53 protein-coding genes and 4 tRNA genes (2 of these 57 only partly in view) are annotated in these 56,204 nt (G+C 70.8%); 30 read left to right on the top strand and 27 right to left on the bottom strand.

Annotated elements, in window-relative coordinates; translation table 11 throughout:
- Positions 1–1,259, bottom strand: the 5' portion of a protein-coding gene (locus AB0M54_RS38285) for an amidohydrolase family protein (RefSeq protein ID WP_364318227.1). The gene continues 172 nt to the left of window position 1, outside the view; the window shows 1,259 of its 1,431 coding nt (coding positions 1–1,259); it begins with the start codon at positions 1,257–1,259; its stop codon lies beyond the left edge, outside the window.
- Positions 1,260–1,462: 203 nt separating this feature from the next.
- On the opposite strand from AB0M54_RS38285, the gene AB0M54_RS38280 reads away from it, so the two are divergent.
- From AB0M54_RS38280 to AB0M54_RS38260, 5 genes are read left to right on the top strand one after another with little or no spacing between them, the layout of a single operon-like run.
- Positions 1,463–2,587: a CoA transferase gene (locus tag AB0M54_RS38280; protein WP_364318225.1), complete on the top strand. Its 1,125-nt coding sequence runs from the start codon at positions 1,463–1,465 to the stop codon at positions 2,585–2,587.
- Positions 2,569–3,369, top strand: coding sequence for a citryl-CoA lyase (locus AB0M54_RS38275; RefSeq protein ID WP_364318223.1), 801 nt, complete (start codon positions 2,569–2,571; stop codon positions 3,367–3,369). The genes AB0M54_RS38280 and AB0M54_RS38275 overlap by 19 nt, the downstream gene beginning before the upstream one ends.
- A gap of 35 nt (positions 3,370–3,404) precedes the next feature.
- The gene (locus AB0M54_RS38270) at positions 3,405–4,268 is read left to right on the top strand and encodes an extradiol ring-cleavage dioxygenase (RefSeq protein ID WP_364476820.1); all 864 of its coding nucleotides are present in this window, start codon (positions 3,405–3,407) and stop codon (positions 4,266–4,268) included.
- Positions 4,265–4,624: a hypothetical protein gene (locus AB0M54_RS38265; RefSeq protein ID WP_364318220.1), complete on the top strand. Its 360-nt coding sequence runs from the start codon at positions 4,265–4,267 to the stop codon at positions 4,622–4,624. The genes AB0M54_RS38270 and AB0M54_RS38265 overlap by 4 nt, the downstream gene beginning before the upstream one ends.
- The gene (locus AB0M54_RS38260) at positions 4,621–5,565 is read left to right on the top strand and encodes a zinc-binding alcohol dehydrogenase family protein (RefSeq protein ID WP_364476818.1); all 945 of its coding nucleotides are present in this window, start codon (positions 4,621–4,623) and stop codon (positions 5,563–5,565) included. The genes AB0M54_RS38265 and AB0M54_RS38260 overlap by 4 nt, the downstream gene beginning before the upstream one ends.
- A gap of 136 nt (positions 5,566–5,701) precedes the next feature.
- Here the strand turns inward: AB0M54_RS38260 and AB0M54_RS38255 are convergent, their stop codons facing one another.
- Entirely contained in the window at positions 5,702–6,052 is a 351-nt protein-coding gene (locus tag AB0M54_RS38255; RefSeq protein WP_364319020.1) for a nuclear transport factor 2 family protein, read from the bottom strand.
- A gap of 91 nt (positions 6,053–6,143) precedes the next feature.
- Here AB0M54_RS38255 and AB0M54_RS38250 point away from each other — a divergent pair, with 91 nt between their 5' ends.
- The 4 genes from AB0M54_RS38250 to AB0M54_RS38235 all read left to right on the top strand — a co-directional run bounded on the left by AB0M54_RS38250 (position 6,144) and on the right by AB0M54_RS38235 (position 10,109).
- Entirely contained in the window at positions 6,144–7,019 is an 876-nt protein-coding gene (locus tag AB0M54_RS38250) for a LysR substrate-binding domain-containing protein (protein WP_364318216.1), read from the top strand.
- A gap of 278 nt (positions 7,020–7,297) precedes the next feature.
- Entirely contained in the window at positions 7,298–7,963 is a 666-nt protein-coding gene (locus AB0M54_RS38245) for an NUDIX domain-containing protein (RefSeq protein WP_364318214.1), read from the top strand.
- A 5-nt stretch (positions 7,964–7,968) separates the two neighbouring features.
- The gene (locus AB0M54_RS38240) at positions 7,969–8,574 is read left to right on the top strand and encodes a hypothetical protein (RefSeq protein ID WP_364476816.1); all 606 of its coding nucleotides are present in this window, start codon (positions 7,969–7,971) and stop codon (positions 8,572–8,574) included.
- Positions 8,575–8,597: 23 nt separating this feature from the next.
- Positions 8,598–10,109, top strand: a complete 1,512-nt coding sequence (locus tag AB0M54_RS38235) for an alpha/beta fold hydrolase (RefSeq protein WP_364318210.1) — start codon at positions 8,598–8,600, stop codon at positions 10,107–10,109.
- A 163-nt stretch (positions 10,110–10,272) separates the two neighbouring features.
- Here AB0M54_RS38235 and AB0M54_RS38230 read toward each other — a convergent pair whose 3' ends face one another.
- Positions 10,273–10,845, bottom strand: coding sequence for an OsmC family protein (locus AB0M54_RS38230; protein ID WP_364318209.1), 573 nt, complete (start codon positions 10,843–10,845; stop codon positions 10,273–10,275).
- A gap of 29 nt (positions 10,846–10,874) precedes the next feature.
- Complete coding sequence (locus tag AB0M54_RS38225; RefSeq protein WP_364476814.1) at positions 10,875–12,101, bottom strand: NAD(P)/FAD-dependent oxidoreductase; 1,227 nt, start codon at positions 12,099–12,101, stop codon at positions 10,875–10,877.
- Positions 12,102–12,358: 257 nt separating this feature from the next.
- Here AB0M54_RS38225 and AB0M54_RS38220 point away from each other — a divergent pair, with 257 nt between their 5' ends.
- Genes AB0M54_RS38220 through AB0M54_RS38210 form a run of 3 tightly spaced genes read left to right on the top strand, consistent with a single transcriptional unit; the run spans position 12,359 to position 15,392 of the window.
- On the top strand, positions 12,359–13,372 hold the full coding sequence (locus AB0M54_RS38220; protein WP_364318206.1) for a tripartite tricarboxylate transporter substrate binding protein: 1,014 nt from the start codon (positions 12,359–12,361) through the stop codon (positions 13,370–13,372).
- Positions 13,369–13,848, top strand: a complete 480-nt coding sequence (locus AB0M54_RS38215; protein WP_364318204.1) for a tripartite tricarboxylate transporter TctB family protein — start codon at positions 13,369–13,371, stop codon at positions 13,846–13,848. Before AB0M54_RS38220 ends, AB0M54_RS38215 begins: the two co-directional genes overlap by 4 nt.
- Positions 13,845–15,392 (top strand): tripartite tricarboxylate transporter permease, encoded by a 1,548-nt coding sequence (locus AB0M54_RS38210; protein ID WP_364318202.1) that lies wholly within the window; start codon positions 13,845–13,847, stop codon positions 15,390–15,392. Before AB0M54_RS38215 ends, AB0M54_RS38210 begins: the two co-directional genes overlap by 4 nt.
- Positions 15,393–15,396: 4 nt before the next feature.
- Here AB0M54_RS38210 and AB0M54_RS38205 read toward each other — a convergent pair whose 3' ends face one another.
- From AB0M54_RS38205 to AB0M54_RS38195, 3 genes are read right to left on the bottom strand one after another with little or no spacing between them, the layout of a single operon-like run.
- Positions 15,397–16,314 carry a hypothetical protein gene (locus tag AB0M54_RS38205; RefSeq protein WP_364476812.1) on the bottom strand — a complete coding sequence of 306 codons (918 nt, stop codon included), beginning with the start codon at positions 16,312–16,314 and terminating at the stop codon, positions 15,397–15,399.
- A gap of 34 nt (positions 16,315–16,348) precedes the next feature.
- A complete protein-coding gene (locus tag AB0M54_RS38200) occupies positions 16,349–17,011 on the bottom strand; it encodes a response regulator (protein ID WP_364318198.1) in 663 nt (220 codons plus the stop codon).
- Positions 17,012–17,016: 5 nt separating this feature from the next.
- Entirely contained in the window at positions 17,017–18,573 is a 1,557-nt protein-coding gene (locus AB0M54_RS38195; protein ID WP_364318197.1) for an ATP-binding protein, read from the bottom strand.
- Between the two features lie 52 nt (positions 18,574–18,625).
- Between AB0M54_RS38195 and AB0M54_RS38190 the strand changes: the two genes are divergently transcribed.
- Positions 18,626–19,588 (top strand): tripartite tricarboxylate transporter substrate binding protein, encoded by a 963-nt coding sequence (locus AB0M54_RS38190; protein WP_364476810.1) that lies wholly within the window; start codon positions 18,626–18,628, stop codon positions 19,586–19,588.
- Here the strand turns inward: AB0M54_RS38190 and AB0M54_RS38185 are convergent.
- From AB0M54_RS38185 to AB0M54_RS38170, 4 genes are all read right to left on the bottom strand, one after another.
- Positions 19,521–19,784 carry a hypothetical protein gene (locus tag AB0M54_RS38185; RefSeq protein ID WP_364318193.1) on the bottom strand — a complete coding sequence of 88 codons (264 nt, stop codon included), beginning with the start codon at positions 19,782–19,784 and terminating at the stop codon, positions 19,521–19,523. The genes AB0M54_RS38190 and AB0M54_RS38185 overlap by 68 nt on opposite strands.
- Before the next feature lie 278 nt (positions 19,785–20,062).
- Complete coding sequence (locus AB0M54_RS38180; RefSeq protein ID WP_364476808.1) at positions 20,063–20,389, bottom strand: nucleotidyltransferase domain-containing protein; 327 nt, start codon at positions 20,387–20,389, stop codon at positions 20,063–20,065.
- Positions 20,338–20,544 carry a DNA-binding protein gene (locus AB0M54_RS38175; protein WP_364318191.1) on the bottom strand — a complete coding sequence of 69 codons (207 nt, stop codon included), beginning with the start codon at positions 20,542–20,544 and terminating at the stop codon, positions 20,338–20,340. The genes AB0M54_RS38180 and AB0M54_RS38175 overlap by 52 nt, the downstream gene beginning before the upstream one ends.
- Positions 20,545–20,571: 27 nt before the next feature.
- Positions 20,572–21,369, bottom strand: a complete 798-nt coding sequence (locus AB0M54_RS38170) for an SAM-dependent methyltransferase (RefSeq protein WP_364476806.1) — start codon at positions 21,367–21,369, stop codon at positions 20,572–20,574.
- A 248-nt stretch (positions 21,370–21,617) separates the two neighbouring features.
- Between AB0M54_RS38170 and AB0M54_RS38165 the strand changes: the two genes are divergently transcribed.
- The 5 genes from AB0M54_RS38165 to AB0M54_RS38145 all read left to right on the top strand — a co-directional run bounded on the left by AB0M54_RS38165 (position 21,618) and on the right by AB0M54_RS38145 (position 25,515).
- On the top strand, positions 21,618–22,313 hold the full coding sequence (locus AB0M54_RS38165) for a hypothetical protein (RefSeq protein ID WP_364476804.1): 696 nt from the start codon (positions 21,618–21,620) through the stop codon (positions 22,311–22,313).
- 94 nt (positions 22,314–22,407) lie between these two features.
- Positions 22,408–22,480, top strand: a tRNA-Trp gene (locus AB0M54_RS38160).
- 20 nt (positions 22,481–22,500) lie between these two features.
- Positions 22,501–22,573: transfer RNA gene (locus AB0M54_RS38155), tRNA-Lys, on the top strand.
- Positions 22,574–22,617: 44 nt separating this feature from the next.
- A tRNA-Val gene (locus AB0M54_RS38150) sits at positions 22,618–22,690 on the top strand.
- A gap of 26 nt (positions 22,691–22,716) precedes the next feature.
- Positions 22,717–25,515: a BTAD domain-containing putative transcriptional regulator gene (locus AB0M54_RS38145; protein ID WP_364476802.1), complete on the top strand. Its 2,799-nt coding sequence runs from the start codon at positions 22,717–22,719 to the stop codon at positions 25,513–25,515.
- 62 nt (positions 25,516–25,577) lie between these two features.
- On the opposite strand, the gene AB0M54_RS38140 is transcribed toward AB0M54_RS38145, so the two are convergent.
- Complete coding sequence (locus AB0M54_RS38140) at positions 25,578–26,018, bottom strand: hypothetical protein (RefSeq protein WP_364476800.1); 441 nt, start codon at positions 26,016–26,018, stop codon at positions 25,578–25,580.
- 87 nt (positions 26,019–26,105) lie between these two features.
- Here AB0M54_RS38140 and AB0M54_RS38135 point away from each other — a divergent pair, with 87 nt between their 5' ends.
- Positions 26,106–26,627 (top strand): DUF6653 family protein, encoded by a 522-nt coding sequence (locus AB0M54_RS38135; RefSeq protein ID WP_364329528.1) that lies wholly within the window; start codon positions 26,106–26,108, stop codon positions 26,625–26,627.
- Here AB0M54_RS38135 and AB0M54_RS38130 read toward each other — a convergent pair.
- Positions 26,624–27,007 (bottom strand): VOC family protein, encoded by a 384-nt coding sequence (locus AB0M54_RS38130; protein ID WP_364329531.1) that lies wholly within the window; start codon positions 27,005–27,007, stop codon positions 26,624–26,626. The genes AB0M54_RS38135 and AB0M54_RS38130 overlap by 4 nt on opposite strands.
- A 292-nt stretch (positions 27,008–27,299) precedes the next feature.
- On the opposite strand from AB0M54_RS38130, the gene AB0M54_RS38125 reads away from it, so the two are divergent.
- Positions 27,300–27,372, top strand: a tRNA-Arg gene (locus AB0M54_RS38125).
- Positions 27,373–27,413: 41 nt separating this feature from the next.
- Positions 27,414–28,073 carry an NAD(P)H-dependent oxidoreductase gene (locus AB0M54_RS38120; RefSeq protein WP_364476798.1) on the top strand — a complete coding sequence of 220 codons (660 nt, stop codon included), beginning with the start codon at positions 27,414–27,416 and terminating at the stop codon, positions 28,071–28,073.
- Between the two features lie 57 nt (positions 28,074–28,130).
- On the opposite strand, the gene AB0M54_RS38115 is transcribed toward AB0M54_RS38120, so the two are convergent.
- Both AB0M54_RS38115 and AB0M54_RS38110 read right to left on the bottom strand, forming a co-directional pair.
- Positions 28,131–28,751 (bottom strand): phosphotransferase, encoded by a 621-nt coding sequence (locus tag AB0M54_RS38115; protein ID WP_364476796.1) that lies wholly within the window; start codon positions 28,749–28,751, stop codon positions 28,131–28,133.
- Positions 28,752–28,758: 7 nt separating this feature from the next.
- On the bottom strand, positions 28,759–30,021 hold the full coding sequence (locus tag AB0M54_RS38110) for a hypothetical protein (RefSeq protein WP_364476794.1): 1,263 nt from the start codon (positions 30,019–30,021) through the stop codon (positions 28,759–28,761).
- A gap of 145 nt (positions 30,022–30,166) precedes the next feature.
- On the opposite strand from AB0M54_RS38110, the gene AB0M54_RS38105 reads away from it, so the two are divergent.
- The 4 genes from AB0M54_RS38105 (at position 30,167) to AB0M54_RS38090 (ending at position 35,027) form a co-directional block, all read left to right on the top strand.
- Complete coding sequence (locus tag AB0M54_RS38105; protein WP_364476792.1) at positions 30,167–31,138, top strand: trypsin-like serine protease; 972 nt, start codon at positions 30,167–30,169, stop codon at positions 31,136–31,138.
- 157 nt (positions 31,139–31,295) lie between these two features.
- A complete protein-coding gene (locus tag AB0M54_RS38100) occupies positions 31,296–31,892 on the top strand; it encodes a DUF3455 domain-containing protein (protein ID WP_364476790.1) in 597 nt (198 codons plus the stop codon).
- Positions 31,893–32,023: 131 nt separating this feature from the next.
- Complete coding sequence (locus tag AB0M54_RS38095; protein WP_364476788.1) at positions 32,024–32,713, top strand: CPBP family intramembrane glutamic endopeptidase; 690 nt, start codon at positions 32,024–32,026, stop codon at positions 32,711–32,713.
- Positions 32,714–32,780: 67 nt separating this feature from the next.
- Positions 32,781–35,027, top strand: coding sequence for a CHAT domain-containing protein (locus AB0M54_RS38090; protein ID WP_364476786.1), 2,247 nt, complete (start codon positions 32,781–32,783; stop codon positions 35,025–35,027).
- An 81-nt stretch (positions 35,028–35,108) separates the two neighbouring features.
- Here the strand turns inward: AB0M54_RS38090 and AB0M54_RS38085 are convergent, their stop codons facing one another.
- Positions 35,109–35,945 (bottom strand): siderophore-interacting protein, encoded by an 837-nt coding sequence (locus AB0M54_RS38085; protein ID WP_364476784.1) that lies wholly within the window; start codon positions 35,943–35,945, stop codon positions 35,109–35,111.
- Positions 35,946–36,057: 112 nt separating this feature from the next.
- Entirely contained in the window at positions 36,058–37,491 is a 1,434-nt protein-coding gene (locus AB0M54_RS38080) for a hypothetical protein (RefSeq protein ID WP_364329558.1), read from the bottom strand.
- 139 nt (positions 37,492–37,630) lie between these two features.
- On the opposite strand from AB0M54_RS38080, the gene AB0M54_RS38075 reads away from it, so the two are divergent.
- From AB0M54_RS38075 to AB0M54_RS38055, 5 genes are all read left to right on the top strand, one after another.
- Positions 37,631–38,305, top strand: a complete 675-nt coding sequence (locus AB0M54_RS38075; RefSeq protein WP_364476782.1) for a DUF305 domain-containing protein — start codon at positions 37,631–37,633, stop codon at positions 38,303–38,305.
- A gap of 71 nt (positions 38,306–38,376) precedes the next feature.
- Entirely contained in the window at positions 38,377–39,102 is a 726-nt protein-coding gene (locus AB0M54_RS38070) for a hypothetical protein (RefSeq protein ID WP_364329562.1), read from the top strand.
- Between the two features lie 29 nt (positions 39,103–39,131).
- Positions 39,132–40,556, top strand: a complete 1,425-nt coding sequence (locus AB0M54_RS38065) for a M1 family metallopeptidase (RefSeq protein WP_364476830.1) — start codon at positions 39,132–39,134, stop codon at positions 40,554–40,556.
- Positions 40,557–40,700: 144 nt separating this feature from the next.
- Positions 40,701–41,678: a TerC/Alx family metal homeostasis membrane protein gene (locus AB0M54_RS38060; RefSeq protein WP_364329565.1), complete on the top strand. Its 978-nt coding sequence runs from the start codon at positions 40,701–40,703 to the stop codon at positions 41,676–41,678.
- Positions 41,679–41,685: 7 nt separating this feature from the next.
- Positions 41,686–42,687 (top strand): LacI family DNA-binding transcriptional regulator, encoded by a 1,002-nt coding sequence (locus AB0M54_RS38055; RefSeq protein ID WP_364476780.1) that lies wholly within the window; start codon positions 41,686–41,688, stop codon positions 42,685–42,687.
- 509 nt (positions 42,688–43,196) lie between these two features.
- On the opposite strand, the gene AB0M54_RS38050 is transcribed toward AB0M54_RS38055, so the two are convergent.
- The 10 genes from AB0M54_RS38050 to nirB all read right to left on the bottom strand — a co-directional run.
- Entirely contained in the window at positions 43,197–47,813 is a 4,617-nt protein-coding gene (locus tag AB0M54_RS38050) for a trypsin-like peptidase domain-containing protein (RefSeq protein ID WP_364476778.1), read from the bottom strand.
- Entirely contained in the window at positions 47,804–48,124 is a 321-nt protein-coding gene (locus AB0M54_RS38045) for a CU044_2847 family protein (RefSeq protein ID WP_364329571.1), read from the bottom strand. The genes AB0M54_RS38050 and AB0M54_RS38045 overlap by 10 nt, the downstream gene beginning before the upstream one ends.
- Positions 48,125–48,363: 239 nt before the next feature.
- Entirely contained in the window at positions 48,364–48,948 is a 585-nt protein-coding gene (locus tag AB0M54_RS38040) for a transposase (RefSeq protein ID WP_364476777.1), read from the bottom strand.
- Positions 48,897–49,442, bottom strand: a complete 546-nt coding sequence (locus tag AB0M54_RS38035; protein ID WP_364329577.1) for a winged helix-turn-helix domain-containing protein — start codon at positions 49,440–49,442, stop codon at positions 48,897–48,899. Before AB0M54_RS38035 ends, AB0M54_RS38040 begins: the two co-directional genes overlap by 52 nt.
- A 93-nt stretch (positions 49,443–49,535) precedes the next feature.
- The gene (locus AB0M54_RS38030) at positions 49,536–50,315 is read right to left on the bottom strand and encodes an SAM-dependent methyltransferase (protein WP_364329580.1); all 780 of its coding nucleotides are present in this window, start codon (positions 50,313–50,315) and stop codon (positions 49,536–49,538) included.
- Between the two features lie 13 nt (positions 50,316–50,328).
- On the bottom strand, positions 50,329–52,299 hold the full coding sequence (locus AB0M54_RS38025) for an EAL domain-containing protein (protein ID WP_364476776.1): 1,971 nt from the start codon (positions 52,297–52,299) through the stop codon (positions 50,329–50,331).
- A complete protein-coding gene (locus tag AB0M54_RS38020; protein WP_364329585.1) occupies positions 52,296–52,850 on the bottom strand; it encodes a sigma-70 family RNA polymerase sigma factor in 555 nt (184 codons plus the stop codon). Before AB0M54_RS38020 ends, AB0M54_RS38025 begins: the two co-directional genes overlap by 4 nt.
- Positions 52,851–52,996: 146 nt before the next feature.
- A complete protein-coding gene (locus AB0M54_RS38015; protein ID WP_364329588.1) occupies positions 52,997–54,328 on the bottom strand; it encodes a nitrate/nitrite transporter in 1,332 nt (443 codons plus the stop codon).
- A complete protein-coding gene (locus AB0M54_RS38010) occupies positions 54,325–54,627 on the bottom strand; it encodes a Rieske 2Fe-2S domain-containing protein (protein ID WP_364329591.1) in 303 nt (100 codons plus the stop codon). Before AB0M54_RS38010 ends, AB0M54_RS38015 begins: the two co-directional genes overlap by 4 nt.
- A protein-coding gene (gene nirB, locus AB0M54_RS38005) for a nitrite reductase large subunit NirB (protein WP_364476775.1) crosses the window boundary here: on the bottom strand, positions 54,624–56,204 show its 3' portion. 861 nt of this gene lie beyond the right edge of the window; only the last 1,581 of its 2,442 coding nucleotides appear in the window; the start codon falls outside the window, past its right edge — the gene reads right to left on this strand; it ends in the stop codon at positions 54,624–54,626. Before nirB ends, AB0M54_RS38010 begins: the two co-directional genes overlap by 4 nt.

The raw sequence follows: 56,204 nt of genomic DNA, 5'->3' as shown, positions 1-56,204 counted from the left end.
TCGACGTCGACCAAGCGGTGGTCACGCTTGACCAACCGGCCGTTGATCATCACGGTGTGCACGTCGCCGCGCTGGGCCTGGAAGGCGACGTGACCGTACGGGTTGAGGATCGGGAACATCACCGGCGAGGCGTCGTTCTTGATCAGCACGACGTCGGCCTTCTTGCCCGGCTCGAGGCTGCCGACCTTGTCGTCGAGCCCGAGCGCCTTGCTGCCGCCGCGGGTGGCCCAGTCGACCACCTGCTCGGCGCGCAGGTGGAGGTGGGTGACGGTCTCGGCGTTGGCGTGCGCCGCCATGTGCTCGCGGGACCGGTCGGCGCCGAGGGTGGTCCGCATCGCGGAGAAGAGGTCGCCGCTCCACCACACGCTGGTGTCCATCGACAGCGACACCGGGATGTTGTGGTCGCGCAGCGTCCAGGTGGGCGGGTAGCCCTGGCCGGCGCTCTGCTCGCTCTCGGTGGACACGGAAACCGAGCCGCCGGTGGCCGCGATGCGGTTGTACGAATCCTGGTTCAGCGTCGCCGAGTGCACGTAGATGTTCTGTGGCGTCATGAAGCCGTTCTCGTGCATCAGCCGGATGCCGTCGTCGTTGGTCGCGCCCCAGACGCCGGCGTGCGTGGTCACCGGCACGCCCAGCTCACGCGCCACCTCGAAGGCCGCCTTCTCGGGGAACGCCGGGTCGCCGGTCACGTCGAACGCCATCTGGAAGCCGAGCATGTCGTTGCCGCTGGTGATCCGGCGGTTGACGAAGTCACGGAAGCCGTCGCTCGTCGACCAGTCCCACGGGCCCTGCTGGATGTTGCCGTAGGCCAGGACGAACCGGCCGGGCACCGCCTCCAGCGCGTCGACCGCGGCGTCGGCGTGCTGCGGGGTCTGCAGGCCGTGGGACCAGTCGACGGTCGTGGTGACGCCGGCGTCGATCGCCTCGATCGCGGCGAGCAGGTTGCCGGCGTAGATGTCCTCGGGACGGAACAGCTTGCCGGACTCGAGGTAGTACCAGACGAAGTACTGCGTCAGGGTCCAGTCGGCGCCGTACCCCCGCATCGCGGTCTGCCACATGTGGCGGTGGGTGTCGATCATGCCGGGCATCACGATGCCGCCGGACGCGTCGATCTCCACGGCGCCCTCGGGCGCGGTGAGGCCGACGCCGACCTCGGCGATCCGGTCATCGACCACCAACACGTCCGCACCCGTCAGGACGGTGTGTGCGTCATCCATGGTGAGCACTAAGCCGTTGCGGAAAACCACGCTTTCACTCATCGCCGTTCACTCCCCTTCGAGCCTCGGCGGACAGTCGTCCGTCTGGCGGTCGCTGTGAGGCCATCAGGTTGCTCCCGCCGCTAACCGTGTGTCAAGGCCAGATTTCCGGGCTGTCACGAGGCGGTTGACATCGCGTCCGCGAGAGGAGAAGACTTCTCGGCAGCGGACGATCGTCCGCCTGGCGGACGCGATGAAGGGCGGACATGGGACCTCTCAGCGGCCTGGTGGTGGCCGACTTCTCCCGGATCCTCGCGGGTCCGTACGCGACGATGCTGCTCGCCGATCTCGGCGCGCAGGTCATCAAGGTGGAGAGCCCGGGCGGTGACGACACCCGCACCTGGATGCCTCCGGTCCGGGACGGCATCGCGACCTACTACCTCGGAGTCAACCGCAACAAGCGTTCCATCGCCCTCGATCTGAAGAATCCCGATGATCTGGATGTCGCCCAGCGCCTCGCGCGCCGTGCCGACGTGCTGATCGAGAACTTCCGGCCGGGCGGGCTCCAGCGCTTCGGTCTCGACCACGAGACGGTCAGCGACACCAATCCCGGCATCATCTACGCGTCGATCACCGGCTTCGGCACCGGCAAGGGCGCGAGCTATCCCGGGTACGACCTGATGGTCCAGGCGATCTCCGGCCTGATGAGCCTGACCGGCGACCCGGACGGCCCGCCCTACCGGGCCGGCATCTCGGTGTTCGACGTGATGGCCGGCATGCACGCCAGCATCGGCATCCTGGCCGCCCTCCGCCACCGCGACGAGCACGGCACCGGCCAGCGGATCGAGGTCAACCTGCTGTCGTCCGCGCTGTCCGGGCTGGTCAACCACAGCAGCGGGTTCGTCGCGGGCGGTTCTGTGCCGTTCCGGATGGGAAACGCGCATCCGAGCCTGTTCCCGTACGAGCCGCTGCCCACCGCCGACGGCGACCTCATCGTGATCACCGGCAACGACGGCCAGTTCCGCAAGCTGTGCCAGGTGCTCGATCTGCCCGGGCTGCCCGACGACCCGCGCTTCGCGCACAACCAGGACCGCACGGCCAACCGCGCCGAGCTTCGGCCGATCCTGGTCGAGCGGCTGGCCAAGCGCACCAAGGACGAGTGGTTCCGCGAGCTGCTGGCGGCCGGCGTGGCGTGCGCTCCGATCAACACGATCGACGGCGGGTTCGCGCTCGCCGAGGAACTCGGCCTGGAACCGGTCGTGACCGTGGGCGACGTGCCGGGTGTCCGCAACCCGATCACGTTCTCGCAGACCCCGGCGGGATACGAGTTGCCGCCCCCGGCCCTTGACGAGCACGGTGAGGAGATCCGCGCGTGGCTGACCGAGAACTGAGCTTCCCGACCTCGATCGGCACGTCCGACGCCGACCAGATCCGGCTGCTCGGCCACGACCTCGCGGCCGATCTGATGGGCAAGGTCGGGTTCGGCGAGCTGGCCTACTGGCTGGTGGCCGGGCACCGCCCGACCGCGGGCGAGACGCGGGTCTTCGAGGCGGTGCTGGTCGCCCTGGCCGACCACGGCTTCACGCCGACCGCGATCGCGGCCCGGCTGACCTACCTGAGCGCGCCCGAGTCGTTGCAGGGCGCCCTCGCGGCCGGCCTCCTCGGCGGTGGCTCCCGGTTCCTCGGTGTCACTGAAGACTGTGGACGGTTCCTGCACGACACGCTTCGGGGCCTCGAGACGCAACCCGAGGACGACGCCGGGTGGGACGCGGTCGCGCTGGAGGCGGTCCGGGCCGCCCGGTCGGCGAAGCGGCTCATCCCCGGGCTCGGGCACCCCGTTCACAAGGTTCAGGATCCGCGTACGCCGGTGCTGATCGGCATCGCCGACGAAGAGGGACTGCGCGGGCCACACCTGCGGCTGTTCGAGGCGATCGGCCGGGTGCATCCACAGGTGCTGGGCCGGACGCTCCCGCTCAACGGCGCCGGCGTGTGCGGGGCGGCGCTGGCCGACCTGGGCCTGCCGGTCGACCTGCTGCGCGGCTTCGCGTTGCTGGCCCGGGCGGCCGGGCTGCTCGGCCACCTCGCCGAGGAACGGCGCCGCCCGCTGGGCATGGACATCTACCTGACCGTCGACCGCAACGCGGTCTACACCGACCTCGACCAAGCCGAGTAGACCACCGCCCGAACAGACCACAGAGAGGAGCCGCCGTGGCCACCGTCGTAGCGGTGATCGCCTCCACCCACCACCCGTTCTACTACCGGGCCAGCACAGCGACCGGCGAAGATCGTCCGCCCTTCGCCGACGAGTGGGTACGCAAGATCACCGCGTTCCGCGAAACGTTGACCCGGGCCAACCCGGACGTGCTGGTCATGGTCGGCTCCGACCACTTCCACCAGCTGTGGCTCGACAACATGCCACAGTTCCTGATCGGCAAGGCGCCGTTCTACGACGCTAACTGGTACAACGAGGAGCGCGAGTTCGGGCTGCCGCGAATGCTGCTCAAGGGCGACGAGGACCTGTCCGCCCATCTGCTGCGCCAGGGCATCGACCGCGACTTCGACCTGGCCTTCAGCAACGAGCTGCGGATCGACCACAGCATCACGTGCCCGATCATCACCCTGCGGCCCGAGGCCGACCTTCCGATCGTGCCGATCTACACGAACATCTTCGCGCCACCGCTCCCCCGGCCGAAACGGTTCGTGCAGCTGGGCGAGACGATCCGGGAGATTGTCGAGTCCTGGCCGTCCGACCTGCGGGTGGCGATCATCGGCACCGGCCATCTCTCGCTCGAGCTGGGTGGGCCGCGACAGTTCGGCGAGCACGGGCCCGACCCGGAGTTCGACCGGAAGGCCGTCGAGTGGATCGCCACCGGCGATCTGGAGAGCTGCCTCTCCGAGGTGACGCTCGACAGCCTGCACGCGCCGGGGAACGCGACGCACGGGTTCATGGACTTCATGCTCATGATGGGCGTGGCGGGCGCCGGGGCCAAGGCCGACTACGTCGACAGCCTCGACCTCTTCCACACCATGGAGGCGTACTTCACCTGGTACCCGAACGGAGCGCCCAAGTGAGCAAGTACCTGGTGGACAAGTTTCTGTACACGGTGGACCGTGATCCCGAACTGGTGGAACGCTACCGGGAGGACCCGGCCGGCACGGTGAGCTGGTGGGAGGCCGAGCGGGCGAACGCGGTCCTGAACTGCCACACCGGCGAGGCCAGCACCTGGCTGAAGTTCACCGACGAAGAGCGTGCGGCGCTCGCCGGTCACGACCACGTGAAGCTCTTCGAGCTGGGCGCACACCCGTTCCTGACGCTGACCCTGTTCATCGCGATGTTCGAGCGTGACCATGGGCCGCTGGAATACCAGATCGCGTTCGGGGCCCGGCTCAAGCACTTCGACCTGCCCTACCCCGACATCGCGACATGATGCGCGCCGCTGTCGTCGACACCTGCGGGCGGCCGCCCTCGGTCGCCGAGTGCCCCGAGCCCGCGGCCGGCCCGAGCGAGGTCCGGGTGCGCGTGACCGCCGCCTCGATCACGCCGCTCGACCTGCTGTGCGCGTCCGGGACGTCGTATTTCGGGGTGCCGGCGACGCCGTACGTCCCGGGTGTGCAAGGGGTGGGTGAGCTGGCGGACGGCACCCCCGTGTGGTTCGCGACGTCGGCGGGCATGCTCCCCGGCAACGGCAGCATGGCCGAGTGGGCGGTGGCCGCGGACGGTGACGTCGTGCCGCTGCCCGAGGGCGTTGACCACCGTCTCATCGCGGCCCTCGGGCTGTCGGCGGTGGCCGCGCTGATGGCGCTGACCTGGCGTGGCGACCTTCGTTCGGGCGAGCAGGTGCTGGTCCTCGGCGGCGGCGGGGTCGTCGGGCAAGCCTCGATCCAGTTGGCCAGGCTGCACGGGGCGGGCCGGGTCATCGCAGGGTGCCGGTCGGACGCCGCCCAGCGCCGGGCCGAGCGGGCCGGGGCGGCAGCCGTGGTCCGGATCGATCGGCCGGCCCTCGACGAGCGTCTGGCCGAGCACGGCCCGTTCGATCTGGTGGTCGACCCGGTGTTCGGGGCGCCGGCGGTGGCGGCGCTGCACGCGCTGCGCCCCGGCGGGCGGCTGGTCAACCTGGGCAGCTCGGCCGGCGAGAACGCGCCGTTCGACTCGGCGACCCTGCGAGGCAAGCACCTGAGCGTGCTCGGCTACACCAACACCGAGCTGACCAAGGAGCAGCGGGCCGACGCGCTCGCGGTGATCGCCGAGCACGTGCGCGCGGGCCGGCTGACCCTCGACTACGAGACGGTCGCCTTCGCCGACATCGGCGACGCCTGGTCCCGCCAGGCGGCCGGCACCGCCGACCGACGCCTGGTCGTCGCCCTTTGAGGCCGCCAACGAAGCTTGCATGGCGCCCGATCCGGGCCCGGGTCAGCGGAACCTCGCGCCGGCGGTGAACTCAGGCTGGCGTCATCCTCTGACGCCGCTGCGCGGAGGCCACGCGGCACGCGACCCGGGGGCTGAGTCAGCGGGACTTTGCGGGGGCGGTGAACTCCGGCTGGTCGAGGACGCGGAGCCAGGAGCCGTCGGGCTGGCGGCGGACCACCTGGGCTCGGGCGCCTGCGCCGTCCTTGGGCGGGGTTGAGGTCAGGGCCAGGTTGTCGCTGATCAGGGTGGGTAGCGGCTCCTCCGGCTCGAAGGCCGGCAGGTGGGGCAGGGCGTTCTCCCAGAGGGTGCGGATGGCGGCTCGGCCGACGGTTTGTTCGCCGGGCGGGTAGGCCATCACGGCGTTCTCCTCGTACAGGAGCGACAAGCCCTCGGCGTCCTTGGCGTTCGCGCGCTCGACGAACAGGCGGGTCAGGTCCTCCGGCTTCATGGCCTTCTCTCGTTCGCTCATGAGTTCACCCTCCATCGGCTGTCGCTACAAATCCAACTCATAGTTCTTGTAGTGGCTAGAATCTGTGGTTATGGAGTTGCGGCAGCTCGAGTACTTCGTGGCGGTGGCCGAGGAAGCGAACTTCACCCGGGCCGCTGAACGGGTGCACATCAGTCAGCCGGGGGTCAGCGCGCAGGTACGGGCGCTCGAGAATGAGCTTGGCGCTGAGTTGTTCGATCGGTCGGCTCGGAGCGCGCGGCTGACCGGAGCCGGTAGCGCGGCGTTGCCGTTCGCCCGGGAGGCGCTCGCCGCCGCCGAGCAGCTGCGCGGCGCCGTTGACGAGGTGAATGGGCTGCTCCGCGGGCGGCTGGTCGCCGGGATGGTGCAGGGGTGCGAGGTGAAGCCCTGGTTCGGGGCGCTGGCCGCGTTCCATGACGAGCACCCGGGCATCGAGCTGGCGCTGCGGGAGGGCAACTCGGATGTGCTGATCGCCGACGTGCGGGCGGGGCTCTCGGATGTCGCGCTGGTCGGGATCGCCGGTGAGCCACCGGACGGGCTCTCGGCCGAGGTGATCATCAGTGAGGGGCTGGCGGCCATCGTGCCGCGGGGGCATCCGCTCGCCGGTCGGTCGGCTCTGCCGTTGGCGACGCTCTGCGAACACCCGATCGTGTCGTTGCCCTCGGGGACCGGAATCCGCAGCGCCTTCGATCAGGCATGCGCGGCCGCCGGGCTGAGGCCGGTCATCGCGCTCGAAGCGTCCGCACCGGGCGCGGTCGCAGATCTCGGTGCGCGGGGCCTTGGCGTCGCGGTGCTGAGCCGATCGATGGCCGCTGGATTCCCGGAGCTGGTCGCGCGGCCGATCGACGGGATCGAGCTGCCGGCGCTGCTCGCCGTTGTCTGGCGGCCGCGACCCAGCCCGGCCGCGGCAGCCTTCGCCCGCCACTGCCGCGAAGCCTTCGCGGGCTGAGGCACAGGTCGCCACGGCCGCACCGAGCGCGATCACCCACCCAGTCCCGCTCCGGCCACGAGTTGCGCCGTGCGATGGATGCGGCAGAAACGTCCACGAGGTGTGCCGATCGGCGAACGAAGGAAGGCCGTTCGGCGAAAGAGGCGGACAAAGGACGGCTGACGCGAGGGGACGACGCGACCCGGCGAGGGCTCGGAGCAGGGCCAGCGGTCGGACGGGCGGGGAGTGCTCTAGGCGTACCAAAAGGATGGGTTTGAAGATCAACGTAGGGTGGCGGCATGGGTGTGGCCGGGGTTGATGTGCCTGATCATCGGGGGCGGACGGGGCTGGATCGGGCCGGCCTGGGGCTGGATCGGAATCCGGATGTTGTGGTTCGGCGGGTGGAGTTGGTGGCCAGCGGGTGGCACGTGCTGCGGAAGACCACCTATGACTACCGGCATGCGGATGGGACCTGGAGTACGGAGCAGCGGGAGACCTATGACCGGGGGAACGGGGCGACGATCTTGCTCTATGACCTGGCGCGGCGGACGGTTCTGCTCGCTCGGCAGTTTCGGTATCCCGTCTATGTGAATGATCATCCGGACGGGATGTTGCTGGAGACGGCGGCGGGGCTGCTTGATGACGATGATCCGGAGACGGCCATCCGGCGGGAGGCGGCCGAGGAGCTGGGCGTTGAGGTGGGCTCGCTTCAGCACGTGTTCGACGTCTACATGAGCCCGGGGTCGGTCACCGAGCGGCTGCATTTCTATGCGGCGCCCTACGACTCGGGCACTCGGACGGGTGACGGCGGCGGGCTGGCCGATGACGGGGAGGACATCGCCGTCGTCGAGTTGCCGTTCGAGGAAGCGCTGGCGATGTGTCATGACGGGCGGATCGCGGACGCCAAGACCATCATGCTCCTCCAATGGGCCGCTGTCCGAGGACCGTTCGCCGGCGCACACTGAGGCGCATGGCTCTCCGGGTGTTCGGCGGCGCCTCGAAGCGGGTGGCCGCGGTTGATGACTATGTGTTCCCGACGGGGGTGCGCCAGCGGCTGGCCGCGTCTCGGCCAGGTTTGACCGATGCGCACCTGACCATGGTGGAGGATGCGGCGCGGCAGTGGTTCCGGTTGCACGCACGGCATCCACGCGGGGCGCGCTCCATGCCGTCGGTGCTGGTCGCGGACTGGTGGCGGGAATTCGTACGGCACGAGCGGGAGTACGCGGAGTTCATCGCGGCCGCGGTCGGGCGGCCGGTTCCGCATGCCGAGGCGGCCGGCGGGGTGGAGTCCGGAGGAACGGGCCACGAGTTGGCGGTCACCTACCGGCAGGCTCGGGAAGAGCCGGCGGACGGCCTTCCGCTGCTCTTCCGGGTCGACAAGTCGGTGGACGTGCCGGACGCCCGGCGGTACCTCGCCGACTGCGGTGGGCGCGGGCAGTGCTGGACGGTGCCGGGCGCCGTCTGCCTCCAGCATCTCGACGGGCCGGGACGCGCCACCGGCGGCAAAGGGCCGTATTCGACGCCGCCACCACCGGGGTGGGTCAGCAGCGGCGGTGACATCGGTAGCGGCATGTGACGCCGCGACGATAGGTTGCCCTTGTGACCTGGGCTTTTGAGGACATGGAGATCGACCCGGACGGCGTCGAGCTGCGCCGGGCGGGTGTCCGCGTGCCCGTCGAACCGCAGGTCTTCGAGGTTCTGGCCTACCTCGTCGCGCAGCGGGACCGGGTGGTGCCCAAGGAAGAGCTCATGGACCGGATCTGGGGTGGACGGTTCGTCAGCGAATCGGCCGTGACCAGCCGGATCAAGCAGGGGCGGCAGGCGATCGGCGACAACGGGCAGGCGCAGCGGCTGATCCGGACCGTGCACGGGAAGGGTTACCGGTTCGTCGGCACGGTGCGTCTGGGCGGGGCGTCACCGGCTGTCCGGCATGAGCCGGTGAGTTATGCGGAGAGCGACGGGCTGCAGATCGCCTACCAGGTCACCGGCGGCGGGCCACGGGACATCGTGCTGATCGCCGGCTTCGTGTCGCACCTCGAGCTGGACTGGGCCGACCCGCGGCACGCCGCGTTCCTCGACCGGCTGGGCACCTTCGGGCGGCTGATCCGCTTCGACAAACGCGGCACCGGGCTCTCCGACCGGCCGCGGGAGGTTCCCGACCTGGAGACCCGCATGCACGACCTGCTGACCGTGATGGACGCGGCCGGGTCGCGGCGGGCGGTGCTGTTCGGCTACTCCGAGGGCGGGCCGATGGCCGCGCTGCTGGCGGCGATGCACCCGGACCGGGTCGAGGCGCTCGCGCTCTACGGCTCGTACGCGAAGCGTGAGCGCTCCGACGACTACCCGTGGGCGCCGACCCGCGAGGAGCGGGAACGCTACGTGGAACGGCTCGCGGTCGAGTGGAGCTGGGAGGCGGACATGCGCGTGATGGCGCCGTCCGCCGACGACGCGATGGCGCGGTGGTGGGGGCAGCGGGCGCGGGCCGCGGCCACCCCGTCGACGGTACGGGCGCTGATCGCGATGAACACGCTGGTCGACGTGCGGGACGCGCTTCCTTCGGTACGGGTGCCGACGCTGGTCATGCACCGCCGCGGCGACCGGGACAGCCGGCCCGAGGAGGGGCGCTACCTGGCCGAGCACATCCCTGGGGCGCGATTCGTCGAGCTGCCGGGCGCGGATCACTTCGTGGCGATCGACGCGAACCAGATCCTGGATCCGCTGGAGTCGTTCCTGTCCGACATCACGCCCGCGTCGCCGCCCGACCTGGCGTTGGGCACCGTGCTCGCGATCCGTGGCGAGCTGCCGCCGCTGGCCGCGGTACGCATCGCTCACACACCGGCGGGGGTGAAAATCGCGGTGTACGACGGTCCGGCCACCGCGATCCGCGACGTGCTGGCCAAGCCGCTCGGTGAGGCTCGGCTGGGTCTGCACATCGCGGAGATCGCCCGGGACGGCGGGATCGTCGACGGCCCCGGTGTCGACGTCGCGGTGGGACTCGCCGACCGCGCGTCGCCGGGGCGCTTCCTGGCCTCGGCGACGGTCCGCGATCTGGTGGCGGTGTCCGGCATCTCGTTGGTGGCCGCCGGCGACGGCGCTTTCAGCCGGCCCTGACGGCGTTTCGCTCCGCGGCGGCCGGACGTACGGCGATCGACCGCAGCGCGGTCCGGCGCGGGGTGTTGCCTATATGCGCTCAGAGCAAGGGGGTCGAGGGGTGGTGCCTATACGCGCTCAGAGCAAAGGGGTCGAGACGCTATCGCGGTCGACGCCGGTGGGGTCAGGCCGGGGTTGGCGCGGCGGCGGCCGGGGTGTTGATCTTGATCTCGATCGGCACGCCGTTGGTCAGGACGTCCAACACGGCCGACCGGTTGCGGGACTGGGTGAGCAGGGCGGCGAGCTGCTCGGGGGTGGCGTCGCCGCGGATCTCGAAGGTCACGCGGATGGCCTGGTAGCCGTTGCGGACCTCGTTGTTCAGGCCCAGGATGCCCTGGAGGTCGATGTCACCCTCCACGGTGGACGTCACCTCGGTCAGCGGGATCCCCCGGGCCGCCGCGATGTTGGCCAGGCCGCTGGTCAGGCAGGCGGCCAAGGCGTGCAGGAGGAACTCGACGGGGGTCGGGCCCTGGTCGCTGCCGGTCAGGACCGGCGGGTGGTCGGCGTCGTACTCGTGGTCGACGGCCCGGACGTGCTCCTGGCCGGCGCCGGAGTAGCCGTTGATCGTGGTGCGGTTGTGGGTGCCGCTGACCCAGCGGTTGCGGGCGCGGAACTGGAACTCGGCCAGTGACGGCTGTTCCTTCACCGCGTTGATCGTGGCGAACAGCGTGCTCGTGTCGACTCCGTTGACGGTCATACCAGTTCTCCTAGGGTTTGAATGGTGGATCAGCCAAGTGCGAGGCGAGGTCCAGAGGGTGGCTGGCATCCGGCGCGAAGCGCCCGAATACCGGTGTTGTATTTGGGTGTTTCGTGGCGGCTGTCAGGCCCGCTCTGGGCCACGCCGCAGCCCTGGCTGATCCACCATTCAGACCCTTTGGGCATGGAGGCCAGCGTGGTGGCCTCCTCATCGAGGGCGCGGCTCAGTCGCCGCTGAAGGGCCGTGAATTCGTCCGGCGGTGGAAACCGGGTCATCTCACGGGTGATCGCGAACACCTCGCGCACGGCGTCGTCACGGCGCCGCTCGTAGGTGGAGATGTCGCGGGCCAGCAGCTCGGCGTCGCGGAACGCGTCGGTCATGCCGTGGCCGGTGATCGGGTCGCGGTGGTAGCCGGCGTCGCCGACCAGCGCCCAGCCGGGGCCGGTGGCGCGGCGGCGAAGGTTCGGCAGGCGGGCCGCCCCGCGTACCCGGGACGTGATGTGGCCTTGGGAAACCCGCCGGGCGAGCGACGGTGAGGCCCGGGCCAGCAGGTCGGCGAAGCCGGTCGTGGCCCGCGACGTGATCGGGGCCGGGCCACAGACCCAGACGCACGACAGGCCGTCGTGGGTGGGGAAGACGCCGGCGAACAGGCCGGAGCCGAGGTGGTACTCGAAGCCGCGGTTCGGCAGGCCGGCGACGTAGACGTAGTAGGTCGCGGCCTCGGACGGGTGGCTCTCCACGAGGTCGGCGCCGAAGAAGGTGGCCATGCGGGAGCGCACGCCGTCGGCGCCGATGGTCAGGCGCGCCGGGATGTCGCCCGCGGAGGAGCGAATGCCCTCGACGCGGCCGTCGTCGGCACGCAGAACCCCGGCCGCGGCGACGCCGGTGCGGATGGTCGCCCCGGCCTCAGCCGCCGCCCGCAACAGGATCGTGTCGAGCACGTGGCGGCGCGGCGCGATCAGAACGTCGACACCCGCGTGATCCTTGAGGGGGCGAACGGTCTCGACGCCGTCCAGGCCGAAGACGACCTGGCGGATCGCCGGAGCACCGCTGGCCAGAACCTCGTCGAGCAGGCCCCAGCGGGACAGTTGCACCACGCCGCCGCGGGCGATGCCGTGGGTGGACAGGGTGTCGGACGGCATCCGGCTGCGCTCGACCAGGGTCACCCGCAACCCGCGCCGGGCCAGGAGCATCGCCGTGGCCGCGCCGGCACATCGGCCGCCCACCACCACGACGTCGTTCGCCAGCGAGTTCATGCGTCTCACGATGCCGATCAGCGCGCCGCGAACCTTGGATGTCAGGTGGAGAACGAGATCTCCACAATCCGGCCCGGCGGCGAGAAGCGGCCCGGACCAAGCGGCGACCCGGCGCGTCGAAGGCGGGACTCCGGTGGGCCCGTACCCCTCAAAAGCGGTTTCAAAATGACCAAAAGAACCATCGCGTCCGCAACGGTGACCGGCGTCACCCGGACAGGCAGCATCGGCGAAACGAACTCGTAACCTGAGGAGCAGCCGTGAGACGTGCACTGGCGGTAGCCGTGTCGGCGATGCTGGTATCCGGTGCGCTGGCCGGCTGTGAGCGAGACTCGCCCGGCGCGGCCAAGAACGGTGGCGCGGTCCAGTACCCGACCAAGACCGTGCAGCTCATGGTGCCCGCGGCGCCCGGTGGCGGGTGGGACCTCACCGGTCGCACGATGCAGAAGGCGTTCACCGACGGGAAGCTGATCGACCAGTCCGTCGAGGTCTACAACGTGACCGGCGCGGCCGGCACGATCGGGCTGGCGCAGCTCGTGTCCAAGAACAGCGGCGACCCCCACCACCTGATGGTGATGGGCCTGGTCATGGTCGGCGGCGTCGTCTCCAACAAGTCGCCGGTCAAGCTCGACCAGGTCACGCCGATCGCCACGCTGACCGCCGAGCAGGAGGTCGTCGTCGTCCCGGCGAACTCCAAGTACCAGACGCTCAAGCAGCTCATGGACGACGCCAAGGCCAGCCCGACCTCGATCAACTGGGGTGGTGGCTCGGCCGGTGGCACCGACCAGATCCTGATCGGACTGCTCGCCAAGGCGGCCGGCGCCGACCCGAAGGCGATGAAGTACGTGGCCTACTCGGGCGGCGGTGAGTCCAAGGCGGCGCTGCTGGCCGGCGACCTGACCGCAGCCGTGTCGGGGCAGAGCGAGTTCAAGGATCTGGTCGCGTCGGGCAAGGTGCGGGCGCTGGCGGTGTCGGGCGCCAAGGGCGTGGACGTCGGCGGCGGCAGCCCGGCCAAGACCATCAAGGAGCAGGGGTACGACGTCGAACTGATGAACTGGCGCGGCATCGTCGCCCCGCCCGGCGTCGACGAGCCCACCCAGCAGGCGATCGTTGCCATGATGGACAAGTTGCACGCGTCGGAGCAGTGGAAGGCCACCCTGGCCGATCAGGGCTGGGAGGACTTCTACCGCAGCGGCGCGGACGCGAAGGCGTACTTCACCAGTGAGAACCAGAGGATCACCACGGTGCTCACCGAGATCGGCCTCGGCGGATGACGTCCGAGTCCGAACCGGAGCGGCGGCCTGTCGCCGGCCGCCGCTCCGGGTGGGTCCTCCCGCTCACCCTGTTGGCAGTCGGAATTGTCCTCTTTATTCTCGCGTGGCAAGCGGCCGACGGCGACCTCAGCCCGCAGGGGCCGCGCCTCGCTCCGGTGCTGGTCACGGGCGGCTGGGTCCTGGTGGCGGCGCTCTACCTGCTGCGATTTCCCCGTGAGTCGGAAAAAAGCGACGATTCCGTGGGCTGGATTGCCCCGCTCGGGGTCGTCGGCTGCCTGGTCGGCTTCGCGCTCATCCTGGAATATGCCGGATTTGTCGTCTCGGCGTTCCTGTTCATCATCGCGGTGTCAAGAGTGCTCGGCAGCCGCAGCCTGGTCCGTGACGTGATCGTCGCCCTGGTCCTGCCGCTGGCGATCTACTTCGCCTTCACCCGCCTGCTCGACATCTTCCTGCCGGCCGGGGTGTTCCCGCTGTGAACGTCTTCGGCGACCTGCTGTCCGGCTTCGGGACGGTCCTTCAACCCGAATATCTGCTGTACGCCATCATCGGCGTCACGCTGGGCACGTTCGTCGGGGTGCTGCCGGGCATCGGACCGGCGCTGACCATCGCCCTGCTGCTGCCGGTCACGTTCAGCCTGGACGACCCGATCGGCACGTTCATCATGTTCGCCGGCATCTACTACGGCGCCATGTACGGCGGCTCGACCACGTCCATCCTGCTCAACACGCCCGGCGAGTCGGCCTCGGTGGCGACCGCGATCGAGGGCTACCAGATGGCCCGCCGCGGCCGGGCCAAGGCCGCACTGGCCACCGCGGCGATCGGCTCGTTCGTGGCCGGCACGATCTCGACGTTGCTGCTCAGCCTGTTCGCCCAGCCGGTGGCCAAGCTGGCCACCACGTTCCGGGCGTCGGACTACTTCGCGCTCGCGCTGCTGGCCATGGTCGCGGTGACCGCGCTGGTCGGCCGCTCGCTGCTCCGCGGCCTGATGTCGCTGATGTTCGGGCTGTTCCTCGGCCTGGTCGGCATCGACGGGCTGACCGGTCAGGCGCGCTTCACCTTCGGTACGACGGAACTGCTCGAAGGCATCGACATCGTCGTCGTGATCGTCGGGCTGTTCGCGATCGGCGAAACGCTCTATGTGGCGTCGCGTCTCCGCACGCTGCCTTCCGTTATCGAGCCCATCCAACCCGGCACCCCGACGTTGAGCCGGGACGACTGGCGCCGCTCGTGGGCGCCGTGGCTGCGCGGCACGGCGCTCGGCTTTCCGTTCGGCGCCCTGCCCGCGGGCGGGGCGGACATCCCGACGTTCCTGTCCTACACGTACGAGAAGCACCGCTCCAAGAACAAGGACGAATTCGGCAAGGGCGCCATCGAGGGGGTGGCCGGTCCCGAGGCGGCCAACAACGCCGCGTTCTCGGGCGTGCTCGTGCCGCTGCTGACCCTGGGCATCCCGACCTCGGCGACCGCGGCGGTCATGCTGGCCGCGTTCCAGATCTTCAACCTGCAACCCGGCCCGCAGCTGTTCGAGAAGTCGCCCGACCTGGTGTGGGCGCTGATCGCGTCGCTCTACGTCGGCAACGTGCTGCTGCTGGCGCTCAACCTCCCGCTGATCCGGGTGTGGGTCAAGGTCCTGCAGATCCCCCGACCCATTCTGTACGCCGGGATTCTGGTCTTCGCGACCCTGGGCGTCTACGCGGCGACGGGCAGCATCAGCCAGGTCTTCATCGCGTACGCCGTCGGCATCGTCGGCTTCGGGATGCGGCACTTCGACTTCCCGATCGCGCCGGTGATTCTGGGCCTGATCCTCGGGCCGATGATGGAGCTGCAGTTCCGCCGGGCGCTGCTGGTGTCCAACGGGGACATGACCGTGTTCGTCACCCGGCCCCTGACCGTGACCCTGCTGGCGCTGGCGGTGGTCGCGGTGATCGTGCCCTACCTGCCGCGCATCATCGCCCGCCTCCGGCACTCCCCCAACGCCGACGAGGAGCCCCGGAAACTCGCCTTCGCCGAGGACGACTGAAGCCTTAACTCAACGCCGCCAGCAGGCGCTCGTAGGTCGGAGCCAGCTCACGCAAGGCGGCCGCCGCCTTCGGGTAGTTCCGGTCGACGAGGGGACGCTGCAACGAGCCGACGAGGCGGGCCTGCTCGGCCGCGATCGCCGCGCCGGCCGGTTGGCCGGCGAACTCGAGGCAGGTGGCGGTGTCGTCGAGGCGGCGGGCTCCGACGCGTACGGCGAAGTAGATGAAGTGGTCCCGCAGGCCGTCCTCGGCGCCCGCCTCGACCAGCTCGGCCACCCGGTGGGCCGCGTCGGCGTTACCCAGGCTGCCCGGCGGCATCTTCTGGTCGGCGACCATGGCCAGGTGATCGCGGGCGGCCGGGAGGATCGACCGGATCGCGTCGGCGTCGGACACCTCGGCGACCTGCTCGAAACCGGTGCGCATGGTGTACGGGTCGCCGTAGGACAGGGTCTCGGCCCGCCACGCGGTCAGGAACTCGGCGACCGGCACCTCCGCGTACGGGTAGCCGTGCGGATCGTGCGTCAGCACCCGCTCGTCGTTCACGTCGAGCACCACGACGAAGTGGTCGGCGCCGATCGGGCCGGTCATCTCCGGGTGATGACGCAGGTGGCCCATCTCCAGCGGCCCCACCCAGACCGGGCCGTCGGCCGCGGCGGCACGCAAGCGGTCGAGCGCCTCCTCGGCGCTACCGCCCTTCGACACCTCCGAGCGCCAGCCCAGAGCCGTCAGGGCACGGCCGAAACCCAGGTCCGGATCCCAGCCGTACGCGTCGAAGAACACCGTCTGCCCGCCGATCAGCTGCATCCCGAACGGGCCGCCGGTGGCCACCTCGATGACCGCCGTCGACGGGGACCGCTCGCCCAGCAGCATCGCGAGCGAGTTGGAGTAGCAGTAGGGGCCGTTGCCCACATAAGGAACGTGCATGGCGCCGAGTCTGTGGTCTGCCCCAGGGAGAGAGTCAACCGATCCAGCGGTAGCGGCGCTGCGGACGGCCGGCCGAGCCGTACCGCAGCCGCACCTCGGCCTTGCCGGTGTCGACGAAATGTTCCAGGTAGCGGCGCGTGCTGACCCGGGACAGGCCGATCCGCTCGGCGCACTCCCCGGCCGACAGGTCGCCGTCGTACGACCGCATGGCCGCCGCGATCAGCGCCGACGTGTCCTCGGTGAGCCCCTTGGGCAGCACCTTGGGCGTGGTGCGCAACGCCACGAACAGGTCGTCCACATCGGACTGGGCGACGTCCCGGGCGGTGGCGAGGCGGCCGTAGGCGTCGGCGTACCGCTCGAGCCGGTCCCGGAGCACGTCGAACGTGAACGGCTTGAGCACGTAGTGCACCACGCCGCCGTGCAGCGCCGACCGCACCGTGCCGACGTCGCGCGCCGCGGTCACGGCCAGCACGTCCGGCCCGCCGCCCGGCTGCTCGCGGAGCCGGCGCAGCACCTCCAGCCCGGAGATGTCCGGCAGGTAGATGTCGAGCAGCACCAGGTCGGGGCGTTCGGCCGCGGCGACGGCCAGCGCGTCGGCCCCGGTGTGGGCCACGCCGACCGTGGTGAACCCGGGCACCCGGTCGACGAAGCCGCGGTGCACCTTCGCCACCATGAAGTCGTCGTCGACGACCAGCACCCGGATCACGAGACGGCCGCCAGGACATGCGGCATCCGGGCGGTGAACGTCGACCCCTCGACCGACACCCGGCCGCCCCGGTGCACGCAGATCAGCCGGATCAGGGCCAGCCCCAGGCCGTGGTGACCGTCCTCCTCGCCCTTGGTGCTGTAGCCCTGCTGGAACACCCGCTCGGCCAGCTCGGGCGCCACCCCCGGCCCGGTGTCGGTCACCGTGACGACAACATCGTCACCCTCCGTGCGTACGATCGCCGTGATCTCACCGCCCGCCCGAACCGCGTCGAACGCGTTGTCGACCAGGTTGCCCACCACCGTGACCAGGTCGGCCGAGAGCCGCTCGTCGACCGGCGGCAGGTCGGTGCCGGCCCCGATGGTGAGCGTGACATTCTGCTCGGCGGCCAGGCTCGCCTTGGCGATCAGCAGCGCGGCCAGGGCAGGGTCGCGGATGGCCCGGGTGACCTCGCGGTCCAGGCTCTCGTGCAGCTCGCTGGTCCGGGTGATGTAGCGGACCACCTCCTCGTGCTCGCCCAGCTCGACCAGCCCGGCGATGGTGTGCAGCCGGTTGACGAACTCATGCGCCTGCGCCCGCAGCGTGTCCGTGGTGTGCCGGCTGACGTCCAGCTCCCGGCGCAGCGCGGTCAGCTCGGTGCGGTCACGCAGGGTGGTCACCGATCCGACGTCCCGGCCGCGCATCACCACCGGCTGCCGGTTGAGCACGACCACCCGGTCGTCGCTGAGCACCACCTGGTCGACGCCGGCCGACCTCCCGGTGAGCACGTCGAGCAGCGCCGGGTCGAGCCCGAGCTCGGCCAGTTCCCGCCCGACCGCGTCGGCGCGCAGCCCGAGCAGCCGGAGCGCCTCGTCGTTGACCAGCGTCACCCGGTGGACCGAGTCGGTGCCGATCACGCCCTCCTTGATGCCGTGCAGCATCGCCTCGCGGTGTTCGACCAGCCCGGAGATCTCGCGCGGCTCCATGCCCAGCGTCTGCCGCTTCACCCGGCGGGCCAGCAGCAGCGACCCGCTGACCCCGACCACGGCGCCCAGCACCAGATAGATCAGCAGATTGGGTACGGCGCTGCCGAGCTGGCCGACCAGGGTCGGGTACGCCCGGCCGACGACGATCATCCCGATGAACCGGCCGTCCTGCTCGTCCAACACCGGAACGTGCGCCACCAGCTCCTTCGGATCGTCCAGCACACCGACCCAGGAGCGCCCGGTCAGGCCCGTGCTCGCCCCCATCCGCACCGGCTGCCCGGCGTCCGGCCCGGTCTTGATCGTGCCGGTGCGGTCGGCGATGACCACATAGGACGCTCCGGACACCGCCCGGGCGGTCTCGGCCACCGTCTCCAGCACGTCCCGCCCCAGTTGGTCGCGCAGGCCCAGTCGGACCGTGCTGTTGATCGCGGTGTTCTCGCCCACCGACCGCAGCCGCTCGCCCTCGACCCGCCGGAACGCGGCGTCGGCCTCCGCGATCGACACCGCCGCCACCGCCACCACGACCAGCAGCACGATGGCCAGCTGCATCATGAGCAGCTGCCCGGAGAGCGACAGGCGTTGGCGCATCCGCCCATGGTGCTGGTTGACGGCCCGGAGGGAAAGGGCTTGGCTGTCTGCCATGCGGCGGCGGACTCTTCTCGGGGGAACGCTGGCCGCCGCGCTCGCCGGGTGCACGTCGGCCGCGGCCGACGCCGATCTGCGGATCATGGTGCCCAACCCGCCGGGCAGCGGTTACGACGTCACCGCGCGGGTCCTGGCCGCGGCGCTCGCCAGCAGCGGCATAGCGCGCGGGGTCGAGGTCTTCAACCTGCCCGGCGCGAGCGGCGTGGTCGGGTTGCGGCGGCTGGTGTACGAGCGCGGCAACGAGCGGCTGCTCATGCTCATGGGGCTCGGGCTGGTCGGCGCCCAGATCACCGCGGACGCCCAGGTCCGGCTGCGGGACACGACACCGGTCGCGCGGCTGGTGCAGGAGCCGGCCGTGCTGGTGGTGGAGCGCGGTTCGCCGTACGGGTCGCTGGACCAGCTGGTCTCCGGCTGGCGCGCCGATCCGGGCGGGGTGACGATCGGCGGCGGTTCACTCGCCGGCGGGCCGGATCACCTGGCCACGATGTTGCTCGCCGACGCGGTCGGGTTGCCGCCGGCCGGTGTCGTCTACGACCGGCACGACGGCGGGGGCGACCTGCTCGCGGCGATCCTCGGCAAGCGGGTCGACTTCGCCATGTCCGGGCTGAGCGAATACGCCGACCAGATCGAGTCGGGCCAGCTCCGGGCGCTCGCGGTGACCAGCGAGGCGCCGGTGCCCCAGCTGCCGGCCCCGACCGTACGCGACGCCGGTTTCGACGTGGTCTTCAACAACTGGCGCGGGCTGGTGGCGCCGCCCGGGCTGGCCGGCGAGGGCCGCGCCCTGCTCCTCGAGATGCTCGGTGAGCTGGCCGTCTCGACGGCCTGGACGGCGGCGCGGGAGCGGTTCGGCTGGACCGCGGCCTACCTGGACGGGCCGGACTTCGACCGGTTCATGGCCGCGGAGGACGCCCGGGTGTCGAAGGTCCTGGACGGTCTCGGTCTCGCCCCGACCCGATAACCGGCTCGACGCGCTGCTCGTGCTGCTCGATCTCGGGCCGCCACCGCGCCGCGCCCGGGTTATAGATCTCGTCGATCGGCCCCATCACGTTCGCGCCGACCCCGCTGCGGCGCACCTTGCGCGCCAGCAGCACCAGCGCCCAGAGGACCACCCCGAACACGGCCGTCACGACCACGATCGTCAGCACGATGTCCATGGCACCCATCCTGTCACGCCGAGAAGCGGCGCCAGGCGTCGTCGGCCACCGCATTGACGCTCTCGGCGGCCAGGGCCAGGTCGGCCATGGTGAACGAGACCGGCTCGCCGCGGCGCCACGCCTGGGATCGGCGGACCAGGTCGGTAAACGCCGGGAAGATCGACGCCAGGTAGTCGCCGCAGGCCGCCTTGGAGACGATGTCCTGGTACGCCAGCGTGTAGTGCAGCCGGGCCGGGCCGCCGAGGACGAACCAGGTGACGCCGTCGCCGCTCGCCGGGTCATCGGGGCTGACGTCGTTCAGATACGCCGGGATCTCGGCGACGTTCGCCGACCACGAACGGCACCACGCGCCGGTCGACCGGCCACAGATCGTGCAGTTCGGGCGCGAGGTAGGGGCCGTCGACCGTGGTCGGCAGCACGGCCAGGTCGGCGTCGGTCAGCGGCCGCGAGGTGAAGATGATCGCGTCGACGTCGCTGACACCGGGCTGCCAGGCGCCCAGCGCGGCCGAGCCGACCAGGTAGAGGCGCTCGACCAGGCCCGGCCGCGCCGCGTCTACCGCGGCGAGGTAGGACTCGGCGACGGTCTGCGGTTGAGCGCTATCCACGACTCGACCTCCTCGGCGCGCCACAGGCGGCCCTGGGCGAGCGTCGCGGCGGCCGCCGGGAAGCCGCGGCGCTTGGCCAGCTTGTAGAAGCGGCGCCGCGCGATCGGGGCGAGCATCGTACGGATCTCCCGGGCACCAACCAGTCGTACCGTCACGCCGCAAGACTAGTCGTCAGACAACCCTCAGGGCTTGCGACCCACCGCGCCGTACGCATCGATGTAGTCGTCTGGATCGTCGCCCCGGCGCCACTGGGTGATCTGGGTCAGGCCCGGCTCGACCAGCTCGAGCCCGGCGAACGTGCTCGCGATCTCGTCGGGGCTGCGCAGGATGTACGGGACGCCGCCGCTCTCGGCCAGCTTGTTCGCCCCGTCGACCACGGACGGGCTGGTGTTGGTGCCGTCCCAGAGCACCAGGTGGCTGCCCGGCGCGGCGGCGGCGACCGTGGTGCTCACGATCGACCGGACCACCTCGAGGTCGGGCTCGTAGCCGAGCACGCCCATGAACATGATCGCGACCGGCTGGGTGAGGTCGAGCGCGTCGCCCGCCGCGGCCACGATCTTGTCCGGCTCGTGGTAGTCGGCCTCGACGTACGTGGTCAGGCCCTCGGCGGTCGACCCGGACAGCAGCGCGCGAGCATGCACCAGCACCATCGGGTCGTTGTCGACGTAGACGATCCGTGACTCGGGCGCGATCCCCTGGGCGACCTGGTGGGTGTTCTGCATCGTCGGCAGACCGGTGCCGATGTCGAGGAACTGCCGGATGCCCGCCTCGGCGGCCAGGTAGCGCACCGCCCGGATCAGGAAGCCGCGCGACGTACGCGCCATCACGGCGATCTCGGGGTAGACCGTGACGACCGCGTCACCGGCGGCCCGGTCGGCGGCGAAGTTGTCCTTGCCGCCCATCCAGTAGTTCCAGATGCGCGCCGCGTGGGGCACATCCACCTGCAGTTTCGACGCGAGTTCAGGATCGGGTCCGCTCACGGTCGACACGCTATCAGCGTGAGATGTCCATTGTGACCGCTGTCGCCACGCCTGCCGGACGGGACCGGGTCGTCGAGACGTTGGTCGCGGTGGTCCCGTCCGATCCGATGTTGCGCTTCGACGAGGCGGCTGGGTGCCGGCCGGGTTCTACCGGGTTTGTGCCACGGTTTGCCGGGATCGCGTCACGGGCAGGGTGGGATCGACCAGCATGAGCGAGGTCGGAAGTTCGCCACGTCTGGAGGAAACCCGTGAAGACTCGCCGCTCGACGATCCTCGTCGGTGTCCTGGCCGCCGGTCTGGTGCTCACCCAGCAGGCTTGCACTCCCGCCTCGCAGCCGGTCGCCGCCCCGTCCGCGGCCGCGCCGTCCGACTCGGCTCCGGCTCCTGCTCCGTCGTCCCCGTCGCCGTCGCCTTCCGCGTCGTCCTCCGTCAAGTCGACGAGAGACGCGGGCTCGGCCGGCGGCGGCAGCAAAGCCGGCCGATCGGCCATCCTCGCCGGCAAGCGCCAGGTCGTGATCAAGCCGAATCCGAGCTTCGAGTCGATCGTCGCGGTCGACGCCAAGGGCCGGCTCAGCCTGATCGACGGCGAGGCCGAGCACGCGCTGTTCGTGTTCATCCCGGTCGGCGGCAAGTACCAGATCAAGACGGCCAAGGCGACCAATGGCGGCGAGCCCGACTGCATGGGCATCAGGACCAACGGCACCGCCTCGCTCACCGTGGTGGCCACGGCCTGCGACGCGTCCCGCGGCGGCCAGCTGTTCACCATCACCGAGCAGAAGAAGAAGGATTCCGAGGGCGACCCCACGTACGCGATCAGCAATGAAGGCGCCTTCCTGCAGGAGCGCAGGAGCGGCCTGATCGCCGAGGAACTGGGCGATTCCCCGCTGACGACCACGTTCTCGTTCGTCGACAACGGCCCGTCGACCCTGCCGATTCTCGACTGACGGCCCTAATTCGCTCGCGGCCGCGATGGTCGTCGCGCAGACTGGTTCCTACCAGGGCGTCGACGACCATCGCGGCCGTTTGTGCACTGGCCTTACGGGCGTAGCTCAATTGGCAGAGCACCGGCCTCCAAAACCGACGGTTGCAGGTTCGAGTCCTGCTGCCCGTGCGTAAGAACATCTGAATAAGGCGCCGTTAGCTCAGTTGGTAGAGCAGCTGACTCTTAATCAGCGGGTCGCAGGTTCGAGCCCTGCACGGCGTACTGCGGGATGGAGCAATTCGGCGTGCTCGCACTCCCGCGTCCACGTTCCGGTGGCTCAGTCGGCAGAGCGCCGCCCCGACACGGCGGAGGTCCCTGGTTCAAGTCCAGGTCGGAACACTCAGGACAGGCCCTAAGCTCGCGTCGTGGAGTTCCGCATCCTCGGGCCGCTCGAGGTGCTGGCGGACGGGCGGCTGCTCGACCTGGGCCGCCCCAAGCAGCGTGCCGTGCTGGGGCTCCTGCTGGTGCGGGCGAACACCGTCGTGTCGCTCGAGCACCTGGTCGACGAGCTGTGGGGCGAGGAACCGCCGGCCCAAGCAATCGCTTCGCTCCAGGCGTACGTGTCGCATCTGCGCCGTCTGCTGGAACCCGGACGGGCCGCCCGCACGGCGGCCCGGGTGCTGGTCAGCCGTCCGCCGGGTTATCTGCTCGCGGTCACCGACGACGAGCTGGACGCGGCGCGGTTCGAGAAGCTGGCCGCCGAGGGGCGCCGGTTGCTGGACGCGGGCGAGGCGGGGCCGGCGGCCGAGACGCTGGGGCGGGCGCTCGCGCTGTGGCGGGGTGACGTCCTCGCCGGGCTCGAGGCGGCGCGCTCCGAACGTACCCGGCTGGAAGAACTTCGCCTGGCCGCGCTGGAAGATCGCATCGCCGCCGACCTGGCGCTCGGCCGGCCCGCCGCGGTGGTCGCCGAGCTGGACCGGCTGATCGCCGGCCAGCCCTACCGGGAGAGCCTGCGCGGGCTGCGGATGCTCGCGCTCTACCGGTCGGGGCGGCAGGCCGAGGCGTTGCGTACGTATCAGGACGTGCGCCGCCTGCTCGGCGACGAGCTGGGCATCGACCCGGGGCCGGAGCTGGAGCGGCTGCACCGGCAGATCCTGGGGCAGGCGGTCTCGCTCGACCCGCCCGCGCGACCGTCCTCCGTGGTCTCCTCGATGCCCGACCCGGACCTGCTCATCGGGCGCGACCGGGAGATTGGCGAACTGAGGCGGGCGGCCGGGTCGGGACGCATGGTCCTGATCAGCGGCGAGCCGGGCGTGGGCAAGACCCGGCTCGCCGGTGAGCTGCCGGCGGTGTGGGGACGGTGCGACGAGGAGCAGGGGGCGCCGCCGTTCTGGCCGTGGCTGCAGATCCTTCGGTCGCTCGGCCGTGACATGTCGGTCATGTCGGATGGTCCTCCGGTGGTCGACGTGGAGGCCGTCCGGTTCCGGCTGTGCCGCGAGATCACCGGCCTGCTGTGCGCGTTACCGCAGCCCACGGTGCTGGTCCTCGACGACATGCAGTGGGCCGACGCCGGCTCGCTGCGCGTCCTGCCCGTGCTCGCCGCCGCCCTGGCGACCACGCCGCTCCTGGTCATCGTCACCTACCGCTCGACCGAGCAGGCCGCGCTGACCGGCACGCTGGCCGAGCTGGCGCGGCTGCCGACGGTCACCCGGATGCCGCTGCCCGGCCTCGACCAGGACGAGGTACGGCGGCTGATGACCGCGCGGCTGGGCACCGAACCGGATGCTGAGCTAGCCGGGATCGTGCACGACCGCAGCGGCGGGAACCCGTTCTTCGTCGTGGAACTGGTGCGGCTGCGGGGCCTGGCCGACATTCCCGACGGGGTACGCGACGTGCTGCGCCGCCGCCTCACCGGCCTGCCCGAGCAGACCCAGGCGATCCTGCTCGTGGCCGCGGTGGCCGGTCACGAGTTCGACCTCGACGTGGTCCGCGACGTGTCCGGGCTGGACGACGACACCGCCCTGACCGCGGTGGAGGCGGCGCTGCTGTCCGGCCTGGTGGTCGAGGGGTCGCCGGTCGGCCGGTTCCGCTTCACCCACGCGCTGATCCGGGACGCGATCTACGACTCGGTGAGCCGCCTGCGCCGGGCCCGCCTGCACGCGCGCATCGCCGCTCGGCTGGGCGACCGCGGCGGCGCGCACTGGTGGCTGGCGGCGCCGGTGGTGGGCGTACCTTCAGCTCTGCCGCACCTGCTCGCCGCGGCCGACCGCGCGCTGGCCGCCCTCGCCCACGAGGAGGCCGGCGACCACCTGCACCACGCGCTGGATCTGCTCGCCGGAGGCCCTCGGGACCTGTCGTGGACACGCTTCGAACTGGACGTTCAGCTGCGGCTCGGCACGCTGCACGCCCAGCTCGACGGCGCCCAGTCGGCGATCGGGCAGGCCGCCGTGACCCGGGCCCGGTCGCTGGCCGAGGAACTGGGCGACGGGCCGGCCACGCTGGCCGCCTACCGCACGCTCTACGAGGTGGCGGTGGCCCGTGGCGAGCACGCCTCCGCGCGGTCCATGGCCGAGAAGATGATCGAAATCGCGGGTACGCCGGGCGAACAGTCCCTGGCCCACCTGGCCATGGGCCGAACCCTGTGGTGCCTGGGCCGTTCCGACGCGGCGCGCGACCACCTGTCCCGGGCCTTGACGCTGGCCGACGCGGCACCCCACGAGGCCATGCCGGTCGACGTGACCATCCGCCTCCAGCTGGCCGCCGTCCTCGCCGACCCGTCGTCACAGCTCGACCTGGCCATCAGCCGCACCGCCTCGGCGCCGCCCCTGGTCCGGGCCGGGGTCTTCACGTCGGCGGCGCTGATCGTGGCGATGCGCCGCGACGTGGCGGCCGCGGGTTCGTATGCGCGGCGTGCACTGTCGCTGGCCGGGCCGCTGCCGGCGTGGTTCAGCTATGCGGCGGCGGTGGCGGGGTGGGTGCGGGCGCTCGAAGGCGACCCGGCCGGGGGCGCGGCGGCGGTGCTCGCCAGCCTCGACCAGATCCGGGCGCGGGGGGCGCGTCACCTGGTCGGCTGGGTGCTGGGGCTGCTGGCCGAGGCCTACGCGCTGGACGGCCGGGTCGCGGCGGCCCGCGAGCTGCTCGACGAGGCGTTCGCGCTGGTCGAGGAGACCGGCGAACGGATGTACGTCGACGAGCTGACCCGCCTCCGCGACTCGTGGCGCTAGCCCCGTGGTGTTGCGTATAGGTGCGCAGAGCGTCGCCGTTCGCCCGGTTTGAGCGGTGCCTTTCAGCAGATCGGCAGGGCCAGCCAGGGGTCGTAGCCCGCGCGGCGTAACCAGGTGGCGCCCGCGGCGTCGGCGGCGACCAGCCACTCGGCGCCGGTCGCCCGGCCGTCGTCGGCCAGTTCGCGCAGCAGCCTCGCGTACCCGTCGGGGTGGGCCGCGGCGATCGCACGCAGCTCGACCACCCGCGGCGACAGCCGGGCCGTCGCCGCGACCGCCACCAGCGCGTTCCCGGCGGCGGCGGTGAGATTCCACAGACCCGACCAGACCTCGTCGCCGGTTCTTCTCGGCGAGCGGTAGCCGGCCGCCTCGCTGAGCAGGCGGCGCGCCTCGTCCTTCCCGTCCGCCTCGTCCGGAGTGCTCGGGCCGCGCGTCTCATGCGGACTGCTCGGGCCGCGCGTCTCATGCGGACTGCTCAGGCGGCGGTAGACGATGTCGGTGACCATGGCGGCCAGCGTGCGGCCCGGTGGTTGACCGTGACTTGACGCGCGGCGCCAAGTCGTCGTCAACCGCGGCCGCGCACCATCGGCGGCATGACGAATCAAACCTCGGAGAAGCGCGTCGCCCGGGCCTTCGGACTCACCGGCGACAACTGGATGCGCCACGCGAACGCGGTCAGTGTCTGGACCCGGTTCGCCGTCCTGCCCCTGATCGGGGTGGCCGTGTGGAGCCGGGACTGGATCGGCTGGTGGTCCCTCGTACCCATCGCCCTGTCGTTGATCTTCATGATGATCAACCCGCTGCTCTTCAGCCCGCCGAAATCCACCCGCAACTGGGCGTCCAAGGCCGTCTTCGGCGAACGCGTCTGGGCCGACCGCAACGACATCGACCTCCCCGCGAAGTACCGGGCCTCCCGCGCGCCGGCCGTCCAGTACACCGCCCAGACGGTCGGCCTGATCGTGATGATCTACGGCCTGGTCCAACTCGACGTGGTGGCCGCCGTCTCGGGCCTGCTGGTGATCCAGATCGCCAAGATCTGGTTCCTCGACCGGATGGTGCTGATGTTCGAGGAGATGAAGACCGGCAATCCCGAGTACGCGAGCTGGGAGTACTAGCCGTCCACGTACAGGCAAAATGGATGCCCCGCCGGGTCGAGCATCACCCGAACATTGTCCTGAGGCTGGAAGGCGGCCTGCTCCGCGCCCACCCCGAGCGCGAACGCGACCGCCTCCGCCAGATCATCAACCTCGAATTCCAGATGTACGGACATCTGCGGCTCCCCCGGCGCAGCGGGCCAGACCGGCCGCACGTAGTGCTCCTCAGTCTGAAACCCCAGGTTGTACCCGGCATCCGCGGAAGGCGCGACCGAGCCCCCACCCCCGTCCCCCGGAAAGAACTCCCACCCGAGCAACTCCGCATAGAACCGCCCCAGCGCAGCCCCATCCGGCGCATCCAAGGTCACCCCGAACCAGCTCTTCCGCGTACGCAACGGCATGTGCTCTTCATACTCCCCGCCGCCACAGCGCGACGGCTCCCCGCGACAACGCCCCGGCGACGCCACCCGCCCCCGCATCGCTCCGCGGCTGCTCGGAGACGCCCTGGGTTCCAGCGGCATACGAGGCACAAGCAGAACGGTCTGGCAGCGCGGGGCGCGTCCGCTTGGACAGCTCCGCGCGTCCTCCACCAGCGCCAAGACCCACCCTCGACACCCGGAGGCACTGCATTGCCCCCGTTGGGACGCCCAGGGACAAATGAGTATCCGCTGGTAGGTACGATGTGGGCCGCAGGCCCTCGTAGCTCAGGGGATAGAGCATCGGTTTCCTAAACCGTGTGTCGTAGGTTCGATTCCTACCGGGGGCACCGTCTCGCCAGGTGGCGGCTTGCCGCCTATCGTCTGCGCCATGGCGCGCATCTTGTTGATTTCTGGGAGCACCCGTGAGGACTCGCTGCAGACGGCGGCTCTTCGGACGGCGGCTCGGGTTGCGCCGCCTGGGGTGACGGCGGTGCTCTATGACGCGTTGCGGGTGTTGCCAGCGTTTGTGCCGCTGGAACGGCGGATTCCGGGGTCGGTTGCGCTGGTTCGGGAGCAGGTTGAGGCCGCGGACGGGGTGCTTTTCTGCACGCCGGAGTACGGCGGGTCGCTGCCGGGCAGCCTCAAGAATCTGCTCGACTGGCTGGTCGACGGGCCGCATCTGACCGGGAAGCCGGTCGCCTGGCTGTCGGTGGCCGCCCCGGGGCAGGACGACGGCGCCCGGGCGGCGCTGGAGGCCGTGCTCCATCACGGGGGCGCCCGGGTGTTGCGGTCGGCGTGCATCCGGATTCCGCTCGGCCCGAACGCCGCCGATGCTCACGGGCTGGTCGCCGATCAGCAGTTCCACCAGGCTGCGCAGGACGTGCTGCTGTCGCTGTCCCGGTCGCTCGCCCCGCCCGAACCGCCGGCGCAGCCGTCCTGGCAGGCGTACTCCAGCCTCTATCCGATGGTTCCGCAGACCGACACGTCGGCCCTGCGCGCGGGCGGGCGGCCGCGCCCCACCTACTGGCAGCCGCCGACCGGCTCGTGAGGGACATCCGCGCCGTTCGGGACGTGATCGCGCCGCACGTTCTGCGGCGGGTGCTGCTCAAAGTTCCGTCCAGCTCGCCGTCACGGTGATGTTGCGACGCCAGCGATCCCGGCCGGATTGGTGCAATCGGGGCTGGGCGAGCATCTGCCGGCACTTGGCGAGCATGTGCTCGTGGCGGACCGGCCACGGCGGGCGATGTCCGTAACCGTCGAACAGGGCGGCCAGGGCCGGCACCTCGTCGGTGTGGTGCGTGCGGATGATCCACTCCGCCCACGCGAGGTCTTCCACCTGGTCGCCCTCATGCGCGAACTCCCAGTCCAGAACGGCCGTCACCGCGTACGTGGAAGGGTCGTAAAGGGTGTTGTTGGGACCGTAGTCGCCGTGCACCAGGGGCGGTGGAATGCGTCGGAGGGTCTCGCCGCAGGAACGGAGAACGTCGGCGGCATGGCCGTTTTCGATCAGTTCTTGGCCGTGTACGCCGGGCAGGTGCGCCGTGATCAGGACGAGGGGTGACGAGTCGAGCACGCGCGGCACCGGCAGCCCGCTGTCGGCGAGCCGGAGCAGCGTGTCGCGTTCGGTAGCCGCGCGACGCGACGCGAGCGGGCCGCCGTAGCGCTTGACCACGGTCGTCCCGTCACCGCGGACGTCGTGCGAGTAGCCGCGCGGCATCACCCGCATGAGGACCTCATCCGATCGGGAAGTACAGCACCATGATGACCGCCAGCACGACCGTGATGAGCACCGCGGCCATCAGCCAGCTGCCCAGCTTGGAGCCCGCGGTCTCCGGCAGGCGGCGGCGTTCCCGCAGCTCATCGAGGGTGCGGTCGATCTCGGCGACCGCGCCGGGGATCTCGGCCAGCTCGCGGCGGAGGCGGTCGGCCTCCTCGCCGGCCACGACCGGCTGGCCGGCATCGGCGAACTGACGGACCAGGCGTACGCCCATGGTCAGCTGATCGGCCGCCGCCCCGATGATCTGCCGGTTCTCGCTGATGGTCTGGCGGGTGTGCGTCGTGACGGCGAGCTCGGCGGCGACCGGGAACAGCTCGGCGAACCGGTCGGCCAGCGGCCCGGACTGCTCGTAGAGCCGGCTGGCACAGTTGTTGAACGCGACCGCGATCAGCTCGGAGGTGTGTGCGGTGCGGCGGTGCTCGGTCGCCGGCAGGAGGACGCGCAGGCGCGTCAGCGTACCCATCGCGGACTTGGCCTCATCGATCGCGGAATCGACCACACCGGCCTCGAGCAGCGCGCGGACCCGGACGGCCACCGCTTCGACCTCGCCGTAGAGCGGATCAGCGGTACGCGCGAGCAGGTCTTCGGCGAGCTCGGGCCGGCCCGGCCAGTTCCTGGCGAAACGGGCGGCGCGCGCCGGATCCTTGGCGGCGACGGCCACCATGACCAGCGGCTGGAGCAGCGTGGCGGGCAGGCCGGCCCGGATCTCGTCGACCACGGTCTCGGGCAGCCGCGCGTTGTCGAGCGCGCGCACCCGGTGCAGCAGATGCTCGTAGAGACCCTCGTCGCGCAGCAGCGCGTCCCAGCGCCGGGAGGCGTCGGACCACAGGTGCTCCTGGGCGGCGTCGTCGGAGTCGTCACGAAGTTCACGATCCAGGGCGCGGCCGTACATGATCACTGCCCGGTCGTGCTGCTCGTGAAGTGACGTGGCGCATTCGCACCCGCCGCCGGGGACTTCCCAGAGCCAGAAGAGCTCGTCGATCAGCCGGCGCCGCGGGTCTTCCAGGAGGCGTTCGCAGGCGTCGCGTACGTCGGCCGGATCGACGTCGGCCGGGTGCCCGGCGACCGACGCCTGCTCGTGCCGCCGGTGGACCGCGATGCGATCGGCGGTGGTGGGCAGACCGGTGATCCGGAACGCGTTCCGATGGAACAGTTCCGGTCCGGCGGCCGCCCGTAACGCATCGGCCATCGTGTCCATCGCCGCGCCCACCTCACTCACCGTGCCGAATTGATTACGCGGGCTCCAGTCAACACCAATTGGGCACGGCGGTCGATGTCCTGAATGGATTGCCTACGTGTTGCATGATCTGGCCGTGCGATGGAGAAAACGACTGTCACTCGGGTTGACGGTTGGCATACTCAGCGTGATTGGCGCTGCCGGGTTCAGCGGCGCCACTCCCGCGTACGCCATTGCCAACGGTGAGGACGCCGGCGACGGCGACTATCCCTTCTCGGTCAAACTGACCATGGTCGACCTCCCTCAGGCGGGTGGCGGGACCCGCGATTCCTCCTGCTCGGGCGGCCTCATCAACGCACGCTGGGTGCTCACCGCCGGTCACTGCTTCAAGGACGCGCGCGGTCGCCGGGTCGCCAAGCCGGTCGCGAAGCGTACGGTCGCCACGATCGGCCGCGCCGACCTCACCGGCTCGGCGGGCCAGGAGGCCAAGGTGATCGCCGTACGTCAGTCGAAGGTCGCCGATGTCGCCCTGGCCAAGCTCGACCGGGACATCCGCGACATCACGCCGCTGCGGCTCAACCGGAGCAAGCCCCGGAACGGCACTCGCGTACGCCTCATCGGATTCGGGCTGATCGACGGCGACGAATCGGACACCACGGAACACCTGCAGACCGGCCAGTTCACGATCACGTCGGTGGACAAGTACGTCCTCGGCATGTCGGGCAAGGCGCCGCGTTCCGACACGAGCCCCTGCCCGCACGATTCCGGCGGGCCCTACTTCGTCAAGGACAAGACCGGCGCGGCCATGGTGGTCGGCGTGGTCAGCGGCGGGCCGACGTGCCCGCACACCGGGGCCGACCGGAGCGGGCGCGTCGACACCGTGGCCACCTGGATCCTCGGGATCATCGGCCGGGACGGGCCCGTGCCCGTGGTGGCCCCCTCGCGTGCGCCGGCCGTGGCGAAGGCTGCGGCGCCCCGGCCCCCGGCCCACCCGAAGGCGGCGCTGCGTCCGGCCGCCGACGAACTGCCGTACGGGCTGAGCCTGCCCCTGGTGATCGGCGCGTCACTCGTCGCGGTCGTGGCGGTCTTCCTGATGGTCACCGCGCGCGGCCGGCGTGGTCGCCGACGGTTCCGGCACGGCCGCGTATTCCGGGAATAGTAAAGGGATCTGTTCATGGAAGAAACTACTAAGGAGTAGTTGGGCTGCCGTTCACCATTTCCTTGAACCTTTTCCCGAACCGGTTCGTATCCAGGGGGGCATACACGTCCGTCAACGCCATTGGTTGATGGGCATCAAAACGGAGGAGCCCAGTTTCATGTCCCGTACGCGCACCCGTCTCCGCCTCGTGACCATCGCCGCCGCCGCAGCCGTCGTCGCCGGCCTCGGCGCCGTCACCTTCAACGCCTCGGCCGCGGAGAACTCCGCCGACGCCTCGGCCGCCGCCGGCGCTTCCGCCGCCGGCGCATCAGCCGCCGGCGCCGAGTTCCGCTCGCGCGGCATTCCCGCCGCCATCCGGCCGCCGGCCGGTTCCCGGTTCATCGGCTACGCCGCCGTGACCAGCGGCACCCAGACCTATACCTGCACGGGCGGCGTCTTCACCGGCTCGTCGGTGCCCGAGGCCCAGCTGTCCGGGTCGGTCGGCCAGATCCACCACTACAAGGGCCCGACCTGGGAGCAGAAGCGCGACGGCTCGATCATCACCGCCGCCAAGATCGGCGAGTCCGCGGTGACCGGCGCCATCCCGCAGCTCCTGCTCCAGGTGAACGGTCACAGCGGCAACACCGGCATCCTCACCAAGGCCAACTACATCCAGCGCCTCCGCACCACCGGCGGCACGGCTCCCGCCGGCGCCTGCACGGACGGCGCCACCAAGGCGGTCAAGTACGGCGCGATCTACGTTTTCTGGGCCTGATTCCAGGCTTGTCGAAAAGGCCTCCCGGATCGTTCCGGGAGGCCTTTCGGCGTACACCGCGCCTTTCTGGCCGGTGTTCGGGCAGCTCGGATAACCGTCACCATCGTGGGTATCTGCTGATCGTGAGCTGGATGAGCCGCGTGGTCTCGCCGTTGCTGATCGACCGCGTCGAGCGCGACCACGCCCAGACCGACCGCGCGTTCCTCCGCCGTCGCGTGGTGGCCGCCGTGACGCTCATCGTCGGCGCGGTCCTCCTGGGCGTCTCGCTGTCGATCCGGCCCGGCGACGCGCGCTTCTACCCGTTGACCCTCGCCGTGGCGGCGACGTGGACCGCCGGGGCGCTGCTCTCCGGCCCACTGCACCTGGGTCGCATCCCGTTCCGGAACCGGCTGCGCCGCCCGATCCTCGTACCCATCGCGACCGGGCTGATCGCGGCCGGCGTCTTCGTGGTCGGAGCCCTGGTCGTGCGTGAGCTGCCGTCGCTGCGCGACTCGGTCAACGACGTGCTGGCGCATGCCCGCGAAGGCGCCCTCATCCCGGTCCTGCTGGTCACCGTGCTGAACGGGGTGGCGGAGGAGCTGTTCTTCCGGGGCGCGCTGTTCGCGGCGATCGGCCGCCGGCACGCCGTACTCGTCTCGACCGTGATCTACGCCGCCGCGACGGTCGTGACCCTGAACCCGATGCTGGTCTTCGCGGCCGCGCTGCTCGGCCTCGTGCTGGGCCTGCAGCGACGCGCCTCGGGCGGCGTCCTCGGCCCGATCCTGACCCACATCACCTGGTCATCGACGATGCTGTTCGTGCTGCCGGCCCTGATCCACTGACTGCCGTCCGTCAGAAACCGTCGGGTCGCGGCAACGCTGAAGGCGGAGACGAACCGTGGTGAGCGAGATGAAGACGTACGAGCTGGAGATCTTCGAACAGACCTCGAGCTACTGCGAGCTGCGCCTGTCCAGCGCGGAAGGACCGCCGCGGACGCGGGGCCTGGACAAGGCGGCCATCGACGAGCTGGTCGCGATGGTGGACCGTGACTACAGCGAGCACGCCGTCGCGCAGCGGATGTTCGGCTCGCCGCAGCTGGTGGAGCTCGGTTCGAAGCTGTACGGCTTCCTCGACGGCGACGAGCGGTGGCTGGCCTCGATCCTGGGCGCCCCGCCCGGCAGCACCCTGCGGATCACCGCGGCGGAACGGCTCCGGCACCTGCCCTGGGAACTGCTGGCCAAGGATGGCGCCTACCTGACCACGGCCGGGCCGTCGCCGCTGCTGCCGGTGCGGGCGATCGGCACCAACGCCGCGCTCTCCGGGCTGGTCAGCCCGGGTAACCGGCCGCTGCGGGTGTTGTTCATGGCCACCTCGCCCGAGGGTGTCCAGCCGGTGCTCAACTACGAAGGGGAAGAGGCCGCGATCCTGGCCGCCACCACTCGTACGGGCACCGATCTGGTCGTCGAGGAGAGCGGCACGCTCGACGGGCTCCGCTTCCTCAACCGCGACTACGGCGAGGGCTACTTCGACGTCCTGCATCTGAGCGGCCACGCCACCATCGGCGAGGACGGCCGGCCCACCTTCCTGGTGGAGAACGAGGTCGGCGGGCTCTCCTTCGCCACCGCCGACCAGATCGCGCAGGCCATGGCCGGGCACTGGCCCCGGCTGATCTTCGTCTCCGGCTGCCTCACCGGCAACGCTCCGGACGGCGGCACGTTCCCCTCGATGAGCGAGAGCCTGATCCGGGCCGGCGCCCCGGCCGTGCTGGGCTGGGCGTTGCCGGTCGGCGACATCTCCGCGACCGACTTCGCCGCCGAGCTCTACCGGGCGCTGGCCGACGGGGAGCGCCTGGACCGGGCGATCGTCGAGGCCCGCCACCACCTCTTCGCCCGCAAGCGCGGCAACTGGCACCTGCTGCGCGTGTACGCCGACCGGTCGCCGCTGGCCCCCATGGTCACGCCCCTGAACACCAGGGGGCGGGCGCGGCTGCAGGTCCGCCCGGCCGACCAGGAATTCCTCGACCCGCAGACCCGCCTCTCCCGGGTCGCCTCCCGTGCCACCTTCGTCGGCCGGCGCCGCGTCATCCAACGCTGCCTGCGCACCCTCAAGCAGCCCGACGGCGCCGAGGCCCTGGTCCTGCAGGGCATGGGCGGTCTCGGCAAGAGCAGCCTCGCCTCCCGGCTGCTCGAGCGGATGCCAACCCACAAGCGCGCCGTCTGGTACGGACGGGTCGACATGACCAAGTTCCGGGAACTCACCACCAAGATCGCGTTCCCCACGATGGACCTGCAGATCGAGGCGACCAAGCTGCTCGACAACGAACGGGCGCCGCTGCTCATCCGGCTGCGCCACCTGCTCGACGTCGACGGGCCGCTCGGTCAGACGCCCTGCCTGTTCGTGTTCGACGACTTCGAGGAAGGCAACCTCGAAGAGCGCGACGGCGGGTACGTTCTCTCGGCCGAGATGTCCGGCATCCTGCCGGCGCTGCTCCAGGCCATCCGCGAGACCGGCAGTCCGAGCCGGGTCATCATCACCAGCCGCTACCGGTTCCCCACCCCGGCCGGGACCGGCGTCGTCGTCGAGTCGCTGGAGACCCTCACCGACATCGAGCAGGCCAAGAAGCTCGCCAACCTGCGCAACCTGCGCCCCGGTTCGCCCCTCGACACCGACATCCGCCAACGCTCCGTCGACGTGGCGGCCGGCAACCCCCGCCTGCTGGACTGGCTCGACCTGATCGTCGCCGACGTCGCCCTCGACATCGACGGCCTGATCACCGCCATCGAGAACGAGGCCGACCGGTTCCGCCGGGAAACCATCCTGGCCAAGAACCTCCTCAGCTCCCAGTCCCCCGACCTGCGGAAGATGCTGGCCAAGGTCAACGTCGTCGAGCTGCCCATCCCGGCCGAGACCGTCACCGTCATCCACGACCACCCCGACGCCACCCGCCACATCAAACGCGCCGCCGAACTGGGTCTCCTCGAAGAGGGCATCGACCCGGAGACCAACCACCCCCGCTACTTCGTCTCCAACGTCCTGCGCCCCCTGGTCCGCCCCTTGATCATCGACGACGAACACACCGAGGCCTGCGCCGCCGCCGCCCGTTCCCTCTACCAGATCTGGGTCACCGGCCCCGGCACACCCGAAGCCGTGTCATGACCACCATTCCCCGGTGGGTGGCGGCGATCGCTCGTGAGGCGGGGCACGGGCCGGCGAGGCCGGCGCGACCGTGACGCTGGGCTACTGCTGAGTCTGCTCCTGCTCCTGCTCGACCTGCTGGTTCCATTCGCGCTTGCTCGACTGCCAGCCGTCCTCGTTCAGGCCGTTGCGCCAGTAGCCGGAGATGGACAGCTGGGCCATCGGGATCTGGCGCTCCACCCGCAGGTAGGCGCGCAGGTCCTTGACGAAGCCGGCCTCGCCGTGCACGAACGCGTGCAGCGTGCCCTCCGGGAACGGCAGCGCGCGCACGGCGGGGACCAGCTCGCTGCCGGGCGGCCGGTCGCCGCGGTGCAGCCAGGTGATCTCGGCGTCGGCCGCCGTGTCCAGCTTCTGCTCCTCGGCCTCGTCGGTGACCTCGACGAAGACGTGCGCCTTGGCACCCGCGGGCATGCCCTCCAGGGCGGCGCCGATCGCGGGCAGGGCGCTCTCGTCCCCGGCCAGCAGGTGCCAGCCGGCCTCCGGATCGGGCGCGTAGCCCCCGCCGGGGCCCATGAACCGCACCACGTCGCCGGGCTTGGCCTGGGCCGCCCACGGTCCCGCGATGCCGGCGTCGCCGTGCACCACGAAGTCGATCCAGATCTCGGGCAGCTCGGGAACCCATTTGCGGATCGTGTACGTCCGCACGACGGGCCAGGCCTCCCGCGGCATCGTCTCGCGGATCTCGCCCATGTTGAACGGCTCGGGATAGCTCACGCCGGCCTGTGGGAAGAAGATCTTGACGTAGTGGTCGGTGAACTCGCCCGCGGCCACGCCGGCCAGCCCGTCGCCGCCGATCACGACCCGGATCATGTGCGGGGTGAGCTGATCCACCCGGGTGACCACACCGGTGGTGGCCGGTCGGGAAGGCCTGTTCGGCATCAACACCACTTCCTAACAGAGGATCCGGTAAGGCTACCCTTACAAATCCGCGAAGAAGGCCCGGAGCGGACTCCGGGCCTTCTTTTTAGATCACATCGCGGTCAGGCGAACCTCACCAGGAGGAGAAGCTCGTCTGGCTCTGCGCGTTGAACCGGTTCGTACGCGCGTTCTTGGCCGGGTCGGTCTTCGGGTCCACCAGGTCCAGGACGTCCAGGCCCTTCTGGATGTCGCTGGAGTAGATGTAGCCGTTGTACCAGTACGCCGACCAGGAGCCGCCGATCTGCAGCGCGGTGTCGCTCAGCGGACCACGCTCCCAGTAGGCGATCTCCTTGGGGTTGCGGGAGTTGGTGAAGTCCCACACCGAGATGCCGCCCTGGTACCAGGCCTGGACCATGATGTCGCGGCCGGGGACCGGGATGAGCGAGCCGTTGTGCGCCACGCAGTTCTCGGTGGCCGTGTTGATCCGCGGGATCTTGAAGTAGCTGCGGAACTTGAGCTTGCGGTTCGCCCCGCTGCCCACGATGTCGTAGATCGCGTCGGCGCCGTGGTCCGAGCTGACCGCCTCGGTGCACTCGGCGCCACCGCCGCCGCCCAGCTCGTCGGTGAAGACGACCTTGGTGGCGTCGTTGTTGAAGGTGGCCGAGTGCCAGAAGGCGAAGTTCTCGGTGTCACGGACCGCGGTGATCACCTTCGGGTTGGCCCGGTCGGCGATGTCGATCAGGACGCCGTCACCCATGCAGGCGCCGGCCGCGATGTCCTTCTCGGGGTACGCGGTGATGTCGTGGCAACCGGTCGTCTCCGACGTGGCGTTGCCGGCCGGGTTGCCACCCTCCGGGAACAGGATCGGCGTCGACACGACACGCGCGCCGGCCGGGTTGTTCTTCGGCACCTTGATGACCGAGATCTTGTCGTGCGGCAGCGCGCAGTTCGCCACGCTGGCCCGCGACAGGTTGTACGACTGCACGTAGATGTAGACGTTGGGGTCGCCGGCCTTGCCCGGGATCAGCGTCTGCGTGTGCGAGCCGCAGTCGGTCTTCACCGCGGCCACGTACTGCGGGCTGACCGGGTTGGTGATGTCGAAGATCTTGACACCCTCCCACCGCGCGTCGGCCGGGGCGTCCGCCGGGACCGACGTGCTGTTGCAGGAGTTGTCCGACCGCTGCGAGTCGGTGCCGAGGAAGAGCAGCTTCCCCTGGACCGAGATGTCGTTCTGCGAGCCGGGGCAGACCACGACGGCCGCGACCGTCGGCTGCTTCGGCCGGCTGATGTCGTACACGGTGAATCCGTTGTAGTTACCGCCGTAGGCGTACTTCCCCTGGAAGGCCCAGTCGCTGTTGAGCGCGCTGGTGGTGTTGAACGGGGCCTGCTTCGGGATGTTCGCGGCCTGCGTGAGGTTGGGGCTGCTGCGGATCTCGTCCACCCCAGGGGTGTCCGACTCGGCCGCGGCAGCGCTGAACGGCGCGACCAGCAGGCTCAGCACGACGGTTGCCGTGCTCAGGGCTGCCAGCCTTCTGAGCTGCCGCCCTCGTGGGGCAGAGTGGGTCATGGGCATCCTTCCGGCTTCGAGAAGTGAACCGGCGGCGCCCACTTCTCGCGGAACGTGACGCCGGTATCACTCACCTTCGTCGCTACGATAGTGCTCGATCGACTTTTTCTATAGACGCTATTCGTTACGAGGGGTGCAGATGGACAGACGCCGTTGGCTGACCCTGGGCGGGGTTGTCGTGGCGCTCCTGGTCACGACCGGCGCCATTGCCCTGGCCCGTTCCGGTGGGGAGCGTTCCGCCAGCACAGCGCGTCCACAAGCGAGTCACAGCGGGCCGCCGGCCACGGTCATCGTTCCCGGGAAACCGGGCGAGTCGGCCAAGGTCACCGACAGCGATCAGGTCGCGCCGCTGGACGCTTCCACCTACAACGCGGTGGATACGGCGTTCGTGCAGATGATGATTGCCCACCACCGGCAGGCCATCGCGATGGCCGACCTGGCGCCCCAGCGGGCCGGCAATGTGCAGGTGCGCAATCTGGCCGAGCGGATGAGCATCGCCCAGAAGATCGAGATCAACGTGCTCGAGGCCTGGCTCGAGGAACGCCGCCTGCCCGAGAACAACCCGGCCCACAACCACGCGACCATGCCCGGCATGCAGACCGATGCCGCGATCGCCGCGCTCACCGCGGCCAGGGGCGCCGATTTCGACAAGCGGTTCGTGACCATGATGACCGCACACCACGAGGGCGCCCGGGTGATGGCCGGCGACGTACTCAAGGGCGGTTCCGATCAGCGGGTGAACGAGATCGCCAACGAGATGGCGGTCGAGCAGACCAGTGAGATCCGCCGCATGCGCGACCTCAAGGTGACCTAGAAGTCGCCGATCCCGGCCCGCGTCGATAGGTTGGGGGCTGCCCCTGACCATCGAGGACAAGGGATCTGTGCGTGCAGTCCGTCATCACCATCGGAATTCTGTTGTCGCTCGCCGGCGCCGTCGCGCTGGCCGGGCTGGCCCTGCCGAAGCATGTCCGGCGGCCCCGCCAGCTCACCGTCTGGCTGACCATCCGGGCCGAACAGCGGCGCGCGGCCGAGAATCGCCGGGCCGCCGAGGCGGCCGAGAAGATCCGGTGGGCCGAAGAGGTCGCGGTGGCGGCCGGCGGCGCGGTCGGCACGGCCGAGCGGCGTCGCGCCGAGTGCCAGCAGGCGCAGGAGCGGGTGGCCGAGACCTGGCAGGCCTATCAGGACGCTGACCTGGCGCTGACCCGGGCTCGACGCGCGGCCGCGTACTCCTCTCTCGACTCGGTCTCCCACCCGGAACGGGCCAAGGCGCTGCGGCGCGCGGTCCAGGCGGCCCACCGGCGTGGCGACCTCTCCGACGAGCAGCTGCTCGACGCCCTGCTCCACCGCCAGGGCTGGAACCCCGAGCTGCACCCGGTCGAGCAAGAGCTGGTCATCGCCAAGGCCGCCGTCCAGCACCGCTGGGAACAACATCGTGTGGCGCTCGACGCCGAGGCCGACGCGTGGCGCGCGGCCGACGTGGCGACCGCCGCCGTCCGCTCCCTGCGCGCCGAGGTCACGGCGGCCGCGCCACCGGCCGACGAGGCCCGGGCCGCCCTGCCCGACCAGACCCGCGAGCTGCCCATCCTCATGCGGAGAAGCCTCCCCGCCTAGCCGCCCGGGCCTGCTAGGTTGCCGAGATGATGCGCAGAGCGGCGGTCCTCACCTCGGTCCTCCTGTCGGTGACGTTGGCGGCGAGCCCGGTCTCGGCCGCGCCGGCCGCACACCCCGGCGCCGCCGGCCTCGGCGATCCCTACTTCCCGCTCGACGGCAACGGCGGCTACGACGCCAAGCACTACGACCTCGACGTCCGGTACGCGCCGGAGACCGACGTCCTGACCGGCGTCACGACCATCCGCGCCCGGGCCACCGAGAGCCTGACCTCGTTCAACCTCGACTTCGACGGGATGACCATCCGGGCCGTCACGGTCGACGGCCACCCGGCCCGGTGGTCCCGGGCCGGCCAGGAGCTGACCGTCACCCCGCGCCGCTCGCTGCGCAGGAACACCGCGTTCATCACCAAGGTCACCTACGACGGCATCCCGAAGAAGATCGTCGACCCCGATCTCGGCGACGGCGGCGCCTTCACCACCGACGACGGCGTGGTGATCCTCGGCGAGCCGGACGTGGCCGCCGCCTGGTTCCCGTCCAACGACCACCCGCTGGACAAGGCCTCGTACACGATCAAGGTGACCGCCCCGAAGGGCCTGGAGGCCATCTCGAACGGCACGCTCGCCGGGCGCAGCACCCGCTCCGGTTGGACCACGTGGACCTGGGAGCAGCCCGAACCGATGGCGTCGTACCTGGCCACCGCCTCGATCGGCGAGTTCGGGCTGACGACGTACCGGAAGAACGGGATCTTCTTCCTGGACGCCATCGACCCGAAGCTCGACCCGGAGCTCGCGGCCAACGCACGGGCCAGCTTCGCCCGCGAGCCCGAGTTCCTCCGGTTCATGGCCGGCGTCTTCGGGCCGTACCCGTTCAAGGCCGCCGGTGGCCTGGTCGACTCCCAGGGCGAGTGGGGTTACGCGCTGGAGACCCAGGGCCGGCCGATCTACACACCCGGCGACTTCGGCGACCGGGAGGGCGGCGACAGCGTGGTGGTCCACGAGCTGGCCCACCAGTGGTACGGCGACAGCGTCGCGCTCGCCCGCTGGAGCGACATCTGGCTGAACGAGGGCTTCGCGTCGTACGCCGAATGGCTGTGGAGTGAGCACGAGGGCCTCGGCACCGCGCAGGAGAACTTCGACCAGTCCTACTCGCGGGCCGCCACCAGCTCGTTCTGGAAGATCAAGGTGGCCGACCCCGGTGCGCCGAACATCTTCAGCGGCGCCGTCTACGACCGTGGCGCGATGACCCTGCACGCCCTGCGGCTGGCCGTCGGCGACGCCAAGTTCTTCCGCATCCTCCGCACCTGGGCCCAGCAGAACCGCGGCGGCAACGTCACCACCGCGATGTTCATCGCCCACGCCGAGAAGATCTCCGGGCGGCAACTCGACGGCCTCTTCACTACCTGGCTGTACACCGCGGCAAAACCTTCTCAGGTTCCGTCCAGGCAGGTGACATAGCGTTCGGCCCGAGGGGAGTACCTCGACAGATCGTCCCGGTCAGTACGGGTCCTCGGGCGGGAGCCTCGGGCGGTCGCTCGGCTCACACAGGGCCGGGTGAGGGAGACCTCAGACGATGACACATGTCTGAGGAGGCTTGTTCCCGTGCCGGATTCCATCGGCTCCCCCGTGCTCTGGGCGATCACCATCGCCGTACTGCTGGCCCTGTTGATCTTCGACTTCGTCATCACGCGTCGCCCACACGACGTGCCGATGCGCGAGGCGGTCGGCTGGACCGTCTTCTACCTCGCCCTGCCGGTGCTGTTCGCGCTGCTGTTGTGGCCGCTGTACGGCGGCGACGCGGCGCTCGAGTTCGGCACCGGCTGGGTGGTGGAGAAATCCCTGTCGGTCGACAACCTGTTCGTCTTCATGCTGCTGCTCACCGCGTTCGCCGTGCCGAAGCAGCTCGCCCAGCGGGTGCTGCTCTACGGCATCGCCGGCGCCTTGGTGCTGCGGGCCGTCTTCATTGCGCTCGGCGCCGCCGTGATCAGCTCCGGCACGTGGGCGTTCCTGCTGTTCGGCGGGGTGCTGCTGGTGACCGCGATCCGGGTGATCCGGGACGCGATGTCCGGCCACCAGCAGGAGGTCGACATCGACTCGATGCGCAGCGTGAAGCTGCTGCGCCGGATGATGCCGGTGACCACCCGGTTCCACGGCGCCCGGCTCACGATCGTCGAGCACGGCAAGCGGGCCCTGACCCCGATGGCCCTGGTCGTGGTGGCCGTCTTCATGACCGACATCGTGTTCGCGGTCGACTCGGTGCCGGCCGTGTACGGCGTGACCGACGACCCGTACCTGGTCTTCGCCACCAACGCGTTCGCGCTGCTCGGCCTGCGGGCGCTCTACTTCGTACTCCGCAATGTCCTGGAGAAGCTGCGCCACCTGAACTACGGCCTCGGCGTGATCCTCGCCTTCATCGGCATCAAGCTCGTGCTGCACTGGGCCCACACGGTCTGGTCGTGGGTCCCGGACATCCCGACCCCACTCTCCCTGGGCGTGATCGTGGTGACCTTGGCCACCGTCACCGCGACCAGCCTGGCGGCTAACAAAAGGGAGCGCGAGCGGGAGACGGTGTCCCTATAGTGGCCGGATGCCGACGAAGAGGTCGACGCTGGCCGATGTCGCGGCGGCCGCGGGTGTGTCCAAGGCGGCGGTCTCCCGGGTGGTCAACGACGCGCCCGGGGTGGCGCCCGAGACCCGCGAGCACGTCCGCCGGGTGATCGAACGGCTGGGCTGGCGGCCCGACCCGGTCGCCCGCGCGCTCGCCTCCGGCCACGGCGACGTGATCGAGCTGGTCGTGGTCGACGACGCCTCCTGCTTCGGCCGCAACCCGTACTACGGCCGGGTGACGGCCGGCGTCCTGCTCGAGCTGGCCGGCGGCAACGCCCAGCTCCGAGTGCACGTGATCGACGAGGCCGGCGCACCGTCCCTGCTCGCGACCATCGCCGACACGGTCAGCCTGGGCGTGCTGCTGCTGAACGTCTCCCCCAAGCTCGCCGCCGACTTCTACGCCCGCTGCGACCGGGTGGTGACGATGGGCCCGTCCGCGCCGCGGGTGCCCTATGTCGACATGGAGAACGCCGCCGGCCTGGAACATGCGGCCCGCCACCTGCACGAGACCGGCCGCCGCCGGATCGCCGCGGTCCACGGCCAGGAGGGCAACCCGTGCGCCGACGCCAGGCGAGAGGGCTACGGCCGCGCCGTCCGCGACCTCGGCCTCCCCGACATCTCGGCCATCGGCAAGTTCCGTCCCGAGGCCGGTTACGAGCTGACCCAGCGCCTGCTCGCCGAGGAGCCCACCATCGACGCCATCGTGGCCGGCTGCGACCTGATGGCCACCGGGGTGGTTCGCGCCCTGTCCCACCTGGGCCGCCGGGTCCCCCACGACGTCGCGGTGGTGGGCTTCGACAACTGCATCATCGCCAGCAGCCTCACGCCGGCGCTGACGTCGGTCCATCAGCCGGTCGAGGAAATGGCCGCGGCGGCCACCCGCGCCCTGGTCAACCGCACCCTCGCCCCACATTGGCGGGTCGTCTTCCCCGCCGAACTCCGAATCCGCGAAAGCTCGACGTCCTCCAAGCCAGATGCGTAGCGTTCCCCAACATCAAGATCAAGCAGACCCGCTTCCTCCCACCCCAAATCAAGATCAAGGGCTTCATGTCGTATCTCGGTGGGTGGTGCAGACCGCAGCTCCCGCCGAGGCCGGCCACGCGGCTCTTGGCCGCTGGCGCGTCCAGAACAGAGCCGCGCACCCTTCATTCTGCGTGCGTGGTCACCCTCAAGGCATCCAGCTTGAACGCCCGGCCATCCACATTGGCGGGACGGCGCTGACACCCGCCATCATTGCGGCCGCCCTCGAGCCACGCCAAACGAAGGCCACGCCAAGAGGGTCCGCCGGAGCGAAGGCGAAGGGCGCTGACTAGACGGAGCTCGCCATTGCAGGGGGCGGGTCATTAGGTCGCCGCACTCTTCCAGCGGAAGCGGCCGGGGAAGGTGTGCGACCGGTCCGCTACCGGTAGAGCCGCCCTGCTGGCTGGAAGCTTCCTTCGGCCGTGCGGAGCCTGTCGTTCGGGACGGTTTGCCGGGATGCTGCTTATTATCCTACGGTGCGACGGGCCCGGTACCGACGAGGTGGCGTTGCCGCTCGGCGACGGTGAGGTTGCGGGTCAGCAAGGCGCGAGCCGAGCGAAGAAGATCGTCGGTTTCGACCAGCGAGACCCGCAGACCGCGCCGGTCTCTGGTCAGCAGGTAGCGGCCGTCGTCGCCGACGAAGACAGCGTGGAAGACCGGGTCGTCGCCGCCGTGCTCGATCGCGCAGAGCCGGGTGCCGGTGGCGATGTCCATCACGTGTGCCGCCCGGTCGCGCAAAATGGCGAGGCGTCGGCCGTCGGGCGAGAAGGCGGGCGGGGTGCCCCAGTGGTCGGTCTCGAAGGTGGCGAGCACCGATGCGCGTTCCGTGTCGACCACCGCGACCACGTTTCCGCGCAGCTCGTCGAAGCCCCGCACGGCGACCCGGGCGCCGCCTGGGCCGGCCGTGATGGTGTGGGGGACGAACGGCAGCTCGGTGCCCCGCAACCGTGGCCCGCCCGTACTCGCGTGGAAATCCAGAGACCGGTCCCGCAGCAGCGCGATCCAGCCGTGCGGGCCGCTTTCCAGATGGTCGCCGGTGGGGCGACCGCCGATCGCTACGGCGCTGTGATTGGTGCGGGCGCGCAGCCGTAGACGCTCGGCGCCGTCACTTGTGGACAGCACGACGACGGTGCCGTGATGTGTGCCCGAGTTGTCGCTGAATGACAGATGGGCATCCTCGTCCGCCACCAGCATGGCCGCCAGGGCGCCGTCCGGGCTGACCGCCATGACCTTGCCCGCCACCCCGATGGTGGCGACCGCGGCGCCGGTCCGCAGGTCGGTGACCCGCAAGGTCCTGGCGCGGCCGCTGTAGGGCGACAGGTGCACGCGGTCGTCGATCTCCCCGGCCGGTGGCAGGCCGTGCGGCGCACCGGCGATGGTGACCAGCCGGCGCGCGTCGGCGGTGACGCCGGCGTACAGCACCTCCTTGCAGCCGGGGTGATCCACGACGAGCGGCTCCGCGCGGTCCGGGTGCGGCGTGAACGGCGCCGTCGTCTCGTGTACGAACGCCGTGCCGGCTGAGGCGGTGACCAGGTAGGTGCCGTCGGCACTCGTCGCCAGCGACTTCGTGCTCCCGGCGTGTGTGACCACGAGCCGCCGGGCCATGGTCATCGTGTCGACCGCGTGCACGCGCTGGACGCGCTCCTCGGCAAACGATGTGAACGGGCCCACCAGTTCGGTGAGGAACACGACAGTGCCCGCCGCGCTGATCAGGGGCTCCTCGAGCCGTCTGGGGTCATCGATCCGGGACACCTCGGTGCCGTGCGTCGCGAAGACCTCGACCGGGCCGGTCACCGCCGCGGCGACCGTGCGCAGCCGCCGGCCGTCAGAGTGGAACGCCATGCCGATGATGTCGTGTTCGTGGTCGGCCCGCGCGTACTCGATGCCCCAGGAGACGTCGAAGACGCGGGCGGCGAACGTCCCGGCGATAGCCACCCCGGAGCCATCGGCGTTGAACAGGACGGACGTGCACGGGCCGTCGTGGTCCCAGCGGTGCGTCTCACGGCCGTGGCGGACGTCGATGAGCTGCCCGGCCCCCGGCCGCGCGCGCCGCGTGTCGCCCAGCGCCACGGCCAGGTGGTCACCCTTCGGAGCGAACGCCACCGCCGTGACCGGCAGATGGCTCGGGAAGCGGTGCCGCAGCTCACCCCGGCGGCGCAGGTCGAAGATCTCTACGGCGCCGCCGTGGGCGTCGCCGCAGCTGTCCACCGCGTTGGTGCCGGCCGCCACCAAGGAGTTGTCGGGGCTGAAGGCCAGTGAAAGGCCGGCGCTGCCGTCGTGCTCCAGGACGATCGGCTTCGACCGGGCGCTGGTCAGGTCGACGACCATCGTGCGGCTAATCCACCTGTGATGCTGTTTGTCGTCGTACCTCCCGGCGGTGAGAGCCACCATCGAGAAGTCGGCGTTGAAGGTCACCTGCTCGCCGGCGTCGCCGATCGGGCGGGTGTGGAGCACCCGGCCGGTGCCGACGTCGGTGACCCGGACGACGGCGTCGCGGACCAGCCGGTCGGTGAGGGTGCCCTGGCGCCCGCGGACCACGGCCAGGTGCTTGCCGTCGTCGCTCATGGCCGCCGAGACGATGGGCATCCGCCCGTCGTCCGCGGTCAGCCGTCTGCCCGTGCGCAGGTCGACGACGACGGCCCGGTGGCCATCGTTGTGCAGCCCCACGGCGGCGTCGCCGGCCGGCGCGAAGAACATCTCCTCCCGGTGCACCAGGTGACAACCGGGATCGTCGAAGCCGACGTGGAAGACCTCGGTGAGCCCCTGCGGGAACCGGTCGGAACTGCCGTCGCGCACCGTGCGGATCAGGTGGTCCCCGGTGCTGCTCAACCGGATGCGCGCATACTTTTCTCCGTTGTCCTCGAGCCGGGCGACCGGGCACGGCGCGGTGCGCATGGCGTGCCGCAGGGCACTGTCGCCCTCGAAGGTCCAGGCGGTCGCGAGCGACTCGATGGCCAGCGCCAGCGGCAACGGTCCGCCCCGGATCGAGGTCGCCGTCGCCAGTTCGGAGGCCGCCGCGAGCCGCCGGGCGTCCGCCTCGGCCGCGGCCCGCTGCGCCCGATCGGCCGCCTCCACCGCCGCGGCTCGGGCCGCTTCCAGCTCGGCAATCCGCCGCTGCCAGGCCGACCGGCTCCGCTCGACCAGCCGGACGACCTCGTCGGGGATGTCGGCCCGGCGTTCGGCGAGCCAGTGCTCGGCCGCGCCGATGCGGGTGTCGCCGAGTAGTTCGTCGTCAGCGATCCGCTCTTCCATGGTTGCCAGCCACCGCTGGAACTCGGAGTCCTCGTCGACCCACCCGGCCAGGCGTTCCCAGCTACGGATCAGGGACTCGTGCGCGAGCCGGACCAGCGGCTCGTCGTCCTCCTGGCCGGGCAGCGCCGGCTCCACCACGAGCAGCCGGTAGCGGTTCAACTCCTCGATCAGCAGGCCGGTCGCCTCGAACCGGCGCCGGGGCGCGGCCCGGCCGATCGCCTCGGCTGCGCCGCCGTGCGTGCGCACCAGGGCCAGCATCACCGCCTTGACCTGCGCGGCCCGGCCTTCTGCCCGGAAGCGCTGATAGCAACGTTCGGCGTGCCGGTTGACTGCGCCGGTCACCCCGCCGAAGCCGCGGTAGTCGGCGAAGGTCAGCCGCCGCCCGCGCTGCGACTGCCACAGCTGGGCCAGGGTGAACTCCATCAGCGGCAGGCTGCCCGGCCCGCCACTGGCGTCGGCGGCGATCTGCTCGGCGAGCCCAGTCTCGTAGGCGACGCCGCGGGCGCGGGCCGGCTCGCTCACCGCCCGCCGCAGAGCCGCGACACCCATCGGTGACAGCGCGATCATCCGGTCCCGGAGGCGGGCACCCTGCCCGGGCAGTTCGAGCAGCATGGGCAGGAAGTCGGCCCGGATGGTCACCACCACGCGGGCCGCCGGGGACGCGTCATGCGGACCGGGGAGCAGCACGTCGACCAGCTTGCGTCGGTCCTCCGGCGAGGTGCCGCCCAGCAGCTCCTCGAACTGGTCGAGGTGGACCAGCACCTGCTTGCCGGCGGCCTCAGCGCGCCGGGAGACGACCGGGTTGAGCCCGGCGGCGGGGGCATCGGCCGGCAGGTTCCACTCGTCGATCCCGGTGGCCGAGCGCAGGGCCAGGTCGATGTCGGACAGGAAGCGCTCGAGGGGCCGCGCCGAACCCGGGCCCGGGCGCACCGCCACGGCAACCCCGCCCGCGGCCCGCCACTGCGGCACCACACCCGCGTTGATCAGCGACGACTTGCCGATGCCGGATGGGCCGACGACCAGCGCGAGGGTGTGGTCGCCGAGCACGCCGAGGAGGTGGTCGGTGTCCTCCTCGCGCCCCACGAACACGGCCTCGTCGAGCGGGCCGAACGGCTGGAGACCCCGATAAGGCGACGGAGGGATGCCGGCCAGGACCTCGGGCCAGGCGCGAACCAGCCGGTCGATCGGCACCCCGTAGGCGTCGCGATGCTCGTCGCGGCTGCTGGCCACTGCGAGCATGCCGATCACGCTGTCGCCGTAACTGCCCGCGCGCACCAGCGGTGAGCCGCTGTAGCCGGGCTGCAGCCGCACCGCCGATGAGGGGCTGGAGTCGACCTGCAGCATGCCGTCGCCGACCCGGCCGAGCACCGCGGCCAGCACCCAGGAACCGGACCGGCGCGGCGGTGTGCTGGGGTGGCCGAAGACGTAGACCTCGCCGCCCGGCTGCGGCCGGGAATCCTCGGGCAGCCGGGCAGGTCCGGCCAGCACCGGCAGTTCCTCGCCCACCACGGCGAGCCCCGCGATGTCATCGCCCGACGTGCCGGACAGCGGCGGCGGCCGCCAGCGCACCACCCGGCAGAGCCGCACCGGAGCGCCGTCCGCGTCGCCCAGGATCGGGAAGTCGACCGGCACCCGCACGTCCGGCCCCGGGTCGTCCTGCCGGCGGCTGTCCCGCCCCAACGCGGCGTTGATGACGTGCGCGCAGGTCAGCAGGTGGAAGTCGTCGACCACGAAGCCCGTGCCCACCGGCCGCTGCGAGTCGAGGGCGAGGATCCGGACGAGGAAGCCGGCCCGCTCCACGTAGCGGCGCCTGCGCGTGCTCGGGCCTACTTCCACACCAGCGCGAGCTTGAAGTTGGCCTCGGCGTTGCCCTTGGCGACGATCACCCCGGTCTGGCCGCCCATCTTCAGCCCGAACTCAACCGACGCCTCGGTCGGTGCCAGCTCGCGGACCAGCGTGGCGACTTTCTGCAGCGACGGTTTCAGCTGGTGGAGCGCCTCCTCGAAGGTGATCCGCACGCGCCCAGCCACCGGGGAGTCGGCGTTGGAGGCCAGCACCAGCTCGTCGGGCAGCTCATCCGGATCGACCTCGAACGTCACCACGGCGTCAACACCCTCGCCGACACTGAACTCCAGCAGATGCGCCACCAAAACCTCCACAGAGGACCGGCTTGTGCTGTCGCATCCACAGTAGCCTAGGTCGCCCAAGGTCCCCTCCGCGGCGCGCTCGGTCCGCTGCTCGCCGGACTGCTGCACATGAGCGGCGGGTGGACCCTGCCGCTGCTGTTTCGGCTCGCCTTCGCCCTCGTGGCCACGGTCCCGGCGATCACGCTCGCCAGGCCCGCGTTCGTCGAGGACGAACTCGCCCGCTAGGACACCTTTCGGGGTTAGGGTCTGGCCGGTGTCGGTGGGGACAGGCCGGTTCCGGTGAAGAAGGCGTCGATGAGGCCGGAGCGGCACTGCATGCGGTTGAGCCGGTTCTTTACGGCGGCGGTGAGGTCGGTGGCGGTGCTGACGCAGTGGTTGGACAGGCTGCGTTTCATCGTCGACCAGACCTTCTCGACGGGGTTCAGTTCTTGGGCGTAGGACGGCAGCAGGTAGACGCGTAGCCAGGGCCGGGCGGCGATCGCTTTGCGGATCGGCGGCGATCTGTGCGTCGACAGCCGATCCCAGACCAGCACGATCGGTGCCTGCAACTGCTGGTGGGCGGCATCCAGCAGAGCGATGAAGTCGGGTTCACGGAACCCTTTCGGCTCCCCTTTATGGCCGCGGTAGAGCAAGGTGCGGTAAATCAACCTGCTGCGTTCACCCGGCCGGTAGCAGCACAGCCCGGCCACCGACACCCGCACCGTGCCCTTCGCGGTCACCTTCACCACCGGCGTCGCACCCCTGGGCGCCCAGGTGGTGGCCTTGTGCGCTCTTAACGTCTGGCCGCACTCGTCGGCAAAGACGATCCACGCACCCCTGCGCACTGCGACTCTTTTAGCGCCGGCCACTGATACCGGCGCCACGCCGCGATCGCCTGCTCGTCACGCTCAGCCGCCCGGTGGATCGGCAACTGAGCGGTATAGCCGAGACGGCGCATCGCCTGCCACGCCGTGGTAACACCCACCCGCAGATGGAACATGGTCGCTATCAACGCCACCACCCGCAGCAGCGTCCACCGCTGGTCATCGGCATAACCGGCCGCTGCCGGGCCCAACTCCAGCCGCGTCTTCAACCGGGCCAACTGCTCATCGGACAACTTCGGATCCGGGCCGGCAGCACCCTTCGACGCCAACGCCTCTCGCCCACCGGCGACCCAGGCCCGCCGCCATTGATACGCCGACTTCGTCGACACCTCGAGTCGCTGCGCGACCTCGACCGGCGCCACCCCGGCATCGAACAACTCCGCCGCCTGCAACCGGACCTGCTCACGCCGGACACGTTCGCCCTGATCAACACCACCACCATCGCCATACCGCATCACACCAGCAGACCCGGAACCACCCACCACCGTCGATCACCCAAAAGCCTCACAGCGGACCCGAAAGAGACCCCCACCCCGAAAGGTGTCTAATTAGACGCGGGCCACACCGGCCAGGACGGCCATGTGTTCGGGGCGCTCGCTGTCGGCCGGCGGAACCGGCCACTCGTGCAGCCAGACCAGGCCGGGCGGCTCCAGCGTGGCGTCGCCGAAGAAGCGCTGGATGCCGGACCGCGGCCGCCCCTCGGCCTGGGGAACGTCGCTGCGGGTGTAGATCGAGGCGACCTTCGGCGCTGAGGCGTCGGCGGGGGTGTCGCTCACGCCGTGCGAGATGGCCAGGAACGAGCCCGGCGCCAGCGCCCCGCGCAGGGTGTCGACCGCGGCGAACGCATCGTCGTCCGGCACGAAATGCAGCATCGACAGCATCAGCAGGCCGATCGGCTGGGTGAAATCGAGGAACGACCGCAGCTCGGGCCGGGCCAGCAGGTCGTCGGCGAACCGCACGTCGGCCTGGATGACCGTGGCGACCGGGTTCTCGGCGAGGATCTCGCGGCTGTGCTCGACGGCCACCGGGTCGATGTCGACGTAGACGACGCGGGCTTCGGGAGACAGGGCCTGGGCGACCTCGTGCACGTTGCCGACCGTGGGGATGCCGCTGCCGACGTCGAGGAACTGGCGGATGCCGGCGCCGGCCATGTGTTGCACGGCGCGGCCGAGGAAGGCCCGGTTGATCCGGCACATCTCCGCCGCGTACGGCAGCGCGGCCAGCAGTTTCTGGGCCGCCTCGCGGTCGGCGGCGAAGTTGTGGCTGCCGCCCAGCAGCGCGTCGTAGATGCGGGCGCTGCTCGGACGCCGCATGAAGTCCTCGGACATGGCGCGCACGCTATCAGCCTCGACCGACCACTGTGGTCGGTTGACGGACCCAGGCGGCGACCCGTTGTGAGGTGGCCGGCGCGGCGTAGTGGAGGCCCTGGACGGCGTCGCAGCCGCTCGCGTCGAGACCGTCGGCGAGCCGCTCGTCGTCCACGCCGTGCACGGTCAGGGTCAGGCCGAGGGCGTGCGCGATGGTGGCCAGGCCGGCGACCAGGGACCGGTCCGCGGGCTCGCCGGCGACCCCGCCGGTGAGCTGCGGCAACGGGCTGCGCAGGCCGTGGATCGGCAGCTCTCGCAGGTACGCGACGCTGGTGTAGCCGGCGCCGAAGTCGTCGAGCACCACGCGTACGCCCAGCGCGCCGAGCGCCGCCAGCACGGTGTGGCTGTGCGCCCCGGCCGGCACCGCGTCGAGCCCGGACAGTTGCACATGCAGCCGGCCGGGCGTCAGGCCGGCGCCGGTGACCGCCTCGCGCACCAGGTCGACCACCTCGGGGTAGCCGATCCGCCGGACCGGCAGGTCGATGCCCACGTACGGCCCGTCCGCCGCGCCGCTCCACAGCATCGCCTGCCGGCACACCTGGCGCAGCACCTGCCCGGCCAGCCGGGTGGTGGCCACCCGGTCGCCGGTGAGCTCGCCGATGCGGCCGAGATCGAGCGAGCCGAGTTGGGGGTGCCGCCAGAGCGCCCGGACGTGCAGCCCGAGCATCCGCTGCCCGGCCGGGTCGAGGACCGGCTGGTAGGTGGGCGGCGCCGTGACCAGGCCGGTAATCGTGCCGGGCACGCCGGGGTCGCCGCCGCGCCGGTCGTGCACGGCCCAGCCGGTCCGCCCGGAGCGCGCCTGCCGCACCGCGATCTCGGCGTCCACCAGCAGCTGGCTGACGTCGAGGTCGGCCGCGCGCACGTCGACCACACCGACCGCGGCCTCCAGCGGCACCACCGGGCCGTCGTCCGGCAGGGTGACCGGGGCGGCGAGCAGTCCGAGGATCCGTTCGGCCACCTCGACCAGGTGGGCCACGCCACCGGTGTCCTGGATGAGCAGGGTGAACGACCGGCCGCCGTGCCGGACCAGCAGGTGGTCGGGGTTGCGGGTGACCGCGCGCAGCCGCCGGACCACGTCGATCAGGAGGGTGTCGCCGGCGTCGGGGCCGTTCTGCTCGCGGATCGCCGGGAAGCCGCCGAGGTCGATCAGGCAGACGCCGATGTGCCGGCCGCGGTCGCCGGTGCGGGACGCCTGCTCGAGCCGTTGCACCAGCCGGGCGCGGTTGGCCAGGCCGGTGAGCGGGTCGTAGTAGGCGAGGCGCCGGTACCGGGCCTCGCTGTCCTCCAGGGCCCGTTCGAACTCGCGGGCCGCCCGCAGCGTGGCCCGGTGGAGCGCCTCCTGCTGGCCGAGGATCCGCTCCTGCATGGCGGCGGCGTGCCCGGCGAGGAAGCTGGCCAGCGCGTCGCCGGGGCCGACGTGCGCGGTCAGGGTCTTGATCGTGCCGGGCAGCACGGCCGGATGGCCGAGCCCCAGCTCGACCGCTTCGGCGCCCGCCCGGTGCGCACCCTCCAGGTCGGCCGGGTCTCCGGTGGCGGCGAGCCGCAGGCGCTCCGCGAGGTCGTGCAGGCGGCGACGAGCGGCCTCGGGGGGCAACGGCAGGAAGACTCCGGCCGCGACCACGGCGGCGTACCACACGGTGCCGACGCAGTCGCTGGTGGTGATTACCGGGCGGGCGGGCTCTCGGGGCGGCGGTGTCGTGGCGGCGGTCTCCCGGGCGCTGACCACCGTACGCGCGGCCTGGGCCAGAGCGGCGTCGGTGTAGTGCTCGGCGGTCTGGCGGGCCGCCGCCACGATCCCGTCCGCGCGGGACCGCGCGTCTTCGATCAGCCGGTCCGGCAGCTCACCGGGAACCGGCTGGTAGCCGCACTCGCCCAGGATCTGGTTCAGCGCGGCGATCATCATTCCCGGGGTGACGTGGTCGTCCTCGACCGGCTCGGGGGTCATCTCTCGTCGCCACCCTCCCGCGGCGGCCGCTGCCACAGTTCCACGGCCTGACGCCGGCCGAGCTTCAGCGCCGTGCGTACCGCCTCGGGGGTCTTGCCGACCACGTCGGCGATCTCGGCCGGGGTCAGGCCCTGGGCGGACAGCCGGAGCGCCTCCCGCCGGGCCGGGGGCAGCTTGTCGAGCACCTGGGTGAACCACTCCTCGAGCTCCAGCTCGGTGAGCGCGGGGTCGGTGGTGCGGCTCTCGTCGTACGGCTCCACGTCGGGGACCAGCACCTCGCCGTCCGCATGGGCGACCCGGGAGCGCTGCTTGAGCCAGTGTGAGCGGGCCGCGACCCGGACCCAGGCGGCCGGGTTGGTCAGCGTGGGCCACCGGCGCAGCGCCTCACGGATCGCCTCGGCGACCGCGTCCTGTGCTTCCCAGACCTTGGCGCCCTCGGCCAGCAGGCCGCGCACCAGACTCTCCCAGTGCGCCCGGAAGAACTGTTCGATCTCGGCTGCGGGTGGCGGGTCCGGTATGGATCCGCCCGAGCTGTCGTCCCCGCCGACCACCGATAAGCCTCCGTTCGCCGATGAACCTCCGTCTACATAGGTCCAGCGGCGAACTGTGGCGTGACACCTCAGAGCGATCTTTCTCAGACTCCGGCAACTCCCCCTTGTCAGGTTTCAAGTGCACTCAACCTGCATGAAGTGCCGATTCACACGGCGATCAGTTTCCGCGCTGACGGGCGTCGATATACCGCCCAGGTGACGCCGACGCAGACGGCATAGAAGGCGATGAACGTCAGGTAGGCGGCGTCGGCCGTCTTGTACTCCAGGAAAGACTGCCGGAAGGCCAGGTTGACCAGCACACCTCCGAACGCGCCGATGGCGCCGGCGATGCCGATGACCGCGCCGGAGAGGCGGCGCGCCTCGTGCTCGGACTCGGGGTGACGGGCCCGGAAGATCGCCGGGATCATCTTGTACGTCGACCCGTTGCCGACGCCGCTGAACACGAAGAGCGCGACGAACCCGACCAGGTACAGCGGCAGCGACCGCAACTGTGAGGCAAGCAACACCACGCTCGCGCCGGCCGCCATCGCGACGAAGTTCCAGAAGGTGACCCGGGCGCCGCCGAGCCGATCGGCCAGCGCCCCGCCGACCGGCCGGATCAGCGAGCCCAGCAGCGGCCCGAGGAAGGTCAGGTATGCGGCCTGGACCGGCGTGCTGAAGTCGGCGGCGAACTGCACCTGGAGCACCTGCCCGAAGGCGAAGCCGAAGCCGATGAACGAGCCGAACGTCCCGATGTAGAGCAGCGACATGATCCAGGTGTGCGGGTCCCGGGCCGCGTCCCGCATCCCGTGCTTCTCGTTGCGGGCCTGGCTCAGGTTGTCCATGAACAGCGCCGAGCCGAGCGCGGCCAGCACGATCAGCGGGATGTAGATGCCCGCCACCAGCCCGGGGTTCCCGGCGCCGACGGTGGCCAGCACCAGCAGGCCGACCAGTTGCACGGCGGCCACGCCGAGGTTGCCGCCGCCCGCGTTGATGCCCAGCGCCCAGCCCTTGAGCCGGTCCGGGTAGTAGGCGTTGATGTTGGCCATCGAGGAGGCGAAGTTGCCGCCGCCGACGCCGGCCACCGCGGCCAGGATCAGCAGCGTCGAGTAGGAGACGCCGGGCTCGATCAGGAACGCGGCCAGGATGGTCGGCACGAGCAGCAGCGTCGCGCTGACGATCGTCCAGTTCCGGCCGCCGAAGCGCGCCACGGCGAAGGTGTACGGAATGCGCAGCACCGCTCCGATCAGCGCGGGCAGGGCGGTGAGCAGGAACTTCCCGGCCGGGTCGATGCCGTACTGGGGGCCGAGGAAGAGCACCAGCACCGACCACATGGTCCAGACCGAGAAGCCGATGTGCTCGGAGAAGATCGAGAAGATCAGGTTGCGACGGGCGATCGGGGCGCCGGTCGACGCCCAGAAGGCCGGGTCCTCCGGCCGCCAGTCGTCGATCCAGTGGCCTTTGATCGTGGCAGCGGGCCGTTCCGCGACAGCGGTCATGGCAGGTCCTCCAGGATGAGCTGGTCGTCGTCCACGCGCACCGCGTAGACCGTGAGGGGTGGCACGTCACCGGTCGAACAGCCGGTGGAGAGGTCGAAGGCGGTCAGGTGCAGCGGGCAGACGACCACCCGGAGGTCGATCTGCCCGTCGGCCAAGGGCCCGCCACGATGCGGGCAGACTGCACTGAGGGCTCGGACCGAACCGTCACGCAGATGGAAGACGGCGATCTGCTGGTCACCGACCGCGTAGGCGCGGCCCTCACCGAGAGGGATGTCCGAGAGGTCGCCGAGCCGGATCACGACAGCACCGTCAGCGGGAGCGAGGTGCGGAACTGGCCGGGCGTGGCCGGAACCTTCCGTTCCTGCCAGGGATCGACGTAGGCCGCCACCGAGGCGGCGATCGCGGCGTCCAGGTCGGCCGCGATGCCGTCGCTGTCCTCGACGACGACGGCCCGGACCCGGTCGATGCCGATCCGGGGCACGAACGCGTACGTGCGCTCCAGCCAGTTGGCGTTCTCGCGGTAGTACTGCAGGAACCGGCCGGTGAGCGTGAGCACCTCGTCGGCCGAGCCGACGGTGGCCAGCAGGTCGCCCTTGCGGACGTGGGCGCCGGCCGCGCCGCCGACGTAGATCTCCCACTTCCCGCCGTCGATGGCCACCACGCCGAGGTCCTTCACGTACGCCTCGGCGCAGTTGCGCGGGCACCCGGTGACCGCGAGCTTCATCTTCCCCGGCCCCTCGATGCCCTGGTACCGCTCCTCGATCGCGATGCCCAGCGCGGTGGAGTCGCCGACCCCGAACCGGCAGAACTCCGACCCGACGCAGGTCTTGACGGTCCGGAAACTCTTCCCGTACGCCCAGCCGGACGGCATGTCGAGGTCGGCCCAGATCTGCGGCAGCCGGTCCTTGGGCACGCCGAGCAGGTCGATGCGCTGGCCGCCGGTGAGCTTGACCATCGGCACCTGATGGCGTTCGGCCACCTCGGCGATGCGCTTGAGCTGGGCCGGTGTGGTGACGCCACCCTTCATCTGGGGCACCACCGAGAACGTGCCGTCGCGTTGGATGTTGGCGTGCACCCGGTCGTTGATGAAGCGGGCGTCGCGCTCGTCGTCGTACTCGGCGCCCCACATCATCTTGAGCAGCGAGGCCAGGCCCATCTTGCTCTTGGCGTCCTCGTCGCCGCCGGGGGTGAGCTTGGCGAAGACCTGCGACACCGAGGTGAGCCGGTGCTCGCGGATCGCCCGCATCAGCTCCGGCTTGGGCATCGGGACGCCGGGCACGTACCAGGAGGCGGCCGGGTCCTCCTCGACCTCGCCACCGGCGGCCCACTCGACGATCTGCGCGACGAGCCCCTTGCACGTACCGCAGCCCTTGCCGGCCTTGGTCTTGTCCATCACGCCGTTGACCGTTTTGCAGCCGCCCTGGACGCAGGCCGCGATCGTGCCCTTGGTGACGCCGTTGCAGTTGCAGACCTGCTCGTCGTCGGCCATCTCGGCCGGGCTGACCTCGGCCGGCGGACCGCCCAGGTCGAACATCAGCTCGGCCCGCTCCTCGGGCAGGGCCAGGCCGCGGTCGAAGGCCTGCATCAGGAACGCGACCTTGCGTACGTCGCCGACCAGCGTGGCGCCGACCAGCCGGCCGTCCCGGATGACCACGCTCTTGAAGACGCCCTTGCGCGGCTCGGTGAAGGTCAGCACCTCGTCGTCGTCGCGTTGCGGCTCGGTGATGCCCATGGCCGCGACGTCGACCCCGGCCACCTTGAGCTTGGTGGCCACCCGGGACCCGTGGTAGGCGGCGTCCGGGTTCCGGCCGGTGATGTGGTCGGCCAGCACCGACGCCTGCTCCCACAGCGGCGCGACCAGGCCGTACGTCTCACC

Origin of the sequence: Actinoplanes sp. NPDC051470 (assembly GCF_040682035.1) — a bacterium.
Taxonomy (GTDB): domain Bacteria; phylum Actinomycetota; class Actinomycetes; order Mycobacteriales; family Micromonosporaceae; genus Actinoplanes.
Note: the sequence above shows the minus strand (reverse complement) of the source record. Positions and strands in the feature narration are given on the sequence as shown.

What these genes read in the sequence shown, in the direction of transcription:
- AB0M54_RS38140 (WP_364476800.1), bottom strand. Translation starts at nt 26,018, where the DNA reads ATGGTCACCGACATCGTCTACCGCCGCCTGAGCAGTCCGCATGAGACG.
- AB0M54_RS38115 (WP_364476796.1), bottom strand. Translation starts at nt 28,751, where the DNA reads ATGCGGGTGATGCCGCGCGGCTACTCGCACGACGTCCGCGGTGACGGG.
- AB0M54_RS38225 (WP_364476814.1), bottom strand. Translation starts at nt 12,101, where the DNA reads ATGAACTCGCTGGCGAACGACGTCGTGGTGGTGGGCGGCCGATGTGCC.
- AB0M54_RS38120 (WP_364476798.1), top strand. Translation starts at nt 27,414, where the DNA reads ATGGCGCGCATCTTGTTGATTTCTGGGAGCACCCGTGAGGACTCGCTG.
- AB0M54_RS38085 (WP_364476784.1), bottom strand. Translation starts at nt 35,945, where the DNA reads ATGCCGAACAGGCCTTCCCGACCGGCCACCACCGGTGTGGTCACCCGG.
- AB0M54_RS38130 (WP_364329531.1), bottom strand. Translation starts at nt 27,007, where the DNA reads ATGCCGTTGCGTACGCGGAAGAGCTGGTTCGGGGTGACCTTGGATGCG.
- AB0M54_RS38215 (WP_364318204.1), top strand. Translation starts at nt 13,369, where the DNA reads ATGACGTCCGAGTCCGAACCGGAGCGGCGGCCTGTCGCCGGCCGCCGC.
- AB0M54_RS38185 (WP_364318193.1), bottom strand. Translation starts at nt 19,784, where the DNA reads ATGGACATCGTGCTGACGATCGTGGTCGTGACGGCCGTGTTCGGGGTG.
- AB0M54_RS38280 (WP_364318225.1), top strand. Translation starts at nt 1,463, where the DNA reads ATGGGACCTCTCAGCGGCCTGGTGGTGGCCGACTTCTCCCGGATCCTC.
- AB0M54_RS38015 (WP_364329588.1), bottom strand. Translation starts at nt 54,328, where the DNA reads ATGACCGCTGTCGCGGAACGGCCCGCTGCCACGATCAAAGGCCACTGG.
- AB0M54_RS38260 (WP_364476818.1), top strand. Translation starts at nt 4,621, where the DNA reads ATGATGCGCGCCGCTGTCGTCGACACCTGCGGGCGGCCGCCCTCGGTC.
- AB0M54_RS38025 (WP_364476776.1), bottom strand. Translation starts at nt 52,299, where the DNA reads ATGACCCCCGAGCCGGTCGAGGACGACCACGTCACCCCGGGAATGATG.
- AB0M54_RS38190 (WP_364476810.1), top strand. Translation starts at nt 18,626, where the DNA reads ATGCGGCGGCGGACTCTTCTCGGGGGAACGCTGGCCGCCGCGCTCGCC.
- AB0M54_RS38205 (WP_364476812.1), bottom strand. Translation starts at nt 16,314, where the DNA reads ATGCACGTTCCTTATGTGGGCAACGGCCCCTACTGCTACTCCAACTCG.
- AB0M54_RS38055 (WP_364476780.1), top strand. Translation starts at nt 41,686, where the DNA reads ATGCCGACGAAGAGGTCGACGCTGGCCGATGTCGCGGCGGCCGCGGGT.
- AB0M54_RS38240 (WP_364476816.1), top strand. Translation starts at nt 7,969, where the DNA reads ATGGCTCTCCGGGTGTTCGGCGGCGCCTCGAAGCGGGTGGCCGCGGTT.
- AB0M54_RS38090 (WP_364476786.1), top strand. Translation starts at nt 32,781, where the DNA reads ATGAAGACGTACGAGCTGGAGATCTTCGAACAGACCTCGAGCTACTGC.
- AB0M54_RS38080 (WP_364329558.1), bottom strand. Translation starts at nt 37,491, where the DNA reads ATGACCCACTCTGCCCCACGAGGGCGGCAGCTCAGAAGGCTGGCAGCC.
- AB0M54_RS38250 (WP_364318216.1), top strand. Translation starts at nt 6,144, where the DNA reads ATGGAGTTGCGGCAGCTCGAGTACTTCGTGGCGGTGGCCGAGGAAGCG.
- AB0M54_RS38095 (WP_364476788.1), top strand. Translation starts at nt 32,024, where the DNA reads ATGAGCCGCGTGGTCTCGCCGTTGCTGATCGACCGCGTCGAGCGCGAC.
- AB0M54_RS38035 (WP_364329577.1), bottom strand. Translation starts at nt 49,442, where the DNA reads ATGCGGTATGGCGATGGTGGTGGTGTTGATCAGGGCGAACGTGTCCGG.
- AB0M54_RS38100 (WP_364476790.1), top strand. Translation starts at nt 31,296, where the DNA reads ATGTCCCGTACGCGCACCCGTCTCCGCCTCGTGACCATCGCCGCCGCC.
- AB0M54_RS38230 (WP_364318209.1), bottom strand. Translation starts at nt 10,845, where the DNA reads ATGACCGTCAACGGAGTCGACACGAGCACGCTGTTCGCCACGATCAAC.
- AB0M54_RS38135 (WP_364329528.1), top strand. Translation starts at nt 26,106, where the DNA reads ATGACGAATCAAACCTCGGAGAAGCGCGTCGCCCGGGCCTTCGGACTC.
- AB0M54_RS38255 (WP_364319020.1), bottom strand. Translation starts at nt 6,052, where the DNA reads ATGAAGCCGGAGGACCTGACCCGCCTGTTCGTCGAGCGCGCGAACGCC.
- AB0M54_RS38245 (WP_364318214.1), top strand. Translation starts at nt 7,298, where the DNA reads ATGGGTGTGGCCGGGGTTGATGTGCCTGATCATCGGGGGCGGACGGGG.
- AB0M54_RS38075 (WP_364476782.1), top strand. Translation starts at nt 37,631, where the DNA reads ATGGACAGACGCCGTTGGCTGACCCTGGGCGGGGTTGTCGTGGCGCTC.
- AB0M54_RS38030 (WP_364329580.1), bottom strand. Translation starts at nt 50,315, where the DNA reads ATGTCCGAGGACTTCATGCGGCGTCCGAGCAGCGCCCGCATCTACGAC.
- AB0M54_RS38195 (WP_364318197.1), bottom strand. Translation starts at nt 18,573, where the DNA reads ATGCGCCAACGCCTGTCGCTCTCCGGGCAGCTGCTCATGATGCAGCTG.
- AB0M54_RS38065 (WP_364476830.1), top strand. Translation starts at nt 39,132, where the DNA reads ATGCGCAGAGCGGCGGTCCTCACCTCGGTCCTCCTGTCGGTGACGTTG.